This window comes from Saccharopolyspora griseoalba, from assembly GCF_042665275.1.
GTDB classification, from domain to species: Bacteria; Actinomycetota; Actinomycetes; order Mycobacteriales; family Pseudonocardiaceae; genus Saccharopolyspora; species Saccharopolyspora griseoalba.
The window spans coordinates 620,962-677,223 of sequence record NZ_JBHTCJ010000001.1 but is presented as its reverse complement, the minus strand read 5'-3'; the positions used below and the strand labels follow the sequence as shown (position 1 = coordinate 677,223).

General features: G+C 72.3%; 52 protein-coding genes (2 of these 52 cut by a window edge). 32 read left to right on the top strand and 20 right to left on the bottom strand.

Annotation, left to right across the window (positions count from 1 at the left end):
- The 4 genes in view from nirB to ACFQRI_RS03130 are tightly spaced (each overlapping or abutting the next) and all read right to left on the bottom strand, a layout consistent with a single transcriptional unit that may run on beyond the window.
- Window positions 1-1,135, bottom strand: partial view of a nitrite reductase large subunit NirB gene (gene nirB / locus ACFQRI_RS03145; RefSeq protein ID WP_380664162.1) — the 5' portion only. It extends 1,385 nt beyond the left edge of the window; the window shows 1,135 of its 2,520 coding nt (coding positions 1-1,135); the start codon lies at window positions 1,133-1,135; its stop codon lies off the left edge, out of view.
- Window positions 1,132-2,547: an FAD-dependent oxidoreductase gene (locus tag ACFQRI_RS03140; RefSeq protein ID WP_380664160.1), complete on the bottom strand. Its 1,416-nt coding sequence runs from the start codon at window positions 2,545-2,547 to the stop codon at window positions 1,132-1,134. Before ACFQRI_RS03140 ends, nirB begins: the two co-directional genes overlap by 4 nt.
- Complete coding sequence (locus tag ACFQRI_RS03135) at window positions 2,544-4,616, bottom strand: molybdopterin oxidoreductase family protein (protein WP_380664158.1); 2,073 nt, start codon at window positions 4,614-4,616, stop codon at window positions 2,544-2,546. The genes ACFQRI_RS03140 and ACFQRI_RS03135 overlap by 4 nt, the downstream gene beginning before the upstream one ends.
- On the bottom strand, window positions 4,609-6,006 hold the full coding sequence (locus tag ACFQRI_RS03130; protein ID WP_380664156.1) for a nitrate/nitrite transporter: 1,398 nt from the start codon (window positions 6,004-6,006) through the stop codon (window positions 4,609-4,611). Before ACFQRI_RS03130 ends, ACFQRI_RS03135 begins: the two co-directional genes overlap by 8 nt.
- Window positions 6,007-6,248: 242 nt before the next feature.
- On the opposite strand from ACFQRI_RS03130, the gene ACFQRI_RS03125 reads away from it, so the two are divergent.
- The 8 genes from ACFQRI_RS03125 (at window position 6,249) to ACFQRI_RS03090 (ending at window position 13,819) form a co-directional block, all read left to right on the top strand.
- Complete coding sequence (locus tag ACFQRI_RS03125; protein WP_380664579.1) at window positions 6,249-7,034, top strand: SIR2 family NAD-dependent protein deacylase; 786 nt, start codon at window positions 6,249-6,251, stop codon at window positions 7,032-7,034.
- 173 nt (window positions 7,035-7,207) lie between these two features.
- A complete protein-coding gene (locus ACFQRI_RS03120; RefSeq protein ID WP_380664154.1) occupies window positions 7,208-8,488 on the top strand; it encodes an NlpC/P60 family protein in 1,281 nt (426 codons plus the stop codon).
- A gap of 46 nt (window positions 8,489-8,534) precedes the next feature.
- Complete coding sequence (gene mobA / locus ACFQRI_RS03115; protein WP_380664152.1) at window positions 8,535-9,107, top strand: molybdenum cofactor guanylyltransferase; 573 nt, start codon at window positions 8,535-8,537, stop codon at window positions 9,105-9,107.
- 273 nt (window positions 9,108-9,380) lie between these two features.
- A complete protein-coding gene (locus tag ACFQRI_RS03110; protein ID WP_380664150.1) occupies window positions 9,381-10,505 on the top strand; it encodes an AAA family ATPase in 1,125 nt (374 codons plus the stop codon).
- Between the two features lie 79 nt (window positions 10,506-10,584).
- Window positions 10,585-11,466 (top strand): DUF58 domain-containing protein, encoded by an 882-nt coding sequence (locus tag ACFQRI_RS03105; RefSeq protein WP_380664148.1) that lies wholly within the window; start codon window positions 10,585-10,587, stop codon window positions 11,464-11,466.
- Between the two features lie 2 nt (window positions 11,467-11,468).
- Complete coding sequence (locus tag ACFQRI_RS03100) at window positions 11,469-12,449, top strand: VWA domain-containing protein (RefSeq protein ID WP_380664577.1); 981 nt, start codon at window positions 11,469-11,471, stop codon at window positions 12,447-12,449.
- A gap of 22 nt (window positions 12,450-12,471) precedes the next feature.
- On the top strand, window positions 12,472-13,062 hold the full coding sequence (locus ACFQRI_RS03095; RefSeq protein WP_380664145.1) for a class I SAM-dependent methyltransferase: 591 nt from the start codon (window positions 12,472-12,474) through the stop codon (window positions 13,060-13,062).
- 34 nt (window positions 13,063-13,096) lie between these two features.
- Window positions 13,097-13,819, top strand: a complete 723-nt coding sequence (locus tag ACFQRI_RS03090; protein ID WP_380664143.1) for an MgtC/SapB family protein — start codon at window positions 13,097-13,099, stop codon at window positions 13,817-13,819.
- A gap of 46 nt (window positions 13,820-13,865) precedes the next feature.
- On the opposite strand, the gene trxA is transcribed toward ACFQRI_RS03090, so the two are convergent.
- Window positions 13,866-14,246 carry a thioredoxin gene (gene trxA / locus ACFQRI_RS03085; protein ID WP_380664141.1) on the bottom strand — a complete coding sequence of 127 codons (381 nt, stop codon included), beginning with the start codon at window positions 14,244-14,246 and terminating at the stop codon, window positions 13,866-13,868.
- A 284-nt stretch (window positions 14,247-14,530) separates the two neighbouring features.
- On the opposite strand from trxA, the gene fabG reads away from it, so the two are divergent.
- From fabG to ACFQRI_RS03070, 3 genes are all read left to right on the top strand, one after another.
- A complete protein-coding gene (gene fabG, locus ACFQRI_RS03080; RefSeq protein ID WP_380664139.1) occupies window positions 14,531-15,235 on the top strand; it encodes a 3-oxoacyl-ACP reductase FabG in 705 nt (234 codons plus the stop codon).
- A 103-nt stretch (window positions 15,236-15,338) separates the two neighbouring features.
- Window positions 15,339-16,106, top strand: coding sequence for an enoyl-ACP reductase FabI (gene fabI / locus ACFQRI_RS03075; protein ID WP_380664137.1), 768 nt, complete (start codon window positions 15,339-15,341; stop codon window positions 16,104-16,106).
- 205 nt (window positions 16,107-16,311) lie between these two features.
- Window positions 16,312-17,328: a ferrochelatase gene (locus tag ACFQRI_RS03070; RefSeq protein WP_380664135.1), complete on the top strand. Its 1,017-nt coding sequence runs from the start codon at window positions 16,312-16,314 to the stop codon at window positions 17,326-17,328.
- 80 nt (window positions 17,329-17,408) lie between these two features.
- On the opposite strand, the gene ACFQRI_RS03065 is transcribed toward ACFQRI_RS03070, so the two are convergent.
- Window positions 17,409-18,203 carry a hypothetical protein gene (locus tag ACFQRI_RS03065; protein ID WP_380664133.1) on the bottom strand — a complete coding sequence of 265 codons (795 nt, stop codon included), beginning with the start codon at window positions 18,201-18,203 and terminating at the stop codon, window positions 17,409-17,411.
- Between the two features lie 149 nt (window positions 18,204-18,352).
- On the opposite strand from ACFQRI_RS03065, the gene ACFQRI_RS03060 reads away from it, so the two are divergent.
- The 3 genes from ACFQRI_RS03060 to ACFQRI_RS03050 all read left to right on the top strand — a co-directional run bounded on the left by ACFQRI_RS03060 (window position 18,353) and on the right by ACFQRI_RS03050 (window position 20,830).
- A complete protein-coding gene (locus tag ACFQRI_RS03060) occupies window positions 18,353-19,159 on the top strand; it encodes a DUF3097 domain-containing protein (protein ID WP_380664131.1) in 807 nt (268 codons plus the stop codon).
- Between the two features lie 76 nt (window positions 19,160-19,235).
- Window positions 19,236-19,667: an NfeD family protein gene (locus ACFQRI_RS03055; protein WP_380664129.1), complete on the top strand. Its 432-nt coding sequence runs from the start codon at window positions 19,236-19,238 to the stop codon at window positions 19,665-19,667.
- Between the two features lie 86 nt (window positions 19,668-19,753).
- On the top strand, window positions 19,754-20,830 hold the full coding sequence (locus ACFQRI_RS03050; protein ID WP_380664575.1) for an SPFH domain-containing protein: 1,077 nt from the start codon (window positions 19,754-19,756) through the stop codon (window positions 20,828-20,830).
- Between the two features lie 60 nt (window positions 20,831-20,890).
- On the opposite strand, the gene ACFQRI_RS03045 is transcribed toward ACFQRI_RS03050, so the two are convergent.
- Both ACFQRI_RS03045 and ACFQRI_RS03040 read right to left on the bottom strand, forming a co-directional pair.
- On the bottom strand, window positions 20,891-21,268 hold the full coding sequence (locus tag ACFQRI_RS03045) for a PAS domain S-box protein (RefSeq protein WP_380664127.1): 378 nt from the start codon (window positions 21,266-21,268) through the stop codon (window positions 20,891-20,893).
- A gap of 176 nt (window positions 21,269-21,444) precedes the next feature.
- Window positions 21,445-22,137 (bottom strand): GntR family transcriptional regulator, encoded by a 693-nt coding sequence (locus ACFQRI_RS03040; RefSeq protein WP_380664125.1) that lies wholly within the window; start codon window positions 22,135-22,137, stop codon window positions 21,445-21,447.
- A gap of 135 nt (window positions 22,138-22,272) precedes the next feature.
- On the opposite strand from ACFQRI_RS03040, the gene ACFQRI_RS03035 reads away from it, so the two are divergent.
- Window positions 22,273-23,535 carry an MFS transporter gene (locus ACFQRI_RS03035; RefSeq protein ID WP_380664573.1) on the top strand — a complete coding sequence of 421 codons (1,263 nt, stop codon included), beginning with the start codon at window positions 22,273-22,275 and terminating at the stop codon, window positions 23,533-23,535.
- Window positions 23,536-23,594: 59 nt separating this feature from the next.
- Here ACFQRI_RS03035 and ACFQRI_RS03030 read toward each other — a convergent pair whose 3' ends face one another.
- On the bottom strand, window positions 23,595-25,004 hold the full coding sequence (locus ACFQRI_RS03030; RefSeq protein ID WP_380664123.1) for an amidase: 1,410 nt from the start codon (window positions 25,002-25,004) through the stop codon (window positions 23,595-23,597).
- A 34-nt stretch (window positions 25,005-25,038) separates the two neighbouring features.
- Entirely contained in the window at window positions 25,039-26,010 is a 972-nt protein-coding gene (locus tag ACFQRI_RS03025) for a D-2-hydroxyacid dehydrogenase (RefSeq protein ID WP_380664121.1), read from the bottom strand.
- Window positions 26,011-26,185: 175 nt separating this feature from the next.
- On the opposite strand from ACFQRI_RS03025, the gene ACFQRI_RS03020 reads away from it, so the two are divergent.
- From ACFQRI_RS03020 to ACFQRI_RS03005, 4 genes are all read left to right on the top strand, one after another.
- Complete coding sequence (locus ACFQRI_RS03020) at window positions 26,186-26,680, top strand: DUF3830 family protein (protein ID WP_380664119.1); 495 nt, start codon at window positions 26,186-26,188, stop codon at window positions 26,678-26,680.
- A 101-nt stretch (window positions 26,681-26,781) separates the two neighbouring features.
- Window positions 26,782-27,540 carry a maleate cis-trans isomerase family protein gene (locus ACFQRI_RS03015; RefSeq protein WP_380664117.1) on the top strand — a complete coding sequence of 253 codons (759 nt, stop codon included), beginning with the start codon at window positions 26,782-26,784 and terminating at the stop codon, window positions 27,538-27,540.
- A 121-nt stretch (window positions 27,541-27,661) separates the two neighbouring features.
- Window positions 27,662-28,384, top strand: coding sequence for a maleate cis-trans isomerase family protein (locus ACFQRI_RS03010; RefSeq protein WP_380664115.1), 723 nt, complete (start codon window positions 27,662-27,664; stop codon window positions 28,382-28,384).
- Between the two features lie 22 nt (window positions 28,385-28,406).
- Window positions 28,407-29,117: a GntR family transcriptional regulator gene (locus ACFQRI_RS03005; RefSeq protein WP_380664113.1), complete on the top strand. Its 711-nt coding sequence runs from the start codon at window positions 28,407-28,409 to the stop codon at window positions 29,115-29,117.
- Between the two features lie 81 nt (window positions 29,118-29,198).
- Here ACFQRI_RS03005 and ACFQRI_RS03000 read toward each other — a convergent pair whose 3' ends face one another.
- On the bottom strand, window positions 29,199-30,671 hold the full coding sequence (locus ACFQRI_RS03000) for an NAD-dependent succinate-semialdehyde dehydrogenase (protein WP_380664111.1): 1,473 nt from the start codon (window positions 30,669-30,671) through the stop codon (window positions 29,199-29,201).
- Window positions 30,672-30,802: 131 nt separating this feature from the next.
- Between ACFQRI_RS03000 and ACFQRI_RS02995 the strand changes: the two genes are divergently transcribed.
- Both ACFQRI_RS02995 and ACFQRI_RS02990 read left to right on the top strand, forming a co-directional pair.
- Window positions 30,803-32,059: an aspartate aminotransferase family protein gene (locus ACFQRI_RS02995; RefSeq protein WP_380664109.1), complete on the top strand. Its 1,257-nt coding sequence runs from the start codon at window positions 30,803-30,805 to the stop codon at window positions 32,057-32,059.
- A gap of 177 nt (window positions 32,060-32,236) precedes the next feature.
- On the top strand, window positions 32,237-33,385 hold the full coding sequence (locus ACFQRI_RS02990; RefSeq protein WP_380664107.1) for an LCP family protein: 1,149 nt from the start codon (window positions 32,237-32,239) through the stop codon (window positions 33,383-33,385).
- Window positions 33,386-33,471: 86 nt separating this feature from the next.
- Here ACFQRI_RS02990 and ACFQRI_RS02985 read toward each other — a convergent pair whose 3' ends face one another.
- A complete protein-coding gene (locus ACFQRI_RS02985; protein ID WP_380664105.1) occupies window positions 33,472-34,335 on the bottom strand; it encodes a lysozyme in 864 nt (287 codons plus the stop codon).
- 281 nt (window positions 34,336-34,616) lie between these two features.
- Here ACFQRI_RS02985 and ACFQRI_RS02980 point away from each other — a divergent pair, with 281 nt between their 5' ends.
- From ACFQRI_RS02980 to ACFQRI_RS02950, 7 genes are all read left to right on the top strand, one after another.
- The gene (locus ACFQRI_RS02980; RefSeq protein WP_380664103.1) at window positions 34,617-36,371 is read left to right on the top strand and encodes an ABC-ATPase domain-containing protein; all 1,755 of its coding nucleotides are present in this window, start codon (window positions 34,617-34,619) and stop codon (window positions 36,369-36,371) included.
- Between the two features lie 63 nt (window positions 36,372-36,434).
- Window positions 36,435-37,136 (top strand): phosphoribosyltransferase, encoded by a 702-nt coding sequence (locus tag ACFQRI_RS02975; RefSeq protein WP_380664101.1) that lies wholly within the window; start codon window positions 36,435-36,437, stop codon window positions 37,134-37,136.
- Between the two features lie 204 nt (window positions 37,137-37,340).
- A complete protein-coding gene (locus tag ACFQRI_RS02970; RefSeq protein ID WP_380664099.1) occupies window positions 37,341-37,748 on the top strand; it encodes a hypothetical protein in 408 nt (135 codons plus the stop codon).
- A gap of 195 nt (window positions 37,749-37,943) precedes the next feature.
- Window positions 37,944-40,304, top strand: a complete 2,361-nt coding sequence (locus ACFQRI_RS02965; protein ID WP_380664097.1) for an ATP-dependent Clp protease ATP-binding subunit — start codon at window positions 37,944-37,946, stop codon at window positions 40,302-40,304.
- Between the two features lie 114 nt (window positions 40,305-40,418).
- On the top strand, window positions 40,419-40,874 hold the full coding sequence (locus ACFQRI_RS02960) for an STAS domain-containing protein (RefSeq protein WP_380664095.1): 456 nt from the start codon (window positions 40,419-40,421) through the stop codon (window positions 40,872-40,874).
- 30 nt (window positions 40,875-40,904) lie between these two features.
- Window positions 40,905-41,447: a DUF1697 domain-containing protein gene (locus ACFQRI_RS02955; RefSeq protein WP_380664093.1), complete on the top strand. Its 543-nt coding sequence runs from the start codon at window positions 40,905-40,907 to the stop codon at window positions 41,445-41,447.
- A gap of 309 nt (window positions 41,448-41,756) precedes the next feature.
- Complete coding sequence (locus tag ACFQRI_RS02950) at window positions 41,757-43,382, top strand: ABC-F family ATP-binding cassette domain-containing protein (protein WP_380664091.1); 1,626 nt, start codon at window positions 41,757-41,759, stop codon at window positions 43,380-43,382.
- 1 nt (window position 43,383) lies between these two features.
- Here ACFQRI_RS02950 and ACFQRI_RS02945 read toward each other — a convergent pair whose 3' ends face one another.
- Genes ACFQRI_RS02945 through ACFQRI_RS02925 form a run of 5 tightly spaced genes read right to left on the bottom strand, consistent with a single transcriptional unit; the run spans window position 43,384 to window position 48,376 of the window.
- Window positions 43,384-44,157 (bottom strand): enoyl-CoA hydratase/isomerase family protein, encoded by a 774-nt coding sequence (locus ACFQRI_RS02945; RefSeq protein ID WP_380664089.1) that lies wholly within the window; start codon window positions 44,155-44,157, stop codon window positions 43,384-43,386.
- Window positions 44,147-45,649 (bottom strand): tripartite tricarboxylate transporter permease, encoded by a 1,503-nt coding sequence (locus ACFQRI_RS02940; RefSeq protein ID WP_380664087.1) that lies wholly within the window; start codon window positions 45,647-45,649, stop codon window positions 44,147-44,149. Before ACFQRI_RS02940 ends, ACFQRI_RS02945 begins: the two co-directional genes overlap by 11 nt.
- A gap of 11 nt (window positions 45,650-45,660) precedes the next feature.
- Entirely contained in the window at window positions 45,661-46,161 is a 501-nt protein-coding gene (locus tag ACFQRI_RS02935; RefSeq protein ID WP_380664085.1) for a tripartite tricarboxylate transporter TctB family protein, read from the bottom strand.
- On the bottom strand, window positions 46,158-47,138 hold the full coding sequence (locus tag ACFQRI_RS02930; RefSeq protein WP_380664084.1) for a tripartite tricarboxylate transporter substrate binding protein: 981 nt from the start codon (window positions 47,136-47,138) through the stop codon (window positions 46,158-46,160). Before ACFQRI_RS02930 ends, ACFQRI_RS02935 begins: the two co-directional genes overlap by 4 nt.
- 23 nt (window positions 47,139-47,161) lie before the next feature.
- The gene (locus tag ACFQRI_RS02925; protein ID WP_380664082.1) at window positions 47,162-48,376 is read right to left on the bottom strand and encodes a CaiB/BaiF CoA transferase family protein; all 1,215 of its coding nucleotides are present in this window, start codon (window positions 48,374-48,376) and stop codon (window positions 47,162-47,164) included.
- A gap of 191 nt (window positions 48,377-48,567) precedes the next feature.
- Between ACFQRI_RS02925 and ACFQRI_RS02920 the strand changes: the two genes are divergently transcribed.
- Entirely contained in the window at window positions 48,568-49,314 is a 747-nt protein-coding gene (locus tag ACFQRI_RS02920) for a GntR family transcriptional regulator (RefSeq protein WP_380664080.1), read from the top strand.
- Window positions 49,311-49,838, top strand: coding sequence for a gamma carbonic anhydrase family protein (locus ACFQRI_RS02915; RefSeq protein WP_380664078.1), 528 nt, complete (start codon window positions 49,311-49,313; stop codon window positions 49,836-49,838). Before ACFQRI_RS02920 ends, ACFQRI_RS02915 begins: the two co-directional genes overlap by 4 nt.
- Window positions 49,839-50,006: 168 nt before the next feature.
- Here ACFQRI_RS02915 and ACFQRI_RS02910 read toward each other — a convergent pair whose 3' ends face one another.
- Both ACFQRI_RS02910 and ACFQRI_RS02905 read right to left on the bottom strand, forming a co-directional pair.
- Window positions 50,007-50,768 (bottom strand): putative protein N(5)-glutamine methyltransferase, encoded by a 762-nt coding sequence (locus ACFQRI_RS02910; protein WP_380664076.1) that lies wholly within the window; start codon window positions 50,766-50,768, stop codon window positions 50,007-50,009.
- A gap of 487 nt (window positions 50,769-51,255) precedes the next feature.
- On the bottom strand, window positions 51,256-51,516 hold the full coding sequence (locus ACFQRI_RS02905; RefSeq protein ID WP_380664074.1) for a Prokaryotic metallothionein: 261 nt from the start codon (window positions 51,514-51,516) through the stop codon (window positions 51,256-51,258).
- Between the two features lie 162 nt (window positions 51,517-51,678).
- On the opposite strand from ACFQRI_RS02905, the gene ACFQRI_RS02900 reads away from it, so the two are divergent.
- Window positions 51,679-54,657: an alpha-mannosidase gene (locus ACFQRI_RS02900; protein ID WP_380664072.1), complete on the top strand. Its 2,979-nt coding sequence runs from the start codon at window positions 51,679-51,681 to the stop codon at window positions 54,655-54,657.
- Between the two features lie 50 nt (window positions 54,658-54,707).
- Here ACFQRI_RS02900 and ACFQRI_RS02895 read toward each other — a convergent pair whose 3' ends face one another.
- Window positions 54,708-55,808, bottom strand: a complete 1,101-nt coding sequence (locus ACFQRI_RS02895; protein WP_380664070.1) for a peptidoglycan recognition protein family protein — start codon at window positions 55,806-55,808, stop codon at window positions 54,708-54,710.
- A gap of 216 nt (window positions 55,809-56,024) precedes the next feature.
- On the opposite strand from ACFQRI_RS02895, the gene ACFQRI_RS02890 reads away from it, so the two are divergent.
- On the top strand, window positions 56,025-56,262 hold the 5' portion of the coding sequence (locus ACFQRI_RS02890; RefSeq protein ID WP_380664068.1) for a DUF6221 family protein. The gene runs 83 nt beyond the window's last position; only the first 238 of its 321 coding nucleotides appear in the window; the start codon lies at window positions 56,025-56,027; the stop codon falls past the right edge of the window.

Genomic DNA, 56,262 nt, shown 5'->3' with positions numbered 1-56,262 from the left:
AGTACGCGCTGGCATCGCCCACCAGCACGCCGCCGAGCAGCACCTTCGCGTCGTCGGAGAGCACCAGCTTGGCGTAGGTGCCGTCGGCGTTGTTGGCGTAGACGACCTCCAGCGCGCCTTCGGTGGTGCCGTGCGCGTCGCCGAAGCTCGCCACGTCCACGCCCAGCAGCTTGAGCTTGGTGGACATGTCCGCGCCCGGGAAGGTGCCCTCGCCCAGCTCCAGCAGCTGCTCGGCGACGCCCTCGGCCATGCTGTAGCCGGGGGCGACCAGTCCGTAGCAGCGGCCGGCCACCGCGGCGCACTCGCCGATCGCCCAGACGCCTTCCGCGCTGGTGCGGCACCGCTCGTCGACGAGGAAACCCCCGCGCTCGCCGGTGTCCAGGCCGCTCGGCGCGGCGAGCTCGTCGCGCGGACGCACTCCGGCGGAGAAGACCACCAGCCCGGTGTCGATGACGGTGCCGTCGGCCAGCTCCACCCCCTCGGCCCGCTCGGTGCCGTGGATCGACTTGGTCGCCGCGCCGCAGCGCACCGTCAGGCCCAGCTCGCCGACCAGAGCGCCGAGGACTTGGCCGCCGCCCTCGTCGACCTGCAGCGGCATCAGCCGCGGGGCCATCTCGACCACGTGCGGTCGCATGCCCAGCAGGCGCAACGCGTTGGCGGCCTCCAGCCCGAGCAGGCCACCGCCGATCACCACGCCGTCACGCCCCTCGGTGGCCGCCTCGCGGATCGCGTCGAGGTCCTCGATCGTGCGGTAGGCGAACACCCCGGCGAGATCGCGGCCGGGAACGGGAGGCACGAACGGCCGCGATCCGGTGGCCAGCACCAGCGCGTCGTAGCCCAGCGACTCGCCGGAGTCGAGCGTGACCGCGCGCTGCCCGGTGTCCACGGCCGCGACCGCGGTGTCGAGCCGGAACCGCACCACCGGGTCGTCGAGGAGGTCCTGGCCGATCAGGCTCAGGTCCTCGGCGCTCTTGCCGTCCAGGTAGGACGACAGCGCGACCCGGTCGTAGGCGGGGCGGGGTTCCTCGCCGACGACGACGATCCGCCAGGTGTCGCGCTCATCGCGATCGCGGAGCGCTTCAACGAGCCGGTGGCCGACCATGCCGTGGCCGACGACGACGAGCGTGCGGGTCATGCCGCGCCCTCCCTTTCAGATTCGATGCGGTCCGCCAACGCGCTGCACACAGCTCCGACGTCGTCGACGCAGCTACCGCAGCCGGTGGTCGCCCTGGTGGACTTGGCCAGCTCGGCGACCGTGCGGGCGCCGCCGTGCCAGGCGGCGGTCAGGGACTTCTTGGTGACGTTGTTGCAGCGGCACACCACGGCGTCCTCGGGAAGTTCCACCGGGGCTCCCGGGACCGCGGCCGGGGTGCCGAGCAGCAGCGCGAGCCGGTCCGAGGGCATCGGCAGGTCGCGGTCGTGCAGCTGACCGACCGCCGCGATCGCCTCCGGGAAGCCGACCAGCACGGCTCCGCTGATCCGGCCCGCGTGCAGCGCGAGCCGCGCGTAGCGACCCCGCGCCGGGTCGGAGAGCGTGACGACCTCGGCATCGGTGCTCACCAGCTGCTCGACCGAGCCGATCGAGGCCAGATCGATGCCGCGCGCCTTGAGCCGGGTGACCGCACGGGTGCAGCGGTACTCGGCGCGGCCGCCGGTGAGCAGGCCGGCCAGGGTCTCGGCCTGCTGCCAGGCGGCCGACACCGATCCGGGCGCGCTTCCGGCGTGCTCGGCGCAGTCGCCGATGGCGTGCACGGCGGGGTCGCTGGTGCGCAGCTGGGCGTCGACCAGCACGCCGCGCTCGACGCGCAACCCGGCGCGCTGCGCGAGAGCGGTCTCCGGGCGCACCCCGGCGCAGGCGAGCACCAACCGGGCCGGGACCTCGGTGCCGTCGTCGAGGACCAGAGCGCCGCTTCGATGGCCGACCGCTCGCACGCCGAGCCGCAGGTCCACGCCGAGCTTGCCCAGCCGGTCGGCCAGCAGGCGCCCGGCAGTTTCGTCGATCTGGCGCTCCATCAGGTGCTGTTGCGGGTGCACCAGGGAGACCCGGTGGCCGCGCGCCAGCAGGCCGCGCGCCGCCTCGACGCCGAGGATCCCGCCGCCGAGCACCGCGATCGGACCGTCGAGCTCCGCCAGCCGCTCGCAGTCCCGCAGCGTGCGCAGCGCGGTGAGCTGTTCATCGGCCAAGCCGGGGAGCCGCGGCAGCACCGGGCGCGCTCCGGTGGCCAGCACCAGGACGTCGTAACCGAACTCGCGCCCGTCGGCGGTGCGCACCCGCCGCTGCGCGCGGTTGAGGTCGGTGACCGGCGAAGCGGTGCGCACCTCGGCGTCGAGCTCGGGCATCGCCAGCGCTTCGGCGGGCAGCGACCCGTCCAGCACCGAGCCCAGCAGCACCCGGTTGTAGGCGGGGCGGTCTTCGGCGCCGAGCACGGTGATGGGGCCCGCGTGCCCGCCCGAGCGCAGCTTCGCCACCAACCGGTGCGCGGCCGGGCCCGCTCCGACCACCACGACGCGACCGGCGGCTCGGTCGAGCGAGACCGCGGGACTCACGGGGCCACCTCCCGGTGCGGTTCGATGCGCACGGCGCTGACCTTGAACTCGGGCATCCGGCTGCTCGGGTCCAGCGCGTCGCCGGTGAGCAGGTTGGCCCGCGATTCCCCGGCGAAGTGGAACGGCAGGAACACGGTGTCGGTGCGCATCGTCGGCACCAGCCGCACCTCGGCCACCGCGCTGCCGCGCGGCGAGGTGATCTTGGCCAGCGCGCCCTCGGCCAGCCCGTTGCGATCGGCGGTGTCCGGGTGGACCTCCACGAACCCCCCCGGGGCCGCCTCGGCGAGCTCGGCGACCCGTCGGGTCTGCGCCCCCGACTGGTACTGCGCGAGCACGCGCCCCGTGGTGGCGGTCAGCGGGAACGCCGGGCCGGTCGCGTCGGCGGCGTCGCGGTGGTCCACCGCGACGAACCGGGCGCGACCGTCGGGGTGGGCGAAGCCGTCCAGGAACAGCCGCGGCGTCCCCGGGTGCTCGGCGTCCGGGCAGGGCCAGTGCAGCGCTTCACCGGCGTCCAGCCGGTCGTAGGAGATGCCGGAGTAGTCCGCCCGGCCGCCGGCCGAGGCCCTGCGCAACTCCTCGAACACCTCGCGCGGCCGGGTGGGGTAGCGGTGCCCGGGCTCGCCCAGCCGGGTCGCGATGCCGTGCACGACCTCGAGGTCGCTGCGCGCGTGCTCGGGCGGCACCTGCAACCGGCGGCGCCGCAGCACGCGGCCCTCCAGGTTGGTCATGGTGCCCTCCTCCTCGGCCCACTGGGTCACCGGCAGCACCACGTCGGCGAGCTCGGCGGTCTCCGAGGGCACGAAGTCGGCCACCACCAGCAGCTCCAGCGAGCGCAGCCGCTCGGTGACGTGCCCGGCGTTGGGTGCTGAGACGACCGGGTTGGACCCGAACACCAGCAGCGCGCGCGGGCCGTCCTCGGTGCCCAGCGAATCCAGCAGTTCGTACGCGCTGAGCCCGGGACCGGGCAGCAGCTCGGGCCGCACGCCCCACACCGCGGCGACGTGCTCGCGGGCGGCCTGGTCGGTGATCGCGCGGTAGCCGGGGAGCTGATCGGCCTTCTGGCCGTGCTCGCGGCCGCCCTGGCCGTTGCCCTGACCGGTCAGGCAGCCGTACCCGGAACCCTCGCGACCGGGCAGGCCCAGCGCCAGCGCGAGGTTGATGAACCCGGAGACCGTGTCCACGCCCTTGGCGTGCTGCTCGGCGCCGCGGCCGGTGAGCACGTAGCAGCGCTCGGCCTCGGCCAGCATCCGCACGGCCCGGCGCTGCGCGGTCACCGGCACCCCGGTGACCCGCTCCACCCGCTCGGGCCACCAGGTCATCGCCCGCTGCCAGGCCTGCTCGCGGCCGGTGGTGCGCTCGCGCACGTAGTCGGCGTCGGTCCACCCGTCGACGACGGCGATGTGCAGCAGTCCCAGCACCAGGGCCAGATCGGTGCCCGGCTGCGGCTGCAGGTGCAGCGCCGCCTGCTCGGCCGTCGCCGTCCGGCGCGGGTCGATGACCACCAGGTCCGGCGCCCGCAGGTGCTGCATCAGCGGCGGCATCGTCTCGGCCGGGTTCGCCCCGGCCAGCAGCACCACATCGGCCCCGGCCAGGTCGGTCACGGGGAAGGGCAACCCGCGGTCCAACCCGAACGCGGCGATCCCCGCCCCCGCGGCCGAGGACATGCAGAACCGGCCGTTGTAGTCGATCCGGCTGGTGCCCAGCGCCAGCCGCGCGAACTTGCCCAGCAGGTAGGCCTTCTCGTTGGTGAGCCCACCGCCGCCGAAGACGCCGACCGCGTCCGGCCCGTGCGCACCGCGCACCCGCCGGATGCCGTCGGCGATCACCTCCAGCGCGGTGTCCCACGAGGCGGGCTGCAGCGCCCCGTCGCGGCGCACCAGGGGACGGCGGATCCGGTCGTCGACCTCCAGCAGGCTCGGCGCGGTCCAGCCCTTCTGGCACAGCCCGCCCCGGTTGACCGGGAAGTCGGTGGGGCGCACCGACACCCCGCGCCGCTCCCGGGTGAGCTGGGTGCCGCACTGCAGCGCGCAGTACGGGCAGTGCGTGGTCACGGTGCGGAGCTCAGGCACGACCGGCCTCCGCGGTGGTCTCCCGCCGCACCGGCCGCGCGCCGGAGGCCGGCTCGGCGAGGGTGCTGCGCAGGTAGATCGCCCAGGTGATGATCACGCAGACCAGGTAGTAGGCGAGGAAGACCCACAGCGCTGCGTCGCCGTTGCCCGCGGCTGCGGAGTAGGAGGAGCGGAAGGCCAGGTTGATGCCGACGCCGCCGAGCGCACCGAGCGCGCCGGCGATGCCGATGACCGCACCGGAGACCCGGCGGGCCCTGGCGAAGGCCGCGGTGGCCGAACCACCGCTGGTGACCTCGTCCTCGGCCTCCTTGGCGAAGACCGCGGGGATCATCTTGTAGGTCGAGCCGTTGCCCACGCCGGTGAGGGTGAACAGCACGATGAACGCGGCGATGTAGAGCGGGAAGGAGCTCTGCGCCGAGGCGATCAGCAGCACGCCGACCCCGGCGGCCATCAGCACGAAGTTCCACAGGGTGATGCGCGCTCCGCCGAGCTTGTCGGCCAACCACCCGCCGACCGGGCGCGAGACCGAGCCCAGCAGCGGCCCCAGGAAGGTCCAGCTCGCCGCCTGCAGCGCGGTGAAGTCGAACTCGGTCTTGAGCACCAGGCCGAAGGCGAAGCTGAAGCCGATGAACGACCCGAAGGTGCCGATGTAGAGCAGCGACAGCCACCAGGTGTGCCCGCTGCCGCACGCCTCCCGCAGCGCGCCGGGCTTGGCCTTGATGGCGTCGACGTTGTCCATGAACAGCGCGGCGCACACCGCTGCCAGCACGATCAGCGGCAGGTAGATCGCCGCGACGTACGACGGGTGCTCGCCGCCGGCGGTGGCGATGACCAGCAGTCCCACCACCTGGATGGTCGCCACGCCGATGTTGCCCCCGCCGGCGTTGAGCCCGAGCGCCCAACCCTGCAGCCGCTGCGGGAAGAAGATCGTGATGTTGGTCATCGACGAGGCGAAGTTGCCCCCGCCCACGCCCGCGAACGCGCCGATGAGCAGGAACACCCACAGCGGTGTGCCGGGCTGCTGCGCGAAGTGGAACGCGCCGAGCGCGGGCACCAGCAGGGCGACCGAGGAGAAGACGGTCCAGTTGCGGCCCCCGAAGCGGGTGACCGCCGCGGCGTAGGGCAGTCGCAGCAGGGCGCCGACCAGGTTCGGGACGAGCACCAGCAGGAACTTCTCGGAAGCGGTGAAGCCCAGCCCGATGTCCGGGGACATGAACAGCACCAGCACCGACCAGATGCTCCACACCGAGAATCCGATGTGCTCGGAGAGGATCGAGAAGATCAGGTTGCGGCGCGCGATCTGCTTGCCGCCCGCCGCCCAGAGGTCTTCGTCCTCCGGGTCCCAACCCTCGATCCAGCCACCTCCGGTGGCACGGGTAATCGCGGTCAACGCGGCTCCTCTCAACGGTTCCTCCGAAGTTAGGAGCCGGCTGTTTCGCAGCCGGTCGCCTCGCGTTACCGCCAAGCAAAACGGTCATCACATGATCGTTCGCCCCGTCGTCAGGACCCGGCCGGACACCGACCCCGCAGGTGGGGTCCTGCGGTCGTGCCGGCTGCGCGTGGGACCGTGGGCAGGTGACACAACACGCCAGGGGCACCGACGACTCCGCTTCCCGGCAGCGCGCCGTGGAGCTGTTCGGCGCGGCGCGCCGGATCACCGCGCTCACCGGGGCGGGGATCTCGACGGCTTCCGGGATCCCGGACTTCCGCGGGCCCAACGGGCTGTGGACCACGAACCCGCAGGCCGCCCGGCTCAGCGACATCGACAGCTACCTCGGCGACGAGTCGGTGCGCGAGCAGGCCTGGCGCGCCCGCGCCGAGCACCCCGCGTGGCGGGCCGAGCCCAACGCCGCCCACCGGGCGTTCGTCGACCTCGACGCGGCGGGCAGGCTGCGCGGGCTGCTGACCCAGAACATCGACGAGCTGCACCAGCGCGCCGGGATGCCCGCGGACCGGGTCGTCGAGCTGCACGGCACGATGCGCCGCACCATCTGCGTGGACTGCGGGGCGCCCGGCTCGATGGTCGCGGCGCTGGAGCGAGTCGCCGCGGGCGAGGCCGACCCGCCGTGCCCCTCCTGCGGCGGGATCATGAAGTCGGCCGTGGTGTTCTTCGGCGAAGCGCTCGACCCGGAGGTGATCCGCCGGGCGCGCAGCGCGGCGATGGACTGCGATCTCTTCCTGGCCGCGGGCACCTCGCTGTCGGTGCACCCGGCGGCGGGCTTCGCCGAGCTGGCCGTTCGCGCGGGCGCGCGGCTGGTGATCTGCAACGCCGAGCCCACGCCCTACGACGACATCGCGGATGCGGTGCTGCGGGATCCGCTGGCCGAGGTGCTGCCCGAGCTGGTCGCGGCACCGCTGATCGACTCCGGCGAGCGGCTGGACACCTGGGGCGATCCCAGCACGTGGAAGCGCATGTGACACGAGTGGTTGACGTTGCACCTCGTGCTGGCGTGTCGCTTGGTGCGCGCGGTGCAAAAGTGCAAGACTTCTCGCGATTGTGATCTGTTCGGCTTAGCGAGTTCCGCCGAACGGATGCATCTGCGGGAGGTGTCGCGGTGGGACCGAGAACTCGAAGTGGGCGTACTGCAGGCGTGATCGCACTGCTCGGCATCGTCGGCCTGGTCCTGCCCCCTTCCGCGCTGGCCGTTCCCGAGCCGCCGCCCAACCCGAGCGACGCGCAGATCCAGCAGGGGCGCGAGGACGCTCGGCAGGCCGCGGGCGAGGTCGGTGAGCTGGCGAACCGCCTCGCGGAGGCCGACAACCGGCTGGTCGGGCTGCAGGCGCAGGTCGAGCGCAAGATGGAAGAGGCCAACAAGGCCCGCGTGGACCTGCAGCGGGCCGAGGGCGAGCGCGCCAGGGCGCTGGCCGAGGCCGGAGCTGCCCGCGGCGAGGCGAACGCGGCGCGCGACCGCATCGAGCGCCAGCGCCAGCGGCTCGACCAGTTCGCCGCCAGCAGCTACCGGCAGGGCAGCACGCTCGGCTCGGCCACCGCCTACATCGGTTCGAAGAACCCGCGCGAGCTGCTGGAGCGCGCTTCGCTGCTGGACGCGATCAGCGACTCGCAGCTCGACGTCATGGACGACCTGCAGCGCGCCCGGATCGAGAAGGTCAACAAGGACTCGACGGCCCGCGCCGCGCTGCAACGGGCCGAGGCCAAGAAGCAGGCCGCCGACCGGGCCCGCGCGGCCGCCGACGCGGCGCAGCGCACGGCGATCCAGGCCAGGGCCGACCAAGCCGCGCAAGCGAGGCAGTTGGAGGAGCAGCGGGCTTCGGTGCAGGCCGAGCTCGAAGCCGCGCGATCCCGGATCACCGGGCTGCGGGCGCAGCGCGCCGAGTACGAGGAGTGGCAGGAGGCCAAGCAGCAGGCCGAAGCGGAGGCAGAGGCCGCGGCGGCCGCCGCGGCCTCGCAGCAGAGCTCGTCGAGCGCCGACCCGGCGCCGGCCGCGAGCAGCAGCGCGGTGGAAACCGTGGTGCAACGCGCGCTCTCCCAGGTGGGCATGCCCTACGCCTGGGGCGGCGGCAACTCCAGCGGGCCGACCCGCGGCATCCGCGACGGGGGAGTGGCCGACTCCTACGGCGACTACGCCAAGATCGGCTTCGACTGCTCGGGGCTGATGATCTACGCCTTCGCCGGGGTGGGCATCAGCCTGGACCACTACAGCGGCTACCAGGCGCAGGCCGGAACCCGCGTCCCGCTGTCCCAGAAGCAGCGCGGCGACATGCTGTTCTGGGACGACGGCGGGGCGATCCACCACGTCGCGCTGTACCTGGGCAACGGCAAGATGGTCGAGGCGCCCTACTCGGGCTCGCAGGTGCGGGTCACCTCGGTGCGCTACGGCGGCATCACGCCCTACGCGGTGCGGCTTCTCTGATCCGGCCAGCTCGTCCGGCCGCGGGCGCGGCTGCGAGCATGGTGGCGTGGCGGATTTCGCGGCGGTGGTGCTGGCTGGTGGTCGAGCCCGGCGGCTGGGCGGCGTGGACAAGGTCCTGCTGCCGGTGGAGGGGCGTTCCCTGCTGGAACGCACCTTGGACGCGGTCGCCGAGGCCGCGCCCGTGGTGGTCGTCGGACCGCGTCGCGAGATCGGTCGGGACGTGGCGTGGACCCGCGAGGAGCCCGCGGGTGCTGGTCCGCTGGCGGCGTTGCGCGCCGGCCTGGACGCGCTTCCGGCGGGCACCGGCCTGGTGGCGGTCCTGGCCGCCGACCATCCGCACCTGAGCCCGGAGACGCTGCGGCGGTTGCGCGATGCGTTGACCGCCGATCCGGGCGCCGGGGGAGCGGTGCTCGTCGAGGGCCCCGAGCCGCCGCAGTGGTTGCTGGGGGTGTGGCGCGTCGGCTCGCTGCGCGCGGCCATGCCCGCGGAGGTGCGGGACCGCCCGATCCGAGCGCTGCTGGAGCCGCTGGCGCCGGTTCGCGTCCCGGCCGCGCCGGCCGAGGCGGCGGATGTGGACACCCCTCTGGACCTGGAGCGGGCGCGCTCGCGCCGGGTCTGACCGGGGGCATCGGACCTCGATCGCGGGGCCGGATGCCGCGGCGATCTCTTTAAAACATCTATGGCTTCAGTGTTAAATGAAATCGATGCCCGTCCGGTGCCGGGACCGGCAACGGCGAGGACGGCGACGACCGGCTCCGCGCCGCTTCACAGAGGTCATACCGGGGGTTTGGTTGGGTGTGGCACGGGTGCGCCCCCTGTCGTTCCGCGGGGGTGCGGACGTGCCAGGATCTTGATCGGTCGACCACCGGCCGATCGCGACGAGGAGGCGGAAGTGACCGACGCCGGCAACGGTGACAGCGGAGGCGCGCCGCAGGCGGGCGAGCGGGCGAGTACCCCGGCGCGCGATGCGCAGCTGCTGGAGCGCACCGTGTTCGAGGTCAAGCGGGTGATCGTCGGCCAGGACCGGCTCGTGGAGCGGATGCTCACCGGGCTGCTGGCCAAGGGGCACATCCTGCTCGAAGGCGTGCCGGGCGTGGCCAAGACCCTGGCCGTGGAGACCTTCGCCCGGGTGGTCGGCGGCAGCTTCTCCCGCCTGCAGTTCACGCCGGACCTGGTGCCGGCCGACATCCTCGGCACCCGCATCTACCGGCAGGGCAGCGAGCGCTTCGACGTCGAGCTCGGCCCGGTCCTGGCCAACTTCGTGCTCGCCGACGAGATCAACCGGGCGCCCGCCAAGGTGCAGTCCGCGCTGCTGGAGGTCATGGCCGAGCGGCACGTGTCCATCGGCGGTGAGAGCTTCCCGATGCCCTCGCCGTTCCTGGTGCTGGCCACCCAGAACCCGATCGAGAACGAGGGCGTCTACCCGCTGCCCGAGGCCCAGCGCGACCGCTTCCTGTTCAAGCTCCCGGTGGAGTACCCGACCGCGGAGGAGGAGCGCGAGATCGTCTACCGGATGGGCGTGACCCCGCCCGACCCGCACGCGGTGCTCAACCCCGACGAGCTGATCCGGCTGCAGGACGTCGCCTCCGAGGTCTTCGTGCACCACGCCCTGGTCGACTACGTGGTGCGGCTGGTGATCGCGACCCGGCTGCCCAACGACCACGGCCTGTCCGACATCGCCGGCTGGGTCTCCTACGGCGCCTCCCCGCGGGCCAGCCTCGGCATCATCGCCGCCGCCCGCGCGCTCGCGCTCGTGCGCGGCCGCGACTACGTGCTGCCCCAGGACGTGGTGGACGTGGTGCCCGACGTGCTGCGGCACCGCCTGGTGCTGTCCTACGACGCGCTGGCCGACGGGATCCCGGTCGAGCACATCGTCAACCGGGTGCTGCAGACCGTGCCGCTGCCGCAGGTGGCCGCCCGGCCGCAGGGCGGGCAGCAGGCCCCGGCCCCGGTCGGCCCGGGTGGCGCACCCGCCTACGGCCAGCAGCCGATGCCGCCCAACCCGCCGCACCAGTGAGGGGGTGGCCGTGACGGCAGCGCACCCCACACGTGGTGAACGCCCGAGCTGGGCTCCTCCTGCGCTGGACAGCGCGCGCATGGAAGTGGCCTTGCGAACCCTGGAGCTGACCGTGCGCGGCAGGCTCGACGGGCTGCTGCAGGGAAACCACCTCGGCCTGGTGCCGGGCCCGGGCACCGAGCCCGGCGAGGCGCGGATCTACCAGCCCGGCGACGACGTGCGGCGGATGGACTGGGCGGTGACCGCTCGGATGAGCGAGCCGCACATCCGGCAGACAGTGGCCGACCGCGAGCTGGAGACGTGGGCGGCGATGGATCTCTCGGCCAGCCTGGACTTCGGCTCCGGGGCCTGCGACAAGCGCGAGCTCGCGGTCGCGGCCCTGGCCGCCGTGATGTTCCTGACCAGCGGCGGTGGCAACCGGATCGGCGCGGTCGTGGACAACGGCACCGGGCAGCGCCGGTTGCCCGCCCGCGGGGGAGCGGGCCACGGGAGGGCGCTGCTCAAGCAGGTCGCGGAGACCCCGCACGCCCCGGAAGGCACCCGGGGTGACCTGGCCGCGCTGCTGGAGTCGTTGCGACGGCCGCCCCGCAGGCGAGGGCTGGCCGTGGTGATCTCGGACTTCCTGGGGCCCACCGACTGGCAGCGCGCGCTGCGCGGGTTGGGTGCCCGGCACTCGCTGCTGGCCATCGAGGTGGTCGACCCGCGCGACATCGAACTGCCCGACGTGGGAACGGTGCTGCTGTCGGACCCGGAGACGGGCAAGCAGCGGGAGGTGCACACCACGCCGGTGCTGCGCAAGGAATTCGCCGCGGCGGCCGCGGCGCACCGCGAGGAGGTCGCGGGCGTGCTGCGGCGCGCCGGGTGCGCGCACCTGGTGCTGCGCACCGACTCGGACTGGATCGCCGACGTGGTGCGGTTCGTGGTGGCGCGCAAGCGCGGATGGTCCGGAGGAACTGCCTGATGCTGAGCCTGTCGGGATTCACCGCTCCCTGGTGGTTCCTGCTGCTGTTGGTCGTGGCCGCGCTCGTGGCCGGCTACGTGTGGGCAATGCGCCGCCGGTGGCGGGACACGCTGCGGTTCGCCAACCTGCCGGTGCTCGACCGCGTCGCGGCGCGCAGGCAGGGCTGGTGGAAGCACGCGCCTCCTGCGCTGCTGGCCGTGGCGCTGATCCTGCTGACGGTGGCGCTGTCCGGGCCGACCGCCGAGCAGCGGATCCCGCGCAACCGCGCGACGGTGATGCTCACGATCGACGTGTCGCTGTCGATGAAGGCCCGCGACGTCGAGCCGAACCGGCTGGCGGCGGCGAAGGTGGCGGCCAAGGAGTTCGCCGACAAGCTCACCCCGGGCATCAACCTGGGGCTGGTGTCCTTCGCGGGCACCGCCACCGTGCTGGTCATGCCGACCACCGACCGGACCAGCGTGAAGCGGGCGATCGACTCGCTGAAGCTCGCGGAGGCCACCGCCACCGGCGACGGCATCAACGCCTCGATGCAGGCGATCGACTCGTTCGGCAAGATGGTCGGCGGCCCGTCGGGCCCGCCGCCCGCCCGGGTCGTGCTGATGGCCGACGGCGGGCAGACCATTCCGCGCGAGATGGACGCGCCGCGGGGTGCCTACACCAAGGCCCAGGAGGCCAAGAAGGCCGGCATCCCGATCTCGACGATCTCGTTCGGGACCGAGCACGGCAGCATCGAGATCGAGGGCGAGCAGGAGTGGGTCGAGGTCGACGACGAGGCCATGCAGGAGATCGCCAGGCTCTCGGGCGGTGAGTTCCACAAGGCCTCCAGCGCGCAGCAGCTGCGCTCGGTCTACGAGACGCTGGGCGAGCAGATCGGTTACGAGACCAAGCACACAGACGCCAGCAAGCCCTGGCTCGTGCTGGGTACGCTCACGGCGATCATCGCGGCCGGGGTCTCGCTGTTCGCCGGCCGTCGACTGCCCTAGACCTCGACCGACGGGAGCGCCGGTGGCCTCGGCAGCGCGTTTCTTGTGGGAGTTCGCCAAAGCACCGACGACCACGGCCGCGCTGGGGCCGAGCTCGCGGGCGCTGGCCGAGCGGATGGCCGCGCCGATCCCGCTGCGGGGTGATCCGGTGGTGGTCGAGCTGGGGCCGGGCACGGGAGCGTTCACCGAGGTGATCCAGCGGCGCCTGGCCGGGCGCGGCATGCACCTGGCGCTGGAGCTCAACGAGCGCTGGGCGGCGGATCTGGACCGGCGGTTCCCGGGTGTCGAGTCGGTGTGCGCGGATGCCCGGGCGATGCCCAAGCTGCTCGCCGACCGGGGTCTGCGGGCCGACGTGGTGGTCAGCGGGTTGCCGTGGGCGGCGCACGCGCCGGTGGACGGGGTGCCGCTGATGCGGTTGATCGCCGATTCGCTGGGGCCAGACGGGGCGTTCGCGCAGTTCGGCTACACCTGGACCAGCTGGGCGCCGCCCGCGCGGAGGCAGCGGGCGGACATGCGCGCGGAGTTCGAAGAGCTGGTGGTCAGCCGGACGGTGTGGGGCAACTTGCCGCCGGCGGTGGCCTACCTGGCGAGGCGGCCGCGGCGCGCGGACTAGGCGCGGTCCGGCCCCGGTGCGTTACGTTGCGGGGATGCCGGACGCCGTGGTCGCCGGGCTCGACGAGCTCCCGCTGCTGGTCGAGCTGGGTACGGCGCTGCTGTTCTCCAGCCTGATCGGGTTGGAGCGCGAGGTCAGCGCCAAGAGCGCGGGGATGCGCACGCACGCGCTGGTGGGGGTGGGCGCGGCGCTGTTCATGCTGGTGTCGAAGTACGGCTTCGGGGATCTGCTGGCGGTGGACCACATCTCGCTGGATCCCTCGCGGGTGGCCGCGCAGATCGTCTCGGGCATCGGTTTCATCGGCGGCGGGTTGATCTTCGTGCGCCGGGATGCGGTGCGCGGTCTGACCACGGCCGCCTCGGTGTGGGTGGTCGCGGCGGTGGGCATGGCCAGCGGCGGGGGACTGGTGGTGCTGGCCGGGGCCACGACGGCGGTGCACTTCCTGGTGGCGCTGGGCTATCCACCGCTGCTGCACCTGCTGCGCCGGTCGTTGCGGGAGCCGCAGGTGATGCGGATCGGCTACCTGGACGGCCACGGGGTGCTGCGCAGCGTGCTGACGCTGTGCACGAGCAGGGGATGGACGGTGCTGGACCTGCAGGTGGAGCGGGAGGACACCGACGACCAGGGGCAGCGCACGGCGGTGGTGGCGCTGCGGCTGCGCGGCAAGACGCCCGTGTCGTCGCTGGTCGGTGAGATCGGCGCGCTGCCGGGCGTGCTGCACGCGGCGGCGGGCGAGTCCGCGGAGACCGGGTTCTAGCGGCCGAGCAGGGCCGGGCCCTCGGCTCGGAGGGCCCGGCGCCGAGTCACTCCGCGTCGGGAGTCTGGCCCTCGGGGGACTGGGCGTCCTTCTTGACCTCGTCCATGTCCAGGCCGCGGGCCTGGCCGATGAGGTCCTCGAAGACGTTCTCGGGCAGGGCGCCGGGCTGCTGGAAGACCAGGACCTTGTCGCGCACGATCGCCAGGGTCGGGATCGACTGGACCTCGAAGGCGCCGGCGAGCTCGGGCTGGGCGTCGACGTCGATCTTGGCGAAGGTGATGTCGGTGTGGGTCTCCGACCCCTTCTCGAAGACCGGCGCGAACTGCTTGCACGGGCCGCACCAGTCCGCCCAGAAGTCGATGATGACGAAGGCGTCGTCGCCGACGACCTCGTCGAAGTTGTCCTTGGTCAGTTCGACCGTGGCCATTGATGTGTCCCTTCGTGGTGGGCGGTACCCGGGCAACACGCGGCATCGCCCCGCGCATTCCTGCATCCCGTGTCGGGTGCGCCACCGTAGTTGCCGGGGCGCGGGTCCTGCTGACCACGGGTGGGGTGCCGGGCGGCCGATGATCATTGGTAGGGGGCTCGGGCTGTAGGCGCGCCACGACGCTGCGGGCGATTTTCTGTATGGAGGCGATGAGCGGTGATCGGCGGCGAGCCGATAATGTCGCTGCTGAAACGAATCTCGCAGCGTCGAAGAGGAGATCCACAGTGGCACGGTCCGTACTGGTGACCGGCGGTAACCGCGGTATCGGGTTGGCCATCGCGCGGGCCTTCGAGGCCGCGGGGGACAAGGTCGCGGTCACGCACCGCGGATCGGGTGCCCCGGAGGGGCTGTTCGGCGTGCAGTGCGACGTCACCGACCCCGATCAGGTGGCGGCGGCCTTCGACGAGGTGGAGGCCGCGCACGGGCGGGTCGAGGTGCTCGTGGCCAACGCGGGCATCACCGATGACACGCTGCTGCTGCGGATGAGCGAGGAGCAGTTCGGGCGGGTCGTGGACGCCAACCTGGCGGGTTCCTACCGGGTGGCCAAGCGCGCGGCCAGCGGCATGCTGCGCAACCGGTTCGGCCGGATCATCTTCATCTCCTCGGTGGTGGGCCTGTCCGGGAGCCCGGGGCAGGTCAACTACGCGGCGAGCAAGGCGGGCATGGTGGGCATGGCCCGGTCGATCGCCCGCGAGCTGGGCTCGCGCAAGATCACGGCGAACGTGGTGGCGCCGGGCTACGTCACCACCGACATGACCGATGCGCTGCCGGAGGATCGCAAGAAGGAGATCCTCGCGCAGATCCCGGCCGGGCGGTTGGGCGAGACCGCCGACATCGCCAACGCGGTGCGCTTCCTGGCCTCGGACGAGGCCGGTTACATCAACGGCGCGGTCCTGCCGGTCGACGGCGGCATGGGCATGGGGCACTGAGGTTCGTCCGGCGAGGACCTAGCGGCTCCCGGCACAGCGCTGGTGCCGGTCCGCGCGGGCGCAGCGGCGTCCGCGGACAAACGCGTTAGCGGAGGAATATTTCGTGAGCGGATTGCTCGAAGGCAAGCGGATTCTGATCACCGGTGTGATCACGGACGCCTCGATCGCGTTCCACGCCGCCAGGGTGGCCCAGGAGCAGGGTGCCGAGGTCGTGCTGACCGGGTTCGGCCGGTTGAGCTTGGTGGAGCGCATCGCTTCCCGCCTGCCCAAGCCTGCTCCGGTGATCGAACTCGACGTCACCAACGACGAGCACCTGGACAGCCTCGCCGACCGGGTGCGCGAGCACGTCGGCGGGCTCGACGGGGTGCTGCACTCCATCGGCTACGCCCCGCCGTCCTGCCTGGGCGGGGACTTCCTCGAGGCGCCGTGGCAGGACGTCTCCTCGGCGGTGCAGATCTCGGCGTACTCGCTGAAGTCGTTGTCGACCGCCACGCTGCCCCTGCTGTCCGAGGGCGCTTCGATCGTGGGGATGGACTTCGACGCCCGGGTGGCGTGGCCGGCCTACGACTGGATGGGCGTGGCCAAGGCCGCGCTGGAGTCGACCAGCCGGTACCTGGCGCGCGAGCTGGGGCCCAAGGGCGTGCGGGTCAACCTGGTCTCGGCGGGCCCGGTGCGCACGATGGCCGCCAAGTCCATCCCGGGCTTCTCGGAGCTGGAGGCCGGCTGGGGCGATCGCGCGCCGCTGGGCTGGGACGTCAACGATCCCACGCCGGTGGCCAAGTCGATCTGCGCGGTGCTGTCGGACTGGCTGCCCAAGACCACCGGCTCGATGATCATGGTCGACGGGGGCGTGCACTCCCTCGGGATCTGATCGGCCGCAAGAGCCGCAGCGGGGCGCTCCGTCACCGACGGGGCGCCCCGCTGCGCGTCGCGGGCCGGGCGGCGAGCCCGCGTCCGAGCGCGTCCGGGTGCGTCAGCGCCGACGCGGAGCGGCGCCCCGCAGGCGGACACGACGTGGTTCACTTCGGATGCCCCCTGCTTGAGCGTTCGCGATCGCGCGGGGCGATGATGGTCCGGTGAGCTTTGACGCGTTGCTGTTCCTGTCGTTCGGCGGGCCCGAGGGTCCGGAGGATGTGCGGCCGTTCCTGGAGAACGTGACCCGCGGGCGGGGCGTGCCCCCGGAGCGCCTCGACGAGGTTGCCGAGCACTACCTGCACTTCGGCGGGGTCTCGCCGATCAACCGGCTCAACCGGGACATCATGGCCGCGTTGCGGTCCGAACTGGACGCCCAGGGGCGACGGCTGCCGGTGTACTTCGGCAACCGCAACTGGCACCCGATGATCGAGGACACCGTCGGCGAGATGGCCGATGACGGCGTGCGGCGCGCGCTGGTGTTCGCCACGTCGGCGTGGGGCGGTTACTCGGGCTGCAAGCAGTACCACGAGGACATCGCCCGGGCCAGGACCGCGGTGGGGGAGCGGGCGCCCGAGCTGGTCAAGCTGCGGCAGTTCTTCGACCACCCGCTGTTCGTGGAGGCCAACGCCGAGGCGGTGCGCACCGCGCTGGCCGGGCTGCGGGAGAGCGGGCAGCAGCCGCGGCTGGTGTTCACCGCGCACTCGATCCCGGTGCGGGCCGACGAGCAGGAGGGCCCGGACGGGAGGGGGCAGTGGTACTCGCGCCAGGTCGCCGAGGCCGCCCGCCTGGTCGCCGAGGAGCTCGGGATCGAGACCTACGACGTGGTCTGGCAGTCGCGCTCGGGGCCGCCGCAGGTGCCCTGGCTCGAACCCGACGTCGTCGACCACATCGAGGACCTGCACGCCAAGGGCGTCGACTCGGTGGTGGTCAGCCCGATCGGGTTCGTCTCCGATCACCTGGAGGTGATCTGGGACCTGGACAACGAGGCCCAGGAGAAGGCCGCCGAGCTGGGCATGGGATTCGCCCGCGCGGCCACGGCGGGCACCGACCCCCGCTTCGCGCGGATGATCGTGGAGCTCATCGCCGAGCACACCGACGGGACCGTGCCGCGAAAGCTCTCCGAGCTGCCCGCGGCTGGCTCGACGACCAACGGCGAGCCCTGCGCTCCCGGCTGCTGAGCGCTGCGTGCTGATAGTTGGGGCCCGGCCGAATCGATCGGCCGGGCCCCAACTGCTCGACGGTGCGGGGGTGCGCGCGGTCAGGACTGGGCGGCTCGCTCGGCCAGCACGCGCACCATCTCGGCCACGCAGGCCCGGCGGGCGGCGCGCACCGCGTCGAACAGCGGGCGCAGGGCATCGGTTCGCGCGCGGATGGCCGAGGCGGACAGGGCGCCGCCGGGGGAGTCCTCGGTGGCCACCCACAGGATCGCCTCGACCTCGGCGGCGCGCTGCAGGATCCGCAGGGTGCGCTGCGGGACGTCCTCGGGCCAGCTGGCCTCGGGGCGGTCGGCGACGGTTCGGGCGATCTCCTCGCGCACTCCCGGGCGCTGCTTGGCCACGCCCAGGTCGATCAGCGCGGTGGCGGCCTCGCGCATCGCCGAGGACATGCCGTGCTCGGCCTCGTCGATCGGCAGGTGCTCGGCGGGCGGCAGGTCGTGCACCGGGTAGACGGTCCAGCGCAGGATGCCTTCGGCGATCTTCTCGGGGACCAGGCCCAGCTGCGCGTCGGCGAGCACCGCGGCCTCGCCGACGCGCAGGGCGTGCTTGGAGAACTCGCTGGCGCCGCCCAGCCCGCGGACGTCGCCGGGCACCGGCAGCACGAGCTCGCCGCCGGTGGCGCCGGTCTTGCGCAGCGCGCCGAGCAGCAGCGCGGGGCCGGCCGGGGTCGCGTCCGGGCCGGGCAGGTCGAGGCGCTCGGCGGTCTCCTCGTCGGCGGCGCGGATTTCCTGGACTTCGCCCCAGGTCTGCAGGGCGTCTAGCACGTCGTCGGACGCGGCCGCCCCGTGCAGCCAGGCGGACGTCCAGACAACCATCGTGGCGCTTGGCGTTGGCACGTCGGTGAAGGGTAGTGATCCGCGCTCGGCGGTGCTTCCAGGGGTGGTGGCGGTGTGATGTTCGCTGCGCGCGGGAATTCGGCGCACCCGGCCGGCGGTTCGGCGCGCCTGCACCGGTCTGCCGCCCGATCGGATTAACCTGCGTGCTCGTGCGTTCGGTTGATTACGGCGCGGACATCCTTTCGGGGAAGCGGCGCAAGAAGGTTCCCGAGATCGCGGCCGAGCCGGATCTGGTCGTCGAGGACGCCGCCAGCGGGTTCTGCGGCGCGGTCGTGCGGGTGGAGAAGGACAACGTCGTGCTGGAGGACCGGCACGGCAAGCAGCGGCTGTTCCCGATGCGGCCCGCCGCGTTCCTCCACGAGGGCGAGCCCGCGACCCTGGTCGCCCCGCGGCGGTCGGCGGCGCGCGGGCCGAGCCGCTCGGCCTCCGGTTCGGTGAAGGTCGAGGGCTTGCGGGCGCGCACGGCGCGCGGCAGCCGCATCTGGGTCGAGGGGTTGCACGACGCGGAGCTGGTGGAGCGGATCTGGGGCCACGACCTGCGCGTGGAGGGCGTGGTGGTCGAGCCGTTGCACGGCGTGGACGATCTGCCCGGGCTGCTGGCCGAGTTCGCCCCGGGGCCCGGCAGGCGGGTCGGGGTGCTGGTGGACCACCTGGTGGCCGGCAGCAAGGAGTCCCGCCTGGTCGAGGACCTCGACCACGAGCACGTGCTGGTCACCGGGCACCCGTTCGTCGACGTCTGGCAGGCGGTCAAGCCCGCGGCGGTGGGTATCGAGGCCTGGCCGCAGGTGCCGCGCGACGAGGAGTGGAAGCAGGGGGTGTGCGACCGGCTCGGCTGGGGCGACCCGCGCGAGGGCTGGCGGCGCGTGCTGGCCGGCGCGACCGGCTTCCGGGACGTGGAGCCGCCGCTGCTGACCGCGGTGGAGCAGCTCATCGACTTCGTCACGGCCGAGGGCTGACCCACCCGGGTCACACCTCGATCACGCGGGTGTCGAACTCCCGACCGGGTGCGTCGATGTCTGGGACCATGAGGGTATGACTCCCGCGCTGCTGTGGCTGATCGCCGGGGTGCTGCTGATCGGCGCCGAGGTCCTGTCCGGGGACTTCGTGCTGGTCATGCTGGGCGCCGCGGCTCTGGGGGCTGCCGGAAGCGCTGCGCTGGGGGCGCCGCTGGCGCTCGACGTCGCGGTGTTCGCCGTGCTGGCGCTGGGCTTGGTGTTCTTGGCGCGTCCGGCGCTCAAGGCCCGGATGCACGGCGCGCGCGAGCTCAAGACCAATGTGGACGCCCTGGTGGGCAAGCACGCCCTGGTGGAAGCCCAGGTGGACGCGCACAGCGGTCAGGTCCGCATCGACGGCCAGTTGTGGTCGGCGCGGGCGTTGGACGAGACCCAGGTGATCGAGGCAGGCCGCACCGTCACGGTGATGGAGATCGAGGGGGCCACCGCGGTGGTGTGGGCCGAGCCGTGAGGGGATGAGGCGTTGTGGGACTGAGCGAATTGATCGTGCTGGTAGTGATCGTGCTGCTGGTGCTGATCGTGGTGTCCAAGTCGGTGATGGTGGTGCCGCAGGCGCAGGCCGCGGTGGTCGAGCGCCTGGGCAAGTTCCGGTCGGTGGCCCACCCGGGTCTGAACTTCCTGCTGCCGTTCTTCGACCGGCCGCGGGCCAAGATCGACCTGCGCGAGCGCGCGGTGTCCTTCCCGCCGCAGCCGGTGATCACCCAGGACAACCTGACGGTGTCGATCGACACCGTGGTGTACTTCCAGGTCACCGACGCGAAGTCGGCGGTGTACGAGATCGAGAACTACATCGTGGCGGTCGAGCAGCTCACCACCACCACGCTGCGCAACGTGGTGGGTTCGATGAGCCTGGAGGAAACGCTCACCTCGCGCGATTCGATCAACACCCAGCTGCGCGGGGTGCTGGACTCCGAAACGGGCCGGTGGGGCATCCGGGTCGCGCGGGTCGAGCTCAAGGCGATCGACCCGCCGCCGTCCATCCAGGACTCGATGGAGAAGCAGATGCGCGCCGACCGGGAGAAGCGCGCGATGATCCTCAACGCGGAGGGCGAGCGGGAGTCCGCGATCAAGACCGCCGAGGGTCAGAAGCAGGCGGCGATCCTGGCCGCCGAGGGCAACAAGCAGGCGGCGATCCTCAACGCCGAGGCCGATCGGCAGTCGAGCATCCTGCGCTCGCAGGGTGAGCGCGCGAGCAAGTACCTGGAGGCCCAGGGCCAGGCCAAGGCCATCGAGAAGGTCTTCGCGGCGGTCAAGCGCAGCAAGCCCACTCCGGAGCTGCTGGCCTACCAGTACCTGCAGACCTTGCCGGAGATGGCGCAGGGCGACGCGAACAAGGTGTGGATGGTGCCCAGCGACTTCGGCAAGTCGCTGGAGGGCTTCGCGCGGATGCTGGGTGCCCCGGGCGAGGACGGGGTGTTCCGCTACGAGCCCCCGGAGGAGCAGGTTTCGGCTCCGCCGGCCGAGGAGGAAGAGGAGTCGGTGAAGGCCTGGTTCGACACCACCACGCCTCCCGAGGTGGCCGAGGCGGTGCGCGCGGCCGAGGAGGTCGCCCGCAAGGAGGTCCCCAGCGCCTCGAGGCTCGGCAACAACCTCCCCGACACGCCTCCTGCCTGAGGCGGTCGAGCGAAGGCGGGGCGTCCCGGGTTTCCGGGGCGCCCCGCCTGTTCTCGCGGTTCAGCCTGGCGGGACGGGGGTGAAGGGCTCGGCCTCGACCGCGGGGGAGTAGGTGGCGACCGCTCCGACGGCGTTGCCGCGCGGGTCGCGCAGCAGGCGGAAGACCCCGGGGAAGACGCGCACCTGCCCGTCGCGGCAGTGCACCGGCAGGTGCACGGGGTTGCCCTCCAGGTCGGCGTGGTTGGCGTCGAGCGCCCCGTAGAAGCCCTTCCAGTGCGCGTCCTGCAGATCGGCGGGCACGATCACGTCCAGCGTCTTGCCCATCGCCTCGGTCGCGGGGTGGCCGAAGAACTCCTCGGCGCCCGCGTCGAAGCCGATGATGGTGCCCGCGGGGTCGGCGACCACGATCGCCGAGGTCGCGGGTGCGTTCTCGGTCATGGCGAAATCCTGCGGCCGGGCAGTCGATCACGCCGCCCGAGGAGTGCCCCCTGCTCGCTTTTTGGCCCGAACGGGTCAGCCGCTGTCATGTTTGGCGCGTTGAAGCGTTCAGTGTCGACCGAAATTAATGCCTACCGGCACGACTCGCCCAGAACGCGCTGCGTCGCAAGACCGCGTCAGAGGTCGGTGGAGGGGCTCAGGTAGGGCCCGCCCTCCACGCCGAGGGCGCGCACGGTGCCCAGCAGGTGTTCGCGCAGCAGTTGCTTGGCCCGTTCGGCGTCGCCGTCGCGGATGGCTTCGGCGACCCGGGCGTGCTGGTGGCTGATGCGCGGGCGGGCGGCGTGCGTTCGCGCGGTGGCGGTGATGCGCATCTGCCGGTCGCGCAGCGCGTTGTACAGGTCGGCGACCACGGGGTTGCCCGCGGCGGCGACCAGGGTCGCGTGGAAGGCGCGGTCGGCCTCGTGCATCTCGGCGTCGCCGAGCTCGCCGACGTCGCAGGCGGGGTGGGTCAGGAGTTTCTCGCCGATGTCGGTCATGGCCTGGTGGCCGTCGATGGCGAGCTTGTCGATGGCGAAGCCCTCCAGCGCCAGGCGGGCTTCGACCACGTCGCGGGCCTCGGTGGCGCTGACCGGCACGACGAGGGCGCCGCGCTTGGGGTAGAGCTTGAGGAAGCCCTCGGACTGCAGGCGCAGGAAGGCCTCGCGAACGGGCGTGCGCGACATCTGCAGCGCGGCGGCCACATCGCCTTCGCTGAGCAGGTCGCCGTCGGGGAAGGTGCCGTCGAGCAGGCCCGCCTTGACGTGGCGGTAGGCGCGGTCGGCGGCGGGGAGCTCGGGCGTGGGCGTGGTCTCAGGTGTTGCGCTCGACACGCGCACATAGTACTTCCCGGCATCTTGTATCTATGATGGATACAAGAATTCTCCCGATCTGTTCGCGACCGCCCAATGGCGCTGCCGGTCCGCGGGATCAAGTCTTCGTTCTTCGAGGGGGCTCACGTGTCCGCGATGGCAACCGCCGAGGCACCCGTCCAGCCGCCCCGGGCGCGCGGCGGCTCGGTGCGGCTGGCCTGGCTGGTCTGGGGGATCGGTGCGCTGTGCTACTGCGCCGCGCTGTTCCACCGCGCCAGCCTGGGCATCGCCGCGCCCGAGGCGCTGCAGCGCTTCCACGCGGGTCCGGCGGTGCTGGCGGTGTTCTCCGCGCTGCAGCTGGGCGTCTACCTGGCGCTGCAGATTCCCGCCGGGCTGCTGGCCGACCGCCTCGGCCCGCGCAAGGTCGTCACCGGCGGTATGTTCGCGCTGACCGCCGGGTCGCTGGTGTTCGCGCTGAGCACCTCGGTGGCCGGCGGGATCGCCGGGCGGATGCTCATCGGGTTCGGCGACGCCTTCATGTTCACCAACGTGCTGCGGTTGGCCGCGCACTGGTTCCCGCCGCACCGCTACGGCAAGGTGGCCGCGCTGACCGGGCTCGCCGGTGGTCTCGGGCAGGTGGTCTCCACCCTCCCGCTGGGGCTGGCGCTGCACGGCATCGGCTGGATGCCGACCTTCATCGGGGCCGCGGGCCTGACCGGTCTGCTGGCGATCGTGGCGGCGCTGGTCATCCGCGACCGCCCGGCGCAGGCCGCCGAGGATGCCTCCGGCGCGCCGTCGGAGCGCGTGCTGCGCGGCCTGCGGGCGGTGGTCGCCGAGCGCGGCACCAAGCACGCGTTCTGGACGCACTTCGTGCTCATGGCGCAGTTCGTCGCGATCACCACGCTGTGGGGCGGGCCGTGGCTGACCTCGGCGCAGGGGCACGGCGAGTCGGAGACCGGGACGCTGCTGCTGGTCAGCGTGCTCGGGTTCATCGCGGGTTCGTGGTTCGCCGGGCAGTACGTCTCCGGGATCCCGCGTCGGCGCGACGGGTACACGCTGGGGCTTTCGGCCGCGGTCGTGGTGGTGTGGGCGCTGCTGGTGACCTGGCCGGGTGCGCTGCCGATGCCGCTGCTGGTCGTGGCGCTGCTGGTGGTGGGCATCGCCGGTGGCGGGGCGATGCTGGCCTTCGACGCCGCGCGGATGTCCAACGCCGAGCACCGCTCCGGCACGGCCACCGGTGTGGTCAACATGGGCGGGTTCACCGCGGCGGTGCTCATCCAGCTGCTGGTCGGTGGTGTTCTGGAGCTGGTCGCCGGGATGTCGCCGGCGGTGGGTTACCGGTGGGCGTTCCTGCCGGTGCTCGTGCTGCTGGTGGTCGGCGCGCTGTCGCAGTGGTGGCTGGGTCGCCGGTTGCGCTGAGCGCGGGCGCAACGGCGGTGGCCCCGGGAACAGCTCCCGGGGCCACCGCCGTTCGCGCATCAGCTGCGGGGCGTGGTGGTGCGCTGCCAGGGGTGGGCCTGCTCGTAGGCGTGGGCGGCGCGCAGCGCGGTGGCGTCGTCGTGGCGGGCGGCGACGATCTGCAGTCCGATGGGCAGGCCGTCGTCGGTGCGGCCGCAGGGGATGCTCATGGCCGGCTGCTGGGTCATGTTGAACGCGTAGGTGAACGGCGTCCAGCCGGTCCAGCGGGGGCTGGTCGCGTCGGCGGGGACTTCGACGCCTGCTTCGAACGGCGGGATGGGGATGGTGGGGGTCAGCAGCAGGTCGTAGGTCTGGTGGAAGTGGGCCATGCGCTGCCCGAGCTGCATCCGGGTGTTGGTGGCTTCGAGGTAGTCCTGCGCGGAGTAGGTCAGTCCGCGGCGGCAGATCTCGGCGAGGCCGGGGTCCATGTGCTCGCGCTGGGCGTCGGTGAGGTGCTCGGTGGCCTTGGCCGCGCCTGCGAACCACAGCACGTGGAAGTCCTCGACGGGGTCGCTGATGCCGGGATCGGCGATTTCGACGGTGGCGCCGAGTTCTTCGAAGGCGTGGGCGGCGGCGGTCACGGCGCGGCGGACCTGCGGGTCGAGGTGGGTTCCGAAGCCGAGGTCGGTGCTCAGCGCGATGCGCAGTCCGCGGACGTCGCCGGTGAGGTCTCGGCGGAACGGGGTGCTGGGTGCGGGGATGACAGACCAGTCGCGGGGGTCGGGTTGGGCGAGCGCGTCGAGCATGAGCGCGGTGTCGGCCACGGTGGTGGTCATCGGGCCGGCGTGCGAGAGGGTGCCGAAGGGGCTGGCGGGGTAGAGCGGGATGCGGCCGTAGGTGGGTTTGATGGTGGCGGTGCCGCAGAAGGCGGCGGGGATGCGCACCGATCCGCCGCCGTCGGTGCCCAGGGCCAGCGGTCCCATGCCGGCCGCGACCGCGGCGGCGCCTCCGCCCGAGGAACCGCCTGCGGTGCGGAGGGGGTTCCAGGGGTTGCGGGTGACGCCGTCGCGGGGGTTGTCGGTGACGCCCTTCCAGGCGAGTTCGGGGGTGGTGGTCTTGCCGAGCAGCACGGCGCCTGCGTTGCGCAGCAGGGCGGTGGCGGGGGCGTCTTCGCGCCAGGGCTGGTCGGGGGTGATGGTGTGCGAGCCGCGCAGCGTGGGCCAGCCGCTGGTGTAGAAGATGTCCTTGATGGAGGTGGGCACGCCGTCGAGGATTCCGGTGGGTTCGCCTCGGGCCCAGCGGTTCTCGGATTCGCGGGCGGCTTGCAGGGCGCGTTGGCCGTCGACCAGGCAGTAGGCGTTGATCGCCGAGTCGTGGTCGGCGATGCGTTGCAGGGCGGCTTCGGTGGCCTCGACCGGGGACAGCGTGCCGGCGGCGTAGGCCGCGAGGAGTTCGGTGGCGGGCAGTTCCGCGGGTTGGGTGTTGGCCAACGTGGTCTCCTGTCTGGCCGGTGGGGCCGGGTGCTCAGGCGGGGGTGGTGACGTAGCCGCGTTGCTTGTCGACGATGTTGACCAGTTCACCGCCTCGCGCGAAGGCCTGCAGGTTGGTCAGGAACAGGTCGACGAGTTCGTCGGTCCAGCCCGCGGTGTCGCCGGACATGTGCGGTGAGATGAGCACGTCGGGCATCTCCCACAGGGGGGATTCTGGTGGCAGGGGTTCGGCGTCGAAGACGTCGAGGGCGGCTCCGGCGAGGTGTCCGGCGCGCAGGGCTTCGACGAGGTCGGGTTGCACGACCAGTTCGCCGCGGCCGACGTTGATCAGCCGGGTGCGGGGGTGGCAGGCGGCGAGGACTTCGGCGTTGATGAGGCCTTCGGTTTGCGGGGTGCGGGGCGCGGCGAGGACGACGTAGTCGTGCTCGCCGATGTGCTCGGCGAGCCGGTCGGTGCTGCGCACCTGGCCGAAGTCGGGGTCGTCGGTGCGTTCGCGGCGGCCTGCTCCGGTCACGCGCAGGCCTGCGGCGGTGAGCTGGCGGGCGATGGCGCGGCCGATGGGGCCGGTGCCCACGATCAGGGCGCTCTTGCCGTGGATGCGTTCGGTGACGCGGTGCTGCCAGTTCTTGCGGTCCTGCTGGCGCAGGGTGGTGTGCAGGTCCTTGGCGAAGGTGAGCACGAGGCCGAGGACGTATTCGGCCATGGGTTGGTCGAACACGCCGCGGGAGTTGGTCAGGGTCACCGGTGAGTCGCGCAGCTGGTCGAAGATGAGGCGGTCGACGCCTGCGCTGGCGGAGTGGATCCAGGTGAGCTTGTCGGCGTGCGGCCAGGCGGTGGGCAGGGCGTCGGAGCGGAAGGCCCAGACGAACACCGCGTCGGCACCGGGGATCTGCTGGGGCAGTTCGTCGCCGGTGGCGTAGCGCAGCTCGGCGTGCTCGGCGATGCGCGCCATCTCCGGGGGCGGGGTGCCGTCGTGCAGGACGACGACGGTGGGGGTGTTGACCATGCGGACGACCTTAGGTGCTGGGGCCGCCGGTGATCACCTGGCGCGCCGGTTGCGGGAATGTTTGCGCTGATGAGTCCATATCTCGTGGGGCATTGACACGCTAGGAAGCGCCCGTAGGATTGTCAACAATCCTCGGATCTGCTGCTGCCCCCGTTCAGTGCGAAAGGGATCCCCGATGCCCCGATACATGTCGATCACGCTGGAGAAGCGCGGTGTGTCCTGCGTGGCCGAGCTTCTGGAGGCCGACGCGCCGCGCACCTGCGAGGCGGTGTGGAGCGCGCTGCCGCAGGTGGGCGCGGTCCAGCACGCGAAGTACGCGCGCAACGAGGTCTACACGATGGTGCCGCGGTTCGCCGCCGAGGAGCCCGGGCAGGAGAACCCGACGGTGACGCCGATTCCCGGTGATGTCGTGTACTTCTCGTTTCCCGGCGGGATGCTCGACCGGGAGTTCAAGCAGGACAAGGGGATCGAGCAATTGCCGGGCGTGATCGACCTGGCGATCTTCTACGGCCGCAACAACCTGCTGATCAACGGTGATGTCGGGTGGGTTCCGGGCAACGTGTACGCCTCGATCGTGGAGGGGTTGGGGCCGATGGCCGAGGCGTGTCACGACGTGTGGCGTTCGGGCAGCGTCGGGGAGACGTTGCGCTACGACCGGTACGAGGGTTAGTCCGCGGGCGGGTTCGGTCGCGCGGTTGTGGATGGCAGGCGCACGGGGCGGTGTCGGCGATGGGCGGACGTGGCCACCGGCTGGTTGGAAGAAGGTAGGAGATGGCCGCGGAATTTCTGGGTGCCTGGGGTGGCCCGCCGCCGCAGCGGGGGATCGGTGTGATCGCTCCCTACGACCTGGCGCTGGACCGGGAGCTGTGGCGCTGGACGCCGCCGGAGGTCTCGCTGCACGTCACGCGCACGCCGTACGTGCCGGTGCCGGTGACCACCGAGCAGGCCGGGCTGGTCGCCGACGAGGAGATGGTGCGCGGCGTGACCCGGGATCTGCTGGTGCCCGAGCCGGAGGTGGTGGCCTACGCGTGCACGTCGGGCAGCTTCGTGGCGGGTGCAGGTGGGGAGCGGGCGCTGCTGGAGGTGATGCTGGCCGCGGGTGCTCCGGCGGCGGTGACGACTTCGGGTGCGCTGGTGGACGCGCTGTGGGTGCTGGGCGCCGACCGGGTGGCGGTGGCCACCCCGTACGTGGTGGAGATGACCGCGCTGCTGGAGGTGTTCCTGGGCGAGCACGGCATCGACGTGGTCGCCAGCGCCGGGTTGGGCTTGCCGGGGGAGATCTGGAAGGTGCCCTACCGGCGGGTGGTGGAGATGGTGCGGGCGGCCGATCGGCCGGATGCCGAGGCGGTGTTCGTCTCGTGCACGAACCTGCCGACCTACGACATCATCGGTCCGCTGGAGCAGGAGCTGGGCAAGCCGGTGCTGACGGCCAACCAGGTGACGATGTGGGCGGCCTTGCGGCTGATGGGGCTGCGGGCGGCCGCCGACGGGCAGTTCTTGGGTGGTTTGGCCGATGCGTCTGCGGCGTGAGCGGTAAAGATGACATCACGGCCGGGTGGGTTCGCCCGGTTCGTGCGGTAACATTGTCAACAATCGACACCGGGCTCCCGGTGGGAGTGCGGCTTCGACGTCGACGGAATTGGAGCTTTCCGTGGCCCACACGGCTGGAATCCTCTACCCGGGTTACAGCGCCGAAGACGACTACCCCGCCCTGGAGCGGTTGCTCGGCGGCGAGGTGCGGTTGCCGCTGGTGCACACCGAGATGCGCGAGGACGCGCATCGGGTGGATGCGCTGCTGGAGGTCGGCGGCCATCAGGTGCTGGCCGACGGGGTGGCCCGGTTGCCGCGGGTGGATGCGGTGATCTGGGCGTGCACCTCGGGCAGCTTCGTGTTCGGCTACGACGGCGCGCGCGAGCAGGTCGACAAGCTGCGCGCGGTGGCCGGGGTGCCGGCCACGAGCACGTCGTTCGCGTTCCTCAGCGCCGCCGAGCGGTTGGGGCTGGCGCGGGTGGCGGTGGCGGCGACCTATCCGGCCGATGTGGCCGGCCGGTTCGTGGAGTTCCTGGGTGCTGGTGGGCTGGAGGTGCTGCGGTGCGCCAGCCGGGGCATCGTGACCGCCGCGGAGGTCGGCACGCTCACCCGCGAGCAGGTGGGGGAGTTCGCCGCGGCCAACGATCACCCGCAGGCGCAGGCGGTGTTGTTGCCCGACACCGCGTTGCACACCGTCGGGGTGCTCGACGAGCTGGAGGCTCGGCTGGGCAAGCCGGTGTTGACGGCCAACCAGGTCAGTGCCTGGGAGGTGTTGCGGCTGGCCGGGCACGACCGGCCGCGCGATGGGCTCGGAACGCTGTTCCGGGGGTCAACGGGCGGGTGAGTTCCCAGGAGGGGGCCCGCGAATGGGAGATGGTGACAACGTGCTCGGGACCGACGAGCAGAATCAGCAGTCCGGGGATTTAGAGCCGGTTCAGCGCAAGTCGACCGCGGCGATCGTGGCCGATCAGCTGCGCGCGGCGATCATGCACGGTTCGCTTCCCCCGGGGTCGCAGCTGGGGGAGGCCGAGCTGGCCAACCGGTTGGGGGTCAGCCGGGGGCCGTTGCGCGAGGCGATGCAGCGGTTGGTGGCCGAGGGGTTGTTGCGCAGCGAGCCGCATCGGGGTTTGTTCGTGATGACCTTGGACGCCGAGGACGTCGCGGACATCTACCTGGCGCGGTTGGCGGTGGAGCGCGCTGCTTGCGAGCAGATCGTGCGCGAGCACCGGGTGGAGGCCGTTGCGGAGCTGACCGCGGCGCAGAGCCGGATCGTGGCCGCGGCGGGCAAGGGCGACGGGATCGGGTTGGCCGATGCCGATCAGGAGTTCCACGAGACGCTGGTGCGGGTTTCGGGCAGCGCGCGGTTGCAGCGCATGGCGCAGACGTTGCTGGTCGAGAAGCGCATGTGCTTGGCGGCGCTGCAGGACAAGTACCACACCGACGTGCAGGCGCTGGTCGATGAGCACAAGGGCTTGGTGGATGCCATCGAGGCCGGGGACGAGCAGTTGGTGCTGCGCCGGTTGGAGGCGCACATGAACGATGCGCTGGAGCGGCTCAACGGCTCGTTGGCGGGCTGAACCGGGGTCCTGGTGCGCGGGTGAGCCCGCAGCGCGCGGTTCGGGGCGTGCTGCGGGCTCGGTGCGCACCAGGGTGTCGGTTCACAGGCCGCCGATGGCCACGTACTTGGTCTCGAGGAATTCGTCGATGCCGACCTTGCCGCCTTCGCGGCCGAGGCCGGAGGCCTTGACGCCGCCGAAGGGGGCGGCGGGGTTGGACACCAGTCCCTGGTTGAGCCCGACCATGCCGGTTTCGAGGGCTTCGGTGACGCGCAGGCCGCGCTGCAGGTTCTGGGTGTAGAGGTAGGACACCAGGCCGTATTCGGTGTTGTTGGCCGCGGTGATGACTTCGCGCTCGTCGGTGAAGGTGGTGATGGGCGCGACGGGGCCGAAGATCTCCTCGGAGCCCATGCGGGCTTCGGCGGGCACGCCGGTGAGCACGGTGGGGGTGTAGAAGTAGCCGTCGCCGCCTGCTGGTTGTCCGCCGGTGACGACTTCGGCGCCGCGGGCGACGGCGTCGGAGACGAGGTCGGTGACCTTGTTGAGCTGGGCGTCGTCGATGAGCGGGCCGACCTGGACGTCGTCGGTGACGCCGCGTCCGATGGTCAGCTCGGACATGCGCGCGGCGAGCTTGTCGGAGAAGGTCTGGGCGATGTCGGCGTGCACGTAGAGGCGGTTGGCCGCGGTGCAGGCTTCGCCGATGTTGCGCATCTTGGCCTGCATGGCGCCGTCGACGGCGGCGTCGATGTCGGCGTCGTCGAAGACGATGAACGGGGCGTTGCCGCCGAGTTCGAGGGAGACCTTGAGGACCTGTTCGGCGGATTGCTCGATGAGCTTGCGGCCGACGGCGGTGGAGCCGGTGAACGACAGCTTGCGGGCGCGGCGGTCCCGGATCATCGGTTCCATGACGGTGCCGGCGCTGCGTGCGGTGAGGACGTTGAGCACGCCGTCGGGCAGGCCGGCTTCGCGCAGGATGTCGGCCAGGGCCAGCATCGACAGCGGGGTCTGGTGGGCGGGTTTGATCACCGAGGTGCAGCCGGCGGCGATGGCCGGTCCGATCTTGCGGGTGCCCATGGCCATGGGGAAGTTCCACGGGGTGATCAGCAGGGCGGGGCCGACGGGCTGGTGGGTGACCAGGAAGCGGCCGGTGCCTGCCGGTGCGACGGCGTAGTCGCCGCCGATGCGCACGGCCTCTTCGGCGAACCAGCGGAAGAACTCGGCGGCGTAGGTGATCTCGCCGCGGGATTCGGCCAGGGGTTTGCCCATTTCGAGGGTCATCAGCAGGGCGAGGTCTTCGCGGCGGTCGATGAGGATTTCGTAGGCGCGGCGCAGGATCTCGCCGCGTTCGCGCGGCGGGTGGTTGGCCCAGTCGGTCTGGGCCTGGCTGGCGGCGTCCAGGGCGGCCAGGGCGTCGTCGCCGGTGGCGTCGGCGACCTCGCACAGGGCGTGGCCGGTGGCGGGGTCCTCGACGGCGAAGGTCGCCGCGCCGGTGGCGTCGCGCCACTTGCCGCCGATGAGCAGTTGCTTGGGGGCGGCGTCGACGACGGTGTTCTCGCGCGGGTGCGTGGTGGTCATGGCTGGGCGAACTCCCTCGATACGGTCGGTGTTGCCGGGGACGCGCTGGGTGGTGGACAGCGCCGCCCTGTGATGGTTGCATGAGGTCTTAGATTGTCAACAATCCTACAACCGCACGCTTGGAGTGGATCATGACGGAGCTCTCGCCGGCGCTCAAGCAGGCGACACCGGTGCTGGCCGCTCGCGGCGAAGGCGTCTACCTCTTCGACGAGGACGACCGCCGCTTTCTGGACTTCACCGCAGGTATCGGTGTGACCAGCACCGGGCACTGCCACCCGCGCGTGGTCGAAGCCGCCCAACAGCAGGTCGCCACCCTCATCCACGGCCAGTACACGACGGTGATGCACCGGCGACTGCTCGAGCTCACCGAGCGCCTCGGCGAGGTCCTGCCCACCGGCCTGGACCGGCTGTTCTACGTCAACTCCGGTAGTGAAGCCGTTGAGGCCGCCGTGCGCTTGGCGCGACACGCCACCGGCCGCCAGAACGTCATCGCCTTCTCGGGTGGTTTCCACGGTCGCACGATGGGCGCGGCGGCGCTGACCAGCTCGGGCACCAAGGTGCGCGCCGGCATCGGGCCGATGATGCCGGGGGTGGCCTTCGCGCCGTTCCCCGAGACCTACCGGCACGGCACCGGTGAGGACGAGGAGGTGGCCCGCGCGCTGGCGGAGTTCGACCGGCTGCTGGTCACCGAGAGCGCGCCGAAGGACACCGCGGCGATCATCGTCGAGCCGGTGCTGGGCGAGGGCGGCTACGTGCCCTCGCCGGCGTCGTTCCTGGCGGGGCTGCGCCGCCGCGCCGACGAGCACGGGATCCTGCTCATCGTCGACGAGGTGCAGACCGGGGTGGGCCGCACCGGCCGGTTCTGGGGTCACGACCACGCCGGCATCACCCCGGATGTCCTGATCACCGCCAAGGGGTTGGCCAGCGGGTTCCCCCTGTCGGCGATCGCGGCCGGCGAGGAGTTGATGAGCCGGGCGTGGCCGGGCTCGCAGGGCGGCACCTACGGCGGCAACGCGGTGGCCGCCGCCGCGGCGATCGCCACCCTGGACGTGGTGCGCGACGAGGGCCTGGTGCACAACGCCGCCGAGCAGGGTCAGCGGTTGGCCGAGGGGTTGCGCAAGGTCGCCGCCGATCACCCGGTCATCGGTGACGTGCGCGGGCTCGGGCTGATGCTGGGCAACGAGTTCACCACCGCGCAGGGCCAGCCGGATGCGGCCACCGCGGCGCGCGCCCACGCGGCCGCGGCCGAGGAGGGCTTGTTGCTGCTGACCTGCGGGCCGCACGGCAACGTGGTGCGGATGATCCCGCCGCTGGTGGTCACCGCCGAGCAGGTCGACGACGCGGTGGCCCGCTGGCAGACGGCAGTGGCTCGCGCCGTGGCGTCCTAGAACAGGTGTGGTGGTGGGTGTGAGATCGCGCTCGCGCCCACCACCAGCACAAACGCTGGGGGCCGGGTTACCGTTCGATAGCGGGGGCCACCTGCGCGGGGCGTGTCTGCAATGCTGCACGCCAAGCAGCGGCGCGTGCCACGCGTCGTCATCGACCCAACCGACGCAGGTGTGAGCATGAGCGACTGGTCGGCGGGAGGCCCGCCGAGGAGCCGGAGGCCGCAGGGCGGCGGAAGGTACGACTACTACCGCGGGCAGCAGCCCCCGCGGGGGCGTGGCGCGCCCCCGCCGCCTCCGCCCCCGCCGGATCGGGGCGGCAGGCGGCCCGGTTCGGGGCAGCAGCCGCCGCGCCCGCCGCGCCGCCCGGTGCGCAAGAAGAGCTGGGGCAAGCGCATCGGCGTGGCGCTGCTGGTGGTGGTCGCGCTGCTGGCCGGGCTGGTGATCTACTTCGACAGCACGCTGCAACGCACCGCGGCGCTGGACTTCGAGGGGCGCGCGCCCGACACCGCCGGGACCAACTGGCTGCTGGTGGGCTCCGACAGCCGCGAGGGGCTCGACGAGTCCAAGCGCGAGGAGCTGCACGCCGGCGATGCCGGTGGGCGCCGCACCGACACGATGATGCTGGTGCACATCCCCAGCGGTGGCGGCCAGCCCGCGCTGATCAGCCTGCCCCGCGACTCGTACGTGTCCATCCCCGGGCACGGCAAGACCAAGCTCAACGCCGCGTTCTCCTACGGCGGGCCGCAGCTGCTGGCCCAGACCGTCGAGCAGGCCACCGGGGTGCACATCGACCACTACGGCGAGATCGGGTTCGGCGGGTTCGCCGAACTGGTCGATGCCGTGGGCGGGGTCGAGGTCAACCTCGACAAGCCGATGAACGACGACATGGCCAACGTGCACCTGCCCGCCGGGCCCAACGAGCTCGACGGGCCCACCGCGCTGGGCTTCGTGCGGGCCCGCTACTCGCTCGACGGCGGCGACTTCGAGCGCACCCAGAACCAGCGCAAGCTGCTGGGCGCGCTGGTCGACAAGGCCACCAGCCCGGCCACGCTGCTCAACCCCTTCCGGTTGTTCCCGCTGGCCGCCGGTGCGGGCGACACGTTCCTGGTCGACGACGGCGATCACGTCTGGCACCTGTTCTTCCTGGCGCTGGCCATGGGTGACATCTCCAAGGGCCAGGGCGTGACGACCTCGGTGCCCTTCGCCGGGTTCGGCGAGGACTCCAACGGCGGTTCGGTCATCGTCTGGGACAAGCAGCGCGCCTCGCAGATGTTCCAGGCCATCGCCGACGACGAACCCATCCCGCAGGAGCTGCTCGAGCAGTAGCCCGACCGCGGGCGGTGGCCGCGAAGAACGTTGAGGGGGCGTGGCCGAGGATCCTCGGCCACGCCCCCTCAACGTTGTCGGTGCGGTCAGCCCGCGAACTGGCCCAGCTGGGCGAGGTCGCCGTTGAAGACGTCCTGGCCGCCCGGCAGCGGCCCGGTGTCGTTGTGCTGCCAGAAGCTGTGGAAGTTCCAGCCGGCGGGCAGCTCGCCGATCTCGGGGGCGTAGCGGGCCACCCACAGCGGGTTGTTGGCCGCGAAGTCCGGGTTGCCGCCGGTGCAGGTGTTCCACCAGCTGGCGGTGGTGTAGATGGCCGGGAACCGGCCGGTGCGCGCGTGGTAGGTGTTGGAGAAGTCGGCCAGCCAGCCCGACATGGCCGCCGGGTCCAGCCCGTAGCAGGTCTCGCCGTAGGGGTTGTGCTCGATGTCGAGCACACCGGGCAGCGTGCGCCCGTCGGGGGCCCACATCCCGCCGTTGTCGACGAAGAAGTTGGCCTGCTGCGCGCCGCTGGAGCGGTCGGGCAGCGCGAAGTGGTAGGCACCGCGAACCAGGCCCGCGGCCAGGGCACCGTCGTACTGGGAGCGGTAGGAATCGCTGCGGAACCCGCTTCCCTCGGTGGCCTTGACGTAGGCGAACCGCGCTCCGGCCGCGACCGCCGCGGGCCAGTCCACCTCGCCTTGGTGCCCGGAGACATCGGTACCGGCCACCGAGCCCGCGGGGATCTGGGCGGGGATGCGCGATTGGGTGGCCGACTTGCCGGTGCTGTAGCCGGCCCAAGCGCCGTGGGGAGCAGCCGGGTCGAGGCGCGGAGCGCTGCGCTCGGTCTGCTCGGGCTCGGGGGCGGCCGCGGTGGCGGGGGCGGCCGCGGCCAGCACCGCGGCCAGGGCGGCCGCTAACACCGCCGGCATCCTGCGGGTGCGCACCGGTCGGGGCGGGGCGACCGATCGGAACATCGACGTGCCTCCTCGTGGACAGCACGACACCCACCACGGGACGTGTCGTGAGATGCGGAAAAGACGGCGAACCCAGCGGTGGGTCCGGGGTGTGTGACCGGTCGATCTTGTGCGCGCGTGGCTGAGGATAACCCCGGCACCCCGGTCGCGCTCGATAGCGACGCGTGCGCGTTTCGCATTTAGTTCGTCGAATGCGCACATCACGGGCCTGCACCAGGAGTCCATTGTGGTCGGGATCTCCCGATTGGAGTTTGCCGGGCGTGTCGGGTACAGGTGCGGATATGGCACAGCAGCGAACCGGCGGCGGGGGCCGCAACCACCGGCGGGGCAACTCGCCGCGCAACGACCACCAACCCGGCGGCTACCGGGGTGACCTCGACAAGCTGCGCTCGGAGCTGCGGGCGATGCACGGCAGCAGCTACGGGCGCTACAAGTCGCTGACCGGCCGCTGGAGCTTGCCCGGCTGCACCTTGGAGGTGCAGCGCATCCAGGCCGACCCCTACGCCCCGGCCAGCCGCGTGCAGGTCACCGTCGACGCCGGGACCGCGGGTTTCCCGCGCGAGTTGTTCGACGGCCCGGTGCGGGCCCGGGCGCTGGCGGGGTTCCTGGTGCGCGCGGTCGCCCGCGGGTTGCGCGATTCGCGGCTGCGGGTGGACGCCGGGCGCCAGCAGGTGCTCGACCGCAGTTCGTGCCAGGTCACCGGTGGGGCGGTGCGGTTGCGGTTGGGCATCGACATGCCGGGGCGCGGTCGCACCATCGACGGGCGCGCGGCCGAGGCCACCTTGTGCGACGAGCTGCCCGCGGTCGTGGCGCGAGCGCTGCGCTGGGAGTCGGCCGATCAGGACCGGGCGCGCGAGTTCGTCGACGGCGTGGAGGACACCGACGCGCTGCGGGCGATGCTTCCCGAGCTGGGGCTGGTGGCCTTCGTGGCCGACGGGGCGGTGCTGCCGCGGCGCAGCGGTGTCGACGAGCGGCCGCTGGCCGATGCGGTTCGGTTCGCCTCGCCGGAGTCGATGCGGGTGCGGGTGAAGCTGCCCAACCGCGGTGAGATCACCGGCATGGGGGTGCCCGAGGGCATCACGCTGGTGGTCGGTGGCGGGTTCCACGGCAAGTCGACCCTGCTGCGGGCCTTGGAGTTCGGCGTCTACGACCACGTTCCCGGTGATGGGCGCGAGCTGGTGGTCTCGCGCTCGGACACGGTCAAGATCCGCGCCGAGGACGGCAGGCGGGTGCACCGGGTGGATGTCAGCCCGTTCGTCTCGCACCTGCCCACCGGGGCCGACACGGGGGACTTCTCCACCGACAACGCCTCGGGGTCGACCTCGCAGGCCGCGGCGATCGTGGAGTCGGTGGAGGCCGGGGCCGGGGTGTTGCTGGTCGACGAGGACACCTGCGCGACCAACCTGATGATCCGGGATGCGCGCATGCAGGCTCTGGTGGCCTCCGATTCCGAGCCGCTGACGCCGTTCGTGGATCTCATCCGCCCGCTGCACGAGACCCACGGGGTCTCCACGGTGCTGGTCATGGGTGGTTCCGGGGACTACATGGACATCGCCGACCAGGTGCTGATGCTGGATTCCTACCGGGCGCGCGATGTCACCGAGCGGGCCCGCGAGCTCTCGGCGGCCGCGCCGACGGGGCGGCATCACGAGGGGCGGGGCTTCGCGCCGGTGCGTCACCGGGTCATCGATGAGCGCTCGATCCCCACCGGGCGGGTCAAGGTGCGCGCCCGCGGCACCGACGCGCTGAGCCTGGGCGAGTCGACCGTGGAGCTGCGCGGCATCGAGCAGCTGGTCGATCCCGCGCAGGTCACCGGGATCGGGTTGGCTCTGGTGGCCGCGGCCGAACGCGGTGTGATCGACGGGCGGGCGAGCCTGGCCGAGATCCTGGCTGCCTTCGCCGAGGACGTGGCCCGCCGCGGGGTGGATGCGGTCGACGAGCGGTTCGTGGGCGATTTCGCCGTGCCGCGGCCGTTGGACCTGGCCGCCGCGCTCAACCGGCTGCGGGCGCTGCGGGTGACGCGCCTGGGTGGTTGATGCGGGTTTGCCCGGCCCGGCGGGGTGGGCATCACCAGGGGTGGATCGCGGAGGGAGGCGGTGATGCCCCGGATGCGCGCACGCCCGAGCGCGGCGGTGGGCTACACCGATCGCGCGCACGCCGGTCGCGTGCTGGCACGGCACCTCGAGGACCTGGATCTGGTGGATCCGGCGGTGCTGGGGTTGGCCCGCGGCGGGGTGCCGGTGGCCGCCGAGGTCGCCCGCGCGCTGGGCGTGCGGCTGCGGGTGTGCGTGGCGCGCAAGATCGGGGCCCCGGGGCAGCCGGAGCTGGCGCTGGGGGCGGTGACCGCGCACGGCCCGCCGGGCTACGACGAGCGGCTGGTGGCCTCCTTCGGGCTCGGCGAGGAGGAGCTGGAGCGGTTGTGCGAGCGGGAGCGCGCCGAGGCGCTGCGCCGCGAGCAGCGCTACAACCGGGGTGCTCCGCCGCGGTTGTCCGGGCGGGATGCGGTGCTGGTCGACGACGGGCTGGCCACCGGGGCCACGGCGCGCGCGGCGATCGGGATGCTGCGCACCTTCGGGCCGCGCCGGGTGGTGCTGGCGGTGCCGGTGGGTTCGCCGGAGTCGGTGGGCGCGTTGCGCGAGGAGGCCGACGTGGTGGTCTGCGTGGTCCAGCCGGTGGGCTTCTCGGCGGTGGGGCAGTGGTACCGGGACTTCTCGGCCACCTCCGAGGAGGAGATCGCCGAGATCCTGGCCGAGCTGGGCGAGGAGCCCGGTGGTGGGCCCTCCGAGGGCGCCCGAAGCTGAGACGTTATCAGCTTCTGCGAGTTCAGTTGTGATCAAAACTGCTGCGTGCGCATCACCATCACCACCGCGAGCCCGGACGCGCTAACCTCTCGACACCTACTCCTGTGCATTGGTCGAGCCCGGGGGCCGGGCAGGCGCACCGCCCGGCACGGCTCGGTCGCGTCGGGGTGGAGTTGGTAACGGATTCGGGTTGATTGGTTCGCTATGACTACCGCTGGAAATTCCGACAAGACGTCGTCGCAGGCGGGCAGGCACACGCCGCCCCGCCGAACGGGCAAGCGAGGCGAGGACGCCGGCGGCGAGTCGGGGTACTCCGCGGAGGTCGCCCGCCAGGTCGGCGAGGCGACGGTGGCGCTGGGCGAACGACTGCGCGACCCGGGCGTGGCCCACAACGTCGAGGAGATCGAGAAGGTCCTGCGCGGGTTCTCCCTGACCATGCAGGGGATGTCCAACGGGCTGACCGGTGTCACCGAGTGGCTGCGCGCCGCCGGGCACGTGGGTCCGCTGTCCGGGCACGCCAGCGTGATGTCCGAGCGCCTCTCGCACATCGGCAAGGAGCTCTCCCGGCTGGCCGACGCGGTGGACAAGGCCCAGGAGCAGGAAGCCAGCTGAACCGAGCGCGGCACACGCCGTCACCGCGCGTGGCGGCGTGTGCCACAATGATCTTCGCGGGGTGCGCGCCCGAGCCCGAAGCGGGCTTGTGTCGGCCAAGTGGCGCACCGCGCGCATCGTCGACGGTGGCTCCGGACCGCGTTAGCGGCGGCCACCGCGCGGGGTGGTTCTTGCGGCGTCGGTGGAGGTGGCCAGGTGGATCGCGGCAGTGCCGGGGACTCCTCTGCCGCCTTCGACTCGCTGTTCTCCGAGATGTTCACCGGCCAGCAGGCCTCCGGTGCCGACCAGCCCGCGGCGCTGTCGAGCCTGCTGGATCCCCACGCCCGCGAGGTCGTCTCGCAGGCGGTGCGCGCGGCGGTGGGCTGGGGCAGCCCCGAGCTCGACAGCACCCACCTGCTGTGGGCGGTCACCCAGGTGCCTTCCACCGCCGAGCTGCTGGCCTCCTCGGGGGTGCGGGTGCCCGAGCTGGCCGAAGCGGTGCGCGCGGCGGTGCGGGCCTCCCAGGACGCCTTGGCCGAGAGCACCCCGGTGCTGTCCTCGGCCGCGCGGCGCGCCCTGCTGGGTGCCTACCAGCAGGCCCTCGGGGAGGGCGCTGACGTGGTCGCCGCGCGGCACGTGGTGCTGGGGCTGGCCGCCGACGCCGACTCGGTGGCCGGGCGGGCGCTGGCGCGCGCGATCGAACTGGGCGAGGGCGTGCCCGGGCGCTCGGTGCTGTCGCTGACCCCGCGGCTCGACGAGTTCGGGCTCGACCTCACCGAGCTGGCCCGCGCGGGCAAGCTCGACCCCGTGGTGGGCCGCGACGAGGAGATCGAGCAGGCCATCGAGGTGCTGGGGCGGCGGGCCAAGAACAACCCGGTGCTCATCGGCGATCCCGGGGTGGGCAAGACCGCCATCGCCGAAGGGCTGGCCCGCCGGGTCGCCGACGGTGAGGTGCCGTGGTCGCTGGCCGGGGTGCGGGTGCTGTCGCTGGACCTGTCGGGCATGGTCGCCGGCGCGAAGTACCGCGGTGAGTTCGAGCAGCGCTTCCGCGAGGTGCTCGCCGAGATCCGCGCCAACCGCGACGAGGTGCTGGTGTTCATCGACGAGCTGCACGCCATCGTCGGCGCCGGCGCGGGCGAGGGCTCCATGGACGCCGGCACCATGCTCAAACCCGCTCTGGCGCGCGGCGAGGTGCGGTTGCTGGGGGCCACCACCGTCGAGGAGTACCGCAAGCACATCGAGAAGGATCCCGCGCTGGAACGTCGCTTCGCCCCGATCATGGTCGGCGAGCCCTCCATCGCCGACACCGTGGTGGTGCTGCGCGGGTTGCGCGAGCGCTACCAGCAGCATCACCGGGTGCGCATCGACGAAGCGGCGCTGCAGGCCGCCGCCGAGCTCTCCAGCCGCTACATCGCCGATCGGTTCTTGCCCGACAAGGCCGTGGACCTGCTCGACCAGGCCTGCTCGCGGGTGCGGCTGCGCCGCGGCGGGAAGGTGGCCTCCGCGGCGGTGTTCGAACCGACCGTGGTCGCCGATGACGTGGCCGAGGTGGTGGCCTCGCGCACCGGGATCCCGGTGGCCGACGTGGGTGCCGAGGACGTCTCGCGGCTGCTGGGGCTCGAGGAGCAGCTCGCCGCGCGGGTGGTGGGCCAGCCGCGGGCGGTGTCGGTGGTGGCCGAGGCGGTGCGCCGGGCGCGCGTGGGCTTGGCCGACCCGGAGCGCCCGATCGGCAACTTCCTGTTCCTGGGGCCCACCGGGGTGGGCAAGACCGAGCTGGCCCGCGCGCTGGCCGAGACGCTGTTCGGCGACGCGGGGCGGCTGCTGCGGCTGGACATGGGCGAGTTCCAGGAGAAGCACTCGGTGGCGCGGTTGATCGGCGCCCCGCCGGGGTACGTGGGGCACGGCGAGCCGGGGCAGCTCACCGACCGGGTGCGGCGCCAGCCGTATTCGGTGGTGCTGCTCGACGAGGTGGAAAAGGCTCACCCGGACGTGTTCAACGCGCTGCTGCAGGTGCTCGACGCCGGGCGGTTGACCGACTCGCAGGCCAGGCTGGTCGACTTCCGCAACGTCGTGGTCATCATGACCTCCAACATCGGTTCCGAGCGCATCCTCGATGCCGGTCCCGACGGCGGTGAGCAGCCGGTGCTCGACGAGCTGCGCGGGTTCTTCCGGCCGGAGTTCATCAACCGCATCGACGACGTGGTGGTCTTCCGCCCGCTGGGCGCCGAGCAGTTGCGCGGCATCGCGCGGATGCTGCTGGAGCGCACCGAGTCCCAGCTGGCCGGCAAGGGCGTGCGGCTGTCGGTCACCGACGAGGGGCTGGACTGGCTGGTGCGGCGCGGGCACGCCCCGGAGTTCGGGGCGCGGCCGCTGCGGCGGGTGATCTCCCGCGAGCTGGACAACCGGCTGGCCGAGCTGGTGCTGGCCGGTCGGGCCAGCGCCGGCGACGAGGTCACGGTGTCGGTCGCGGGCGAGCAGCTGGAGCTGTCGGTGGCCCAGGTGTGGCGCCCGGTCTCCGGCGGGCGCCACGCGAGCCCCGAGGACTTCCAGCTGCCCTGCGAGCCCGCCGCCGGCTGACCACCCGCGGTTCACACGAAAGAGTTGCTGCTTGTCGCTGCGGCGAGCAGGTCCCTAACGTGGGAAGCGCGCCGTCGGCGCGCAGCCTCGCAGATCAGGACCAGGGAGTGTTTCGTGGTGATCGCAGCCGAGTCCGACGCCCCGGTTGGCGCGTGGCGCCACAGCCACACCCTCGTGCACCCGCGAGGTCCGTCCGAGCCGATGCTCGGCCACGTGCACAACGAGGCCACGTTACGGCTGGCCGTGCAGTGGCCCACCCCGGGTGTGGTGGCCGTGCGCATCGGTGGGGAGGTCGACCTGGCCAGCCTGCCGCGGCTGACCGAGATGATCCGCCAGCGGCTGCGCGCGGCCAGCCTGGACGCCGTGGTGCTCGACTTCAGCGAGGTCACCTACGCCTCCAGCGCCGCGCTGGAGCTGCTGATGACCGCCCGGCGCCGCTGCAAGCAGCGCGGCATCGAGCTCGTGGTGGTGCCCGGTGGCCGGCCCGTGGGGCACCTGCTGGAACTGGCCGGTCTGACCGAGCTGTTCACCCTGCGACCCGATCTGCCCGCCGCGCTCAACCACACCTAGGGTGCCCGCGCGGGCCGACGCGGTGGCAGCATGAGCCCGGTGCACACCTACGTGGCGCTGCTGCGCGCGGTCAACCTCGGGGCGCGCCATCGCTTGCCGATGGCGCGGTTGCGCGAGCTCGCCGAGATCGCCGGGGCGACCCGGGCGCGCACCTACCTGCAGTCGGGCAACGTGGTGTTGGACGCCGAGCAGTCCGATCCGGACGCCGTCGCCGAGGTGCTGCGGGCGGTGCTGGCCGACGACGGGCTGGCCACCGAGGTCGTGGTGCGCCCCGCCGAGGCGATCGTCGAACTGGCCTCAGCCGGTCATCCCCACGACGCCGGGCAGACCACGCCGCAGAACCTGCAGGTCGCCTTCCCCGTGCTGCCGGTCTCGCGGGAGGCGGTGGCCGGCGTGCCGATCGCCGGTGACGAGCAGGTCAGCTGGTGGCGCGGGGAGATCGCGCTGCACTACCCCAGCGGAATGGGACGTTCCAAGCTCACCACCGCGCACCTGGCCAAACACCTGGGCACACCGGTGACCTGCCGCAACTGGCGCACCGTGCGGGCGGTGAGCGAACTGGCCGCCACCTGAACCGAGGGAAAACGGCGCGACACCCCGGCCGGCGGTCGGTTAAGCTCCGCGGCGTCCTGTCACCTGCCTTCGAGGTGGACATTGCTCAGCTGAGGTCGGCGAACACCGCGCGAAACGGCCCGCCCACCGGGCGCGGCCCAGGCCCGCGCACGAGCAGGTGCTCGTGCGCCCGGGCAGGCGCGGAGGCGACCTCAGCTCCCGGCGCGCCACCCCCACCCGGCCGCGGTGGAACGCGCTGGTGCTGACCGCGCGGTGCTCGCACACCCGAGAACCCCGTCGACGAGCGAGCCCGCGAAAGCGAGACAGCCCATGGCAGAGCACGCCTCGGTCACCTGCACCCAGCTCAGCCTCACCTGGCCGGATGGAACACCGCTGCTGACCGACCTGACCGCCAGCTTCCCGCCCGGGCGCACCGGGCTCGTCGGCGCCAACGGCAGCGGCAAGTCCAGCCTGCTGCGCCTGCTGGCCGGCGAGCTCACCCCCACCGCGGGGCGAGTGCTGCTCACCGGCCCGGTGGGCTACCTGCCCCAGCAGATCACGCTGGCCACCGAGCTGCGCGTGGAGCAGGTGCTGGGCATCGCCGACAAGCGCCGCGCCCTGGCGGCCATCGAGGCCGGGGAGGTCACCCAAGCCCTCCTCGACGTCGTCGGAACCGACTGGGACGTCGAGGAGCGAACCCGGGCGGTGCTCGAACAGCTCGGTCTCGGCGAGGTCGCCCCGCAGCGCACCGTCGGTGAGCTCTCCGGCGGGCAAGCGGTGCTGCTGGCCCTGGCCGCGCAGCTGCTGGCCCGCCCCCGGGTGCTGCTGCTCGACGAGCCCACCAACAACCTCGACGTGCACGCCCGCCACCGCCTGCGGCAGGCGCTGAGCTCCTGGCGCCAGGGCACGCTGGTGGTGGTCTCCCACGACCGCGACCTGCTCGAGCACGTCGACCGCATCGCCGAGCTGCGCGAGGGCGCGCTGAACTTCACCACCGGCGGGCTGCGGGCCCACGAGCAGGCGGTGGCCACCCGGCAGCAGGCCGCGCAGCGCGCCCTGCGCGCAGCCGAGTCCGCCGAGCGCAAGCACAGGCGCGAACTGGTCGACGCCGAGATCAAGCTCGCCCGGCGGGCCCGCGCGGGCCGCGCTGCCGCCGACGGGCTGCCCAAGATCGTGGCCGGGGAGAAGAAGCGCGCCGCCCAGCAGTCGGCGGGCAAGCTGCGCGCGGTGGGCCAGGACCGGTTGGACGCCGCGCGCCGGCAGCGCGAGCAGGCCGAGCTGGAGGTGCGTCAGGACGAGCGGATCCGCGCGGACCTGCCCGGCACCGCGGTGCCGGGCAGCCGGGTGGTGGCGCGGTTGCGCGGGGTGGCGCTGCCGCGGGGCAGCCGGGCCGAGATCGATCTGAACCTCCACGGGCCCGAGCGCATCGCGCTGCTGGGCCGCAACGGCAGCGGCAAGACGACGCTGCTGCGGGTGCTGGCCGGTCAGCTGGCGGCGGCTTCGGGCGAGGTGTCGGTTCCGGTGCCGGTGCGGTTGTTGCCGCAGCGCCTCGACGTGCTCGACGAGCGGTTGTCGGTGGCGGGCAACATCGCCGCGCTCGCCCCGGGCATGGGCACCACCGACATCCGCGCCCAGCTGGCGCGGATGCTGTTTGCCGGCGACCGCGCCGAGCAGCCGGTGTCGAGCTTGTCCGGCGGGGAGCGGCTGCGGGCCAGCCTGGCCGCGGTGCTGCTGGCCGAGCCGGCCCCGCAGCTGCTGCTGCTCGACGAGCCCACCAACAACCTCGATCTGGGCAGCGTGGAGGCGTTGACCGGTGCGCTCGCGGGTTTCGGCGGTGCGCTGGTGATCGCCGCGCACGACGTGGCGTTCCTGCGGGCCTGCCAGCCCACCCGGTGGCTGCTGCTGGCCGACGAGCTCACCGAGATCGAGCCGCAGCAGGCCGAGTCGCTGCCCTAGGTCAGCTGCCGGTCCACTCGGCCGGGGTCTTGTCCACGAACGCCCGCACCCCGCGGTGGAAGTCGTGGCTGGAGAACACCGCGCGCACCAGGTCGTCGCCGTCGGGCAGGTTGGCGATGCGCAGCCGCCGCACGGCTTGCTTGCTGGCCCACATCGTCAGCGGCGCGTGTTCGAGCAGCCGGTCGGTGACCGCGGTGATGGTGCTGTCGAGCTCGCCGAGCTGGCAGACCTCGGCGAGGAAGCCGGCGTCGGCGGCCTGCTGGGCATCGAGCATCCGCGCGCGCAGCAGCATGTCCTTGGTCCGCGACGGTCCGAGGTGGAACACCAGCAGCGAGCAGGTGTTCATCGACAGGCAGTTGCCCAGCGTGCGGGCCACCGGAACCCCGAAGCGCGCGGTGCGGGTGGCCACCCGGATGTCGCTGGCGGCAGCCAGGGCGAGGCCCGCGCCCACGCAGTAGCCGGAGATGCCGGCCACGGTGGGCACCCGGCAGGCTTCCAGGCGGTCGACGACCACCTGCATCCTGGCTTCGTAGTCCAGCCCGTCCTGCCCGGTTGCGAACTCGGCGAACTGGGCGATGTCGGTGCCTGCCACGAACGCCTCGTCACCGGCGCCGCGCAGCACCATCGCGCGGATGTCCGCATCGGAGTCGGCCTGGTCGATGGCGGCCAGCAGGCCCTCGTACATCTGCCAGCTCATGGCGTTGCGCTGGGCGGGGCGGTTGAAGGTCACGTGCAGCAGCCCGCCGCGGCGGGTCACCAGCAGGTCATCGGACATGGGTTCGGGTGGTTTCCTTCCGTTGTCGGCCCAGCCTGCCGGCCAGGGCGGGGGAGACGACCAGCAGCGCGGCCAGCACCAGCACGCTCGCCGCGATCGGGCGGGTGGCCACCAGCGCGAGATCGCCGTCGAGCAGGTAGGAGCTCTGCACCAGGGCCTTTTCGAACAGCCCGCCGATGACCACGCCCACCACCAGCGGGGCCAGCGGCAGGTCGAGGCGCTTCATGCCGTACCCGATCACGCCGAAGACCAGCACCAGCCAGACGCTGAAGAAGTTGTTGTCGATGGCGTAGGCGCCCACGAAGCTGGTGAACAGGATCAGCGGGTAGAGGTAGCCGTAGGGCACGCGCAGAAGCTGGGCGAACACCGGCGCCAGCGGCAGGTTGAGCACCAGCAGGATGAGGTTGCCGAGGAAGAACGACACCAGCAGGCCCCACACCAGCTCGGGTTGCTCGTCGAACAGCAGCGGGCCGGGCTGCAGCCCGTAGACGGTGAAGGCGCCCAGCAGCACCGCGGTGGTGGCCCCGCCGGGGATGCCCAGGGTCAGGGTGGGGATGAAGTTGGCGTTGGCCGCGGCGTTGTTGGCCGACTCGGGGGCGGCCACGCCCTGGATGGCGCCGCGCCCGAAGTTCGCCCGGTTGCGCGAGATCCGCCGCTCCAGCCCGTAGGCCAGGAACGACGCCAGGGTCGATCCCGCGCCGGGCAGGGTGCCCAGGGTGAAGCCGATGAGGCTGCCGCGCCCGATCGAGGGAGCCGATTCGGCGACCTCGCGTCGCGAGATCACCAGGTCGCGAAATCCCGCGCGGATCGGCCGCGACGCGCCGACCCGGATCTGGTGCAGCACCTCTCCCACGGCGAACAACCCGATGACCACTTCGACGTAGGGCACGCCGGAGAGCAGGTCGACCGATCCGAAGGTGTAGCGGGACTGGCCGGTGGCCGCGTCCATGCCCACGCAGGCCAGCAGCACCCCCGCGCAGGCCATGGCCGCGGCGCGCAGTTTCGACCCGGTCGAGCACACCACCATGGTCACCAGGGCCAGCACCATGACCGCCAGGTTCTCCGGTGGCCCGAAGCGCAGCGCCACCGCCGCGATCGGCGGGGCCAGCGCGGCCAGCAGCACCAGCGAGACCATCCCGGCCGTGAACGACCCGATCGCCGCGATCGCCAGCGCCGCCCCGGCCCGGCCCCGGCGGGCCATCTGGTAGCCGTCGAGGGTGGTGACCACGGTGGCGGCCTCGCCCGGGGTCGACAGCAGCACCGAGGTGATCGTGCCGCCGTACTGGGCGCCGTAGTAGATGCCGGCCAGCATGATCAGCGCGGTGACCGGCTCGACGGTCAGGGTCAGCGGGATGAGGATGGCCACCCCGGTGGCCGAGCCCATACCGGGCAGCAGCCCGATGATCGTGCCCAGCAGCACCCCGGCGAAGCACCACGCCAGGTTGGTCGGGCTCAGCGCGGTCGACAGGCCCAGGAGCAGGTTGTCCAACACCGCAACTCCCTTCACGAGCCCAGCAGGCCGGTGGGCAGGGGAACTTGCAGCGCCACGGCGAACACCGCGTGGATCGCCGCACCGGCCGCGGCCGACAGCAGCAGCGACTCGGCCAGGCGGCGACCTTCCAGCCACACCGAGATCACCAGCACCAGCGCGGCGAAGGACACCACCATCCCCAGCAGCGGCACGGCCAGCACCGCCGCCGGCAGCAGCACCAGCACCCGCCGCAGGATCCGCGCTCGCTGGGCCCGGCTGCGCCCGAAGTCGTCGACCCCCGCGCCGTCGTCGGCCGCGCCATCGTCGTCGGCGGGCGGGCGGTCGCGCAGCTGCGCGACCAGCAGCGCCGCGGAGAAGCCCGCCAGCGCCAGCCCGCCCACCAGCGGCAGGAAACCCGGCCCGATGCGGCCCTGCTCGGCCAGCACCCCGTACCCGGGTGCGGTCGCGGCGAAGGCCAGCCCGAGCACGGTCAGCACCGCGAAGCACACCACCTGCGCGCGGGCCGGGCTCATCGCGACACCACCTGCTCGATGTCGGTGCGCGCCGCGGCCAGGTAGTCGGCGAAGTCCTCGCCGAAGGCGGGCCGCGGCTGCAGGTACTCCGAGGCGATGTAGTCGCGGTAGGCCGGTGAGCCGGCGAAGCGGCGGGCGGCGTCGATCCAGTAGCGCCGCGCCCGCGGGTTGAGCCCTCCGGGGGCGATGACCCCGCGGAACTGCGCGAAGACCACCGGCACGCCTTGTTCCACCGAGGTGGGCACGTCGGCGAGTTCGGGGTAGGTGTAGCGCTGGTCGGCGAACACGCACAACGCCTTGAGCTCGCCGGCGCGCAGCTGCCCGATGACTTCGCTGGGGTTGAGCGAGGCCAGCTCGACCTGCCCGCCCAGCACCGCGGCCATGGTCTCCCCGCCGCCCTGGTAGGGCACGGTGTCGATGCGCGCCCCGGCCTCGCGGTTGAGCTGGTCGAAGACCACCGCATCGGGCCCCATGGCCCCGGAGATGCCGGCCAGCACGCGTCGCTGGCGCGAGGCCTCGGCGGCTTGCGCGCAGCTGGTGATGGGCGAGTCGGGGCGGGTGACCAACAGCGTGTAGTCGTGGCCGAGCTTCATGATCGGGGTGTAGTCGCGGTGGGAGAAGGGCACCTCGACCGCGGCGGGGATGGCCAGCAGCGAGGTTTCGGTGGCCAGCAGGAAGTTCGGCGAGCCGCGCTTGCCCAGCAGGTAGGAGTAGCCCACCGCGCCCTGCCCGCCTTCGCGGTTGTCCACGTCGACCCGCAGCCCCGGGGTCACCGAGGCCAGCCCGTCGGCCACCGCGCGCCCGGCGATGTCGCTGCCCCCACCGGCGGCGAAGGGCACCACCATCGTCACCGGGCCCACCGGGCGCGGTCCTCCGGTGCCCGCGGCGCTCTCGCCGGCCGATCCGGAGGCGCACCCCGCGGCCAGGGCCACCGCCAGCGCCCCGGCGGCCGCGGCCGTGGCTCGTGATCTGCGCATCGCTCCTCCTCGAGCCCGCGCTGCTAGTCGGTCGGGCCGATGACTCCGTCGTCGGCCAGTCGCGCGATCTCACCGGCGTCCAGCCCGCACTCGGCCAGGACCTGCTCGGTGTGCGCACCCAATCCCGGTCCGGCCGCGGTGCGGCGCGGTGGGGTCTCGGCCAGCCGCATGGGCGAGCCGATCTGGGCCACCGCACCCAGCTGGGGGTGCGGGGCCTGCCAGAAGAACCCGCGCTGGTGCAGGTGCGGGTCGGTGAAGACCTCGTCGGTGGAGCTGATCGGGGCGCACGGCACACCGGCGTCGACCAGCAGCCGCACGATCTCGGCGCTGGGCAGTTCGGCGGTGGTGGCCTCGATGGCGGCGATGAGCTCGGCGCGGTGCTGGTAGCGCTGGTAGGAGGTCTCGTAGCGGGCCTCGGTCAGCAGCTCGGGCATGCCCAGCGCGCGGCAGAAGGCGGGCCAGGTCTTGTCGGTGGTGGCCCCGACGGTCACCCACCCGTCCTTGCTGCGCACCGCCTGGTACGGGGCGCTGTTCTGGTGGGCCGAACCGTGCTTGCGCCCGGGTTGGCCGGTGGCGAAGTAGGTGCCCGCTTCCCAAACGGCCAGCGACACCCCGGCTTCGAACAGCGACACGTCGACGTGCTGGCCTGCGCCGGTGTGCTCGCGGGCGCGCAGGGCGGCCATGGCGCTCATCGCCGCGTAGAGCCCGCAGACCAGGTCGCAGACCGGAACGCCGACCTTGACCGGTGCTTGCTCGGGTTGGCCGGTGATGCTCATCAGCCCGGCGCGGGCCTGGGCCATGATGTCCAGGCCGGGGTGCTCCGACAGCGGCCCGTCCTGGCCCCAGCCCGACACCGAGACGTAGATCAGCCGGGGGTGCCGGTCGAGCACCTGCTGGTGGCCGAAGCCGAGGGTCTCCAGCGCTCCGGGCCGGAGGTTTTGCACCAGCACGTCGGCGCTGCCCAGCAGCCGTTCGAGAACCCGGGCCCCGCGCGGGGTTTTGAGGTCGAGGGCCACCGAGCGCTTGTTGCGGTTGAGCCGCAGGAACGGTGAGGAGTGCTCGTCGAGGAACGGGCCGGTCTGGCGCACCGGGTCTCCGCCCGCGGGGTTTTCCACCTTGATCACGTCGGCGCCGAGGTCGGCCAGCTGCATCGCGGCGAACGGCGCGGCCATGAACGCGCCGATCTCGACCACCCGCACCCCGGCCAGGGGTGCTCGAGGATCCGGGCGGGTCGTCATGAGCGGCTCCAAGCGGGTTCGGGGACCGACGACGGGGGAGTACCGTGATCGGCATCACCTGACTTTTGTCTACAGCAGGCAGTTCGGGGCTGACAAGCTCGCACCCACCAGATTGCCCCGCACAGAGCAACGACCCGCTGACCTACGATCAGCACACCCGCACCCGCGCGCCAGAGGAGACCGCACCGGCCGTGACCGACCAAACCCCGCACGCCCCCGGCATCGTCGCGCCGCCCAGCCTCGTCGAGCTCGCCGCCGACGCGCTGCGCCGCATGATCGTCGGCGGCGAGCTGCTGTGCGGACAGCGCATCGTGGAGAACCGCCTCACCGGCCAGCTGGGCATCTCCCGCCCGCCGCTGCGCGAAGCGCTGCGGGTGCTCGAACGCGAAGGCCTGGTGCGCCAGCTGCCCCGCAGGGGCGCGATCGTGACACCGCTGACGCTGCACGACATCTACGAGATCTGCACCCTGCGCGCCGAGTTCGAGCGCCTGGCCGTCCGGTTGGGCGTCCCGGTGGCCGACCCCGCCCGCCTGCGGCGCTGCCAGGCGGCCCTGGCCCAGATGACCGCCGCGGCCGAGGCCGGCGACCGCCCCGAGTACCTGCAGCGCTCCTTCGAGTTCCACGTCTCGGTGGTGGGGCTGTCCGGGCACCGGCGCCTCGAGGAGTCCTACCGCTCCCTGCAGCTGCAGATGATGCTGGTCATGGCGCTCAACAGGCGGGTGCGCGAGGAGCACGAGAGCCTCACCGGCGACGTGGCCCGGCACGCCCGCCTGCTGGAGATCGTCGAAACCGGCGACCCGGAGGCCGTGCTGGCCGAACTCGCCGCGCACGGCGACCGCAGCTTCCTCGAAGGCATCGAGGACACAGTGGAGGGACACACCGACGAGGCGCTGACCTGGCTGGCAGCCCAGCGCGACCGAAAGGACGACCCAGCGTGACCGCACCGCAGACCGTGACCGTCGACGGCATCAGCCCCGGCATCGACCCCGCGGCGTTCGTGGCCCCCGGCGCCACCCTCATCGGCCGGGTCAGCATCGCCGAACGCGCCAGCATCTGGTACCAGTCGGTGCTGCGCGGCGACCAGGAGGACATCACCATCGGGGCGGCCACCAACATCCAGGACGGCTGCGTGCTGCACGCCGACCCGGGCTTTCCCGCCCACATCCACTCCGAGGTCACCGTCGGGCACCGCGCGGTGCTGCACGGCTGCACCGTGGAGTCCGGCAGCCTCATCGGCATGGGCGCGGTCGTGCTCAACGGCGCGCGCATCGGAGCGGGCTCGCTGGTGGCCGCCGGGGCGGTGGTGCTGGAAGGAACCGAGATCCCGCCGGGCTCGCTGGTGGCCGGCACCCCCGGCAAGATCCGCCGCGAGCTCACCGACGAGGAGAAGGCCGGACTGGCCCTGTCGGTCGAGCAGTACCTCAACCTCGCGGCCAAGCACCGCGACGGCCTGAGCGGCTGAGGACCTGCGGCCGGGCTCGCGCCACGAGCCGACCGCCCGCTCGCCGGTGGACCGGGGGCCGCGCCGATCGAAGGCGACTCCGCGGGGGTTGTCGGGAGCCACCGGTGCCCGAGCGCGATGGCACGGGGCGCACAAGCCGCCCCTGAGCGCTCCGCTGAGCGCTTCCGCCTAGGTCGTGCGGGTGCCCACGGCCACCGTGGCATCCAGCTCGGCGCACGACTCGATCCGCGCGAGCAGGCCCGCGCCGTCGAGCAGCTCGGCGGTGCGGGCCGCCTGATCGGCACCGGTCTCGATCAGCACCGACCCGCCCGGGGTCAACCAGCCGACGGCCTCGGCGATCACCCGGCGCTGCACCCCGAGCCCATCACCGCCCCCGTCGAGCGCGGTGCGCGGCTCGTACTCGCGGGCCTCCGGCGGCATCGTGCCCACCGCCGCGCTGGGCACGTAGGGGGCGTTGGCGGTGATCACCCGCACCCGGCCCCGCAGCTGGCCCGGCAGCCCGTCGAAGAGGTCACCGCCGCGCACCCGCTCGGCACCGAGGTTCCTCCGCGCGCAGGCCACCGCCCGATCGTCGACATCGCAGGCCCACACCTGAGCCCCCGGCACCGCGTGCTGCACCGCGGCGGCCACCGCGCCGCTGCCGCAGCACACGTCCACGGCCACCGCACCATCGCCCAGCCGCTCGCAGGCCTGCCGGGCCAACAGCTCGGTGCGCCGCCGCGGCACGAACACCCCTGCCACGAGGTGGATCCGCAAACCGCAGAACCGCACCCACCCCAGCACGTGCTCGAGCGGGTTGCCGCGCACCCGCTGGTCGATCAACCGCGCCAACCGGTCGGCATCAGCGCCCGCCTCGGCGCGCAGCAGCTCGGCCTCGTCCTCGGCGAACACGCACCCCGCTCGGCGCAACCGCGCCACCACCTCGTCCACGCCCACACCCTCGCACAGCTGCCGCGGCGGGCGGACCGAGGTCACCGCCGCGGGGAAGGCGGTGGGGCAGGGGAGCGACCCGCGGACGCGCTGCGGGCTGGGGTGGGAACGACAGCGGCCCCGCGACCTCATCGGGTCGCGGGGCCGCTGCTGGTCTCGCGTGCTCAGCCGCGGGTGCGGTCGGGCTGGTGCGAGTCGGGGTGGCGCATCTGGGAGCGAGCCCGCTCCATCTCGCGCGCCATGTCACCCAGCCAGCGAACCAAACCAGCCATCGGGGCCTCCACTACAGAAAACGAAGGGAATTGATGCGATGACGGCGCGCTTGCTCGCTGTCAAGCCCCCGGGTCCCGCAAGACCCCGCTCTCCGGGCGAGTCAAACCGTCTCATTGATTACATCGCCGCAGGTCGCTGCAGTGTTTCCACCGTCGCATAACGAACCCGTAACGACAATGACGGTTGTGTCACCCACCACCGGGTGAAGACCACCTCAGCCCGGATGCGCCCCGACCGCATCCCGCAGCTCACCGGCCACCGACATGTCCGACTGCCGCGCGCAGTGCGCGCAGCAGAAGAACCGCCCGCTGGCCTCCACGCCGTGCCCCAAGATCCGGCACCCGCAGTGCTCGCACTGCGGAGCCAACCGCTGCGCGGCGCACTCGAAGGAATCAAACGTGTGCACCCCACCGCTGACGGTGTGCACCTGAAAGCTCATCCAGTAGTCGTTCCCGCAGACCTCGCAGGTCCCCATGACACCTACACCCCTTCACGCGGCGACGGCCATCGACACGCACGAGCATGCGTGCGCAGCAATACCTCGGCAACCGCGGAGCAGCGCGAAGACCCCGAGACCCCACCACCGGTGTGCCAGCATGATCCACGCCCGCACCACCGCCCCCAGGGGAGCCGCCCCATGCACGACGACCGCCGGATCATCGAACAACGCCTCGACCGCGTCCTGCACCAGCGCCTGCACCCCGCCCAGCACACCGACACCCGCCCCCTCGAGATCGCCGTGTGGCACACCCCGGGCGAACCCGTCGACGTCGCCGAAGCCCTCGCCGCCGACTACCAACCCGCCGAACTCGGCCACCCCTGGGGACCGGCCTGGGGCACCGCCTGGTTCCGCTTCACCGCCGAGATCCCCCCGCACTGGCACGGCCGCACCGTCGAAGCGCGCATCAACCTCGGCTCGCTCGACGAACGCCCCGGCTTCCAGTGCGAAGGCCTCGTCTACACCCCCGAAGGCCAGCCCCGCAAAGGCCTCAACCCGCTCAACACCCACCTCGCCCTGCCCGACACCCCCGGCAAGCACACCTTCTACGTCGAAGCCGCCGCCAACCCCGACATCCTCGGCACCCGCGGCTTCCAACCCACCGACCTGGGCACCGCACCCACCCCCGACGGCCCGCCCCTCTACCGGCTCCGACAAGCCGACCTCAGCATCCGCCACCCCGAGGTCACCGCCCTGTTCCACGACGCCCAGGTCCTCGACCAGCTCATGCGCGAACTGCCCGAGACCTCACCGCGGCGCCACGACATCCTGCGCTGCCTGGAACGCATGCTCGACGCCCTCGACCTGCACGACATCCCCGCCACCGCCACCACCGCGCGCAGCCACCTCGCGGAGGCCCTGGCCAGCCCCGCCCACCCCAGCGCCCACCAGATCTCCGCGGTCGGCCACGCCCACATCGACTCGGCCTGGCTGTGGCCCATCCGCGAAACCATCCGCAAGATCGCCCGCACCACCGCCAACGTCACCACCCTGATGGAGGCCGACCCCCAGTTCCACTTCGCCATGTCGCAGGCCCAGCAGTTCGACTGGCTCAAAACCCACCACCCAGCGCTGTTCGAACGCCTCCGCGGCCACGTGGCCACCGGCCAATTCGTCCCCACCGGCGGCATGTGGGTCGAATCCGACACCAACATGCCCGGCGGCGAAGCGCTGGCCCGCCAGCTGATCACCGGCAAGCGCTTCTTCCTCGACGAACTCGGCATCGAAACCCGCGAGGTCTGGCTGCCCGACTCCTTCGGCTACTCCGCGGCCCTGCCCCAACTGATCACCCACTCCGGCTCCCGCTGGTTCCTCACCCAGAAGCTCTCCTGGAACCAGACCAACCGCTTCCCGCACCACACCTTCCACTGGGAAGGCATCGACGGCACCCGCGTGCTCACCCACTTCCCACCCGCCGACACCTACAACGCCGAAGTCACCGGCGCCGAACTCGCCCGCGCCCAGAACAACTTCCGCGAAGCCGGCCGCGCCCGCCGCTCCCTGCTGGCCTTCGGCCACGGCGACGGCGGCGGAGGCCCCACCCGCGAGATGCTCGAACGCGCCCACCGCACCCGAAACCTCGAAGGCTCACCCCAGGTCCACCTGCACACCCCCGAGGAGTTCTTTACCGCCGCCGAAGCCGACCACCCCCGACCCGCCGTGTGGTCCGGCGAGCTCTACCTCGAAGCCCACCGCGGCACCTACACCTCCCAAACCCGCACCAAACAAGGCAACCGGCGCAGCGAACACCTCCTGCGCGAAGCCGAGCTGTGGGCGGCCACCGCAGCGATCTCAACCGAGCACCCCTACCCGCACGAGCAGCTCGACCGCATCTGGAAACAAGTCCTGCTCAACCAGTTCCACGACATCCTGCCCGGCTCGTCGATCGCCTGGGTCCACCGCGAAGCCGAAGCCACCTACGCCCGCATCGCCACCGAGCTCGACGAGATCATCACCACCGCCCAGCGCGCACTCGCCGGCCACGGCACCACCCCGATCACCTTCAACGCCGCACCCCACGCCCGCCACGGCGTCCCCGCGCTCGGCTCGGCCACCACCGCACCACCCGAGCACACCGCACCCCAACGCCACCCCGACGGCACCACCACCCTCGACAACGGCCACATCCGCGCCACCATCGACACCCGCGGCCTGCTGACCTCGATCCACGACCACCACGCCGACCGCCAAGCCCTCGCCGCACCCGCCAACCTCCTGCAACTGCACCCCGACCACCCCAACGCCTGGGACGCCTGGGACATCGACGGCTTCTACCGCAACACCACCCACGACCTCACCGACACCGACGGCATCGAACTGCACCCCGACGCCGTGCTCGTGCACCGCAGCTTCGGCCGCTCCACCCTCACCCAAACCCTGCGCCTGCCCACCGACGCACCACGCATCGACATCACCACCGACATCGACTGGCACGAGAGCGAAAAACTCCTCAAAGCCGCCTTCCCCCTCGACGTCCACGCCGACCGCAGCGCCGCCGAAACCCAATTCGGCCACGTCATGCGCCCCACCCATACCAACACCTCCTGGGAGGCCGCCCGCTTCGAGATCTGCGCCCACCGCTACCTGCACGTCACCGAACCCGGATACGGCCACGCCCTGATCAACGACTCCACCTACGGCCACGACGTCACCCGCCACACCCGCACCGACGGCGCAACCACCACCACGGTGCGCCCCTCGCTGCTGCGCGCACCCCGATTCCCCGACCCCGACACCGACCACGGCCACCACACCCTGCGCCACAGCCTGCTCATCGGCGCCGACATCCCCGACGCCGTCCGCGAGGGCTACCACCTCAACCTGCCCACCCGCACCACCACCGGCCACCGCAGCACCCCACCCCTGATCACCCTCGACAACCCCCACGTCATCGCCGAGAGCGTCAAGCTCGCCGACGACCGCACCGGCGACCTCGTCGTGCGCCTCTACGAATCCCGCGGCGCACAAGCCCGCACCCACCTGACCACCAGCTTCCCCGCAGCCAGCATCACCCGCACCGACCTGCTCGAACGCCCCACCCACACCCCCGAAGACCCCGGCGGGCAGCAGCACCTGCGCCCCTTCGAGATCCGCACCCTGCGCATCACCCGCGCCTGAACGCACCCTGCCCCCCGCGCAGCGCGGGGGGCAGGGCAGCGGTGCGGCCATCACCCCAACAACGACCGCCACAGCACCCCGTCGACCACCCCCGAGACCGCCACGCCCCGCACGCCCTGGAACTCGCGCACCGCGGCCAGCATCCCCGCCCCGAAGACACCGTCGACGGCCACCGACACCCCGCGCCGACCCAGCAGCACCTGCGCCGCGCGCACCGCATCACCCGAAGCACCCCGCGCCAGCACCGGAGTCACCAGCTCCCAGGCCAGCCCGCCGAACAACCCCGGCTCGGCCACCCGCGAGGCCGAGCACGACGGCCCCACCGCACCCCGGCGCCGCACCACCTCACCAGCAGCCCGCTGCGTGCCCGCACCGAACGCGCCGTCCACCGGCACCGCGAACCCCGCGGCCCGCAACAACCACTGCAACGCCGACACCCGCGCACCGGCCTCACCGGGACGCACCAGCGGCCAGCTCACCGGCTGCACCACCGACACCCCCGCCCGCGCGGCCACCGCCTCGCGCAGCTCCGGCAACCGCGCGTAGAGCACATCACCCGGGCACGCCGTGGCCATGTGATCCCGGTGCCCGTAGATCGCCCCGGCCTCGATGCCGTACTGCGAAACCATGTAGGAGCACAGCTCCACCAGCGAGTCCCACAGCGCCGAGGGGACCTCCGCCTCGGTGTAGGTCCCCTCGTTCTCGATGCCCAGCGCCACCGAGTTCTGCTCACCGGCATGCGCGCCCTTGACGTGCTGGCTGCCCCCGCGCAGCGCCGCCAGCGACTCGTGCCGCCCCTCCATCAGGTACCCGCCGCGCGAGTTGGTGAAGTTCTGACCGGTGTCGACCCAGCCGTTGGAATCCATGTGGAAGGTCTGTACCTGCCTGCATAACTCGAAGGCGTGCGCCTGCGAGGTCTCCACCGCGTTGGAGGTGGCCGTGTGATGCACGATGATCTTGTCCGGCTTCGAGTCCAGCACCTCGATCGAGCCCGCCGCGTCCCGCGCGTCCCATTCGGCCGTCGAGGAGATCGACGGAGCCAGCACCCGCGGCCGCGCCACCGCCGGCACCCCCGCGACCGTCACCGCCGTGGCCGCCAACCCACCGGCCAGCAGCACCCGACGCGCCACGCGCACATCTCCCAGCGTCATCATCAACTCCCGCGATCGTGTCGAAACCGGGCCGCAGCCCTCGGAATCCGACACGCTACGAGCAACGAACCAACCCCGGGCAATTCCTGGCAAAAAACCGCCATTGTTGGTCAGCAGTTCACAAACGATCAAGACGTCCAACCCGCGTCATCCCCCCACCACTCCCGCATCTCCCCACCGACCACACGAACCGGGGACAACCAGGAGTGCCCAACCATGGACCGCTTCGTCCGATTCCTGCGCCGCCAGCTCGACATCGACCTCGAACTGCTCCGGCAAGCCAGGCACGACGAAGAAACCGGGAAGACCGCCCCACCCGCAGCCGCAGCCGTGCTCACCTCGCTGCGCGGCTTCCGCGAATGCGAACTCAAAACCCGCCTGCTGACCACCCACCAGCACTGCGGCACCGGAACCGGCCCCTGCGACACCCTCAAGGAGACCTACCCCGAACAAG

Coding starts and splice junctions, on each gene's coding strand:
- ACFQRI_RS03105 (WP_380664148.1), top strand. CDS start 10,585: ATGGAAGTGGCCTTGCGAACCCTGGAGCTGACCGTGCGCGGCAGGCTC.
- ACFQRI_RS03090 (WP_380664143.1), top strand. CDS start 13,097: ATGCCGGACGCCGTGGTCGCCGGGCTCGACGAGCTCCCGCTGCTGGTC.
- trxA (WP_380664141.1), bottom strand. CDS start 14,246: ATGGCCACGGTCGAACTGACCAAGGACAACTTCGACGAGGTCGTCGGC.
- ACFQRI_RS03055 (WP_380664129.1), top strand. CDS start 19,236: ATGACTCCCGCGCTGCTGTGGCTGATCGCCGGGGTGCTGCTGATCGGC.
- ACFQRI_RS03050 (WP_380664575.1), top strand. CDS start 19,754: ATGGTGGTGCCGCAGGCGCAGGCCGCGGTGGTCGAGCGCCTGGGCAAG.
- ACFQRI_RS03045 (WP_380664127.1), bottom strand. CDS start 21,268: ATGACCGAGAACGCACCCGCGACCTCGGCGATCGTGGTCGCCGACCCC.
- ACFQRI_RS03035 (WP_380664573.1), top strand. CDS start 22,273: ATGGCAACCGCCGAGGCACCCGTCCAGCCGCCCCGGGCGCGCGGCGGC.
- ACFQRI_RS03025 (WP_380664121.1), bottom strand. CDS start 26,010: ATGGTCAACACCCCCACCGTCGTCGTCCTGCACGACGGCACCCCGCCC.
- ACFQRI_RS03020 (WP_380664119.1), top strand. CDS start 26,186: ATGCCCCGATACATGTCGATCACGCTGGAGAAGCGCGGTGTGTCCTGC.
- ACFQRI_RS03015 (WP_380664117.1), top strand. CDS start 26,782: ATGGCCGCGGAATTTCTGGGTGCCTGGGGTGGCCCGCCGCCGCAGCGG.
- ACFQRI_RS03005 (WP_380664113.1), top strand. CDS start 28,407: ATGGGAGATGGTGACAACGTGCTCGGGACCGACGAGCAGAATCAGCAG.
- ACFQRI_RS03000 (WP_380664111.1), bottom strand. CDS start 30,671: ATGACCACCACGCACCCGCGCGAGAACACCGTCGTCGACGCCGCCCCC.
- ACFQRI_RS02995 (WP_380664109.1), top strand. CDS start 30,803: ATGACGGAGCTCTCGCCGGCGCTCAAGCAGGCGACACCGGTGCTGGCC.
- ACFQRI_RS02990 (WP_380664107.1), top strand. CDS start 32,237: ATGAGCGACTGGTCGGCGGGAGGCCCGCCGAGGAGCCGGAGGCCGCAG.
- ACFQRI_RS02985 (WP_380664105.1), bottom strand. CDS start 34,335: ATGTTCCGATCGGTCGCCCCGCCCCGACCGGTGCGCACCCGCAGGATG.
- ACFQRI_RS02980 (WP_380664103.1), top strand. CDS start 34,617: ATGGCACAGCAGCGAACCGGCGGCGGGGGCCGCAACCACCGGCGGGGC.
- ACFQRI_RS02975 (WP_380664101.1), top strand. CDS start 36,435: ATGCCCCGGATGCGCGCACGCCCGAGCGCGGCGGTGGGCTACACCGAT.
- ACFQRI_RS02970 (WP_380664099.1), top strand. CDS start 37,341: ATGACTACCGCTGGAAATTCCGACAAGACGTCGTCGCAGGCGGGCAGG.
- ACFQRI_RS02955 (WP_380664093.1), top strand. CDS start 40,905: ATGAGCCCGGTGCACACCTACGTGGCGCTGCTGCGCGCGGTCAACCTC.
- ACFQRI_RS02950 (WP_380664091.1), top strand. CDS start 41,757: ATGGCAGAGCACGCCTCGGTCACCTGCACCCAGCTCAGCCTCACCTGG.
- ACFQRI_RS02945 (WP_380664089.1), bottom strand. CDS start 44,157: ATGTCCGATGACCTGCTGGTGACCCGCCGCGGCGGGCTGCTGCACGTG.
- ACFQRI_RS02935 (WP_380664085.1), bottom strand. CDS start 46,161: ATGAGCCCGGCCCGCGCGCAGGTGGTGTGCTTCGCGGTGCTGACCGTG.
- ACFQRI_RS02930 (WP_380664084.1), bottom strand. CDS start 47,138: ATGCGCAGATCACGAGCCACGGCCGCGGCCGCCGGGGCGCTGGCGGTG.
- ACFQRI_RS02925 (WP_380664082.1), bottom strand. CDS start 48,376: ATGACGACCCGCCCGGATCCTCGAGCACCCCTGGCCGGGGTGCGGGTG.
- ACFQRI_RS02905 (WP_380664074.1), bottom strand. CDS start 51,516: ATGGGGACCTGCGAGGTCTGCGGGAACGACTACTGGATGAGCTTTCAG.
- ACFQRI_RS02900 (WP_380664072.1), top strand. CDS start 51,679: ATGCACGACGACCGCCGGATCATCGAACAACGCCTCGACCGCGTCCTG.
- ACFQRI_RS02895 (WP_380664070.1), bottom strand. CDS start 55,808: ATGACGCTGGGAGATGTGCGCGTGGCGCGTCGGGTGCTGCTGGCCGGT.